Annotated in this window: 30 protein-coding genes (2 of these 30 cut by a window edge); 22 read left to right on the top strand and 8 right to left on the bottom strand. The window is 76.3% G+C overall.

The annotated features are described in order from the left end of the window. The 10 genes from OP18_RS59740 to rfbH all read left to right on the top strand — a co-directional run. Positions 1 to 1,361, top strand: partial view of a type I polyketide synthase gene (locus OP18_RS59740; protein WP_052387096.1) — the final stretch only. The gene continues 8,227 nt to the left of window position 1, outside the view; only the last 1,361 of its 9,588 coding nucleotides appear in the window; its start codon lies beyond the left edge, outside the window; the stop codon is at positions 1,359 to 1,361. A 2-nt stretch (positions 1,362 to 1,363) separates the two neighbouring features. Further along, on the top strand, positions 1,364 to 2,110 hold the full coding sequence (locus OP18_RS21745) for a thioesterase II family protein (RefSeq protein ID WP_245635489.1): 747 nt from the start codon (positions 1,364 to 1,366) through the stop codon (positions 2,108 to 2,110). A gap of 23 nt (positions 2,111 to 2,133) precedes the next feature. After that, positions 2,134 to 3,402: an activator-dependent family glycosyltransferase gene (locus tag OP18_RS21740; protein ID WP_033360815.1), complete on the top strand. Its 1,269-nt coding sequence runs from the start codon at positions 2,134 to 2,136 to the stop codon at positions 3,400 to 3,402. Positions 3,403 to 3,421: 19 nt separating this feature from the next. Next, positions 3,422 to 4,360, top strand: coding sequence for a hypothetical protein (locus tag OP18_RS21735; protein WP_033360814.1), 939 nt, complete (start codon positions 3,422 to 3,424; stop codon positions 4,358 to 4,360). A 15-nt stretch (positions 4,361 to 4,375) separates the two neighbouring features. Beyond that, a complete protein-coding gene (locus OP18_RS21730) occupies positions 4,376 to 5,359 on the top strand; it encodes a hypothetical protein (RefSeq protein ID WP_033360813.1) in 984 nt (327 codons plus the stop codon). After that, positions 5,356 to 6,534, top strand: a complete 1,179-nt coding sequence (locus tag OP18_RS21725; protein ID WP_052387095.1) for a macrolide family glycosyltransferase — start codon at positions 5,356 to 5,358, stop codon at positions 6,532 to 6,534. The genes OP18_RS21730 and OP18_RS21725 overlap by 4 nt, the downstream gene beginning before the upstream one ends. A 178-nt stretch (positions 6,535 to 6,712) precedes the next feature. Further along, positions 6,713 to 14,314 (top strand): non-ribosomal peptide synthetase, encoded by a 7,602-nt coding sequence (locus OP18_RS21720; protein WP_033360812.1) that lies wholly within the window; start codon positions 6,713 to 6,715, stop codon positions 14,312 to 14,314. Between the two features lies 1 nt (position 14,315). Beyond that, positions 14,316 to 15,662, top strand: coding sequence for an MFS transporter (locus OP18_RS21715; protein ID WP_052387094.1), 1,347 nt, complete (start codon positions 14,316 to 14,318; stop codon positions 15,660 to 15,662). A gap of 154 nt (positions 15,663 to 15,816) precedes the next feature. Further along, positions 15,817 to 16,902 (top strand): NAD-dependent epimerase/dehydratase family protein, encoded by a 1,086-nt coding sequence (locus OP18_RS21710; protein WP_033360845.1) that lies wholly within the window; start codon positions 15,817 to 15,819, stop codon positions 16,900 to 16,902. Beyond that, a complete protein-coding gene (rfbH, locus tag OP18_RS21705) occupies positions 16,895 to 18,205 on the top strand; it encodes a lipopolysaccharide biosynthesis protein RfbH (protein WP_033360811.1) in 1,311 nt (436 codons plus the stop codon). Before OP18_RS21710 ends, rfbH begins: the two co-directional genes overlap by 8 nt. A gap of 4 nt (positions 18,206 to 18,209) precedes the next feature. Here the strand turns inward: rfbH and OP18_RS21700 are convergent, their stop codons facing one another. After that, entirely contained in the window at positions 18,210 to 19,415 is a 1,206-nt protein-coding gene (locus OP18_RS21700) for a nucleotide disphospho-sugar-binding domain-containing protein (protein WP_033360810.1), read from the bottom strand. 161 nt (positions 19,416 to 19,576) lie between these two features. On the opposite strand from OP18_RS21700, the gene OP18_RS21695 reads away from it, so the two are divergent. The 7 genes from OP18_RS21695 (at position 19,577) to OP18_RS60745 (ending at position 41,669) form a co-directional block, all read left to right on the top strand. After that, positions 19,577 to 20,506, top strand: coding sequence for a menaquinone biosynthetic enzyme MqnA/MqnD family protein (locus OP18_RS21695; protein ID WP_081970979.1), 930 nt, complete (start codon positions 19,577 to 19,579; stop codon positions 20,504 to 20,506). Between the two features lie 50 nt (positions 20,507 to 20,556). Beyond that, a complete protein-coding gene (mqnC, locus tag OP18_RS21690) occupies positions 20,557 to 21,762 on the top strand; it encodes a cyclic dehypoxanthinyl futalosine synthase (RefSeq protein ID WP_033360809.1) in 1,206 nt (401 codons plus the stop codon). Positions 21,763 to 21,825: 63 nt separating this feature from the next. Continuing rightward, entirely contained in the window at positions 21,826 to 22,599 is a 774-nt protein-coding gene (locus OP18_RS21685; RefSeq protein ID WP_033360808.1) for an NAD-dependent epimerase/dehydratase family protein, read from the top strand. Positions 22,600 to 22,734: 135 nt separating this feature from the next. Beyond that, a complete protein-coding gene (locus OP18_RS21680) occupies positions 22,735 to 30,612 on the top strand; it encodes a non-ribosomal peptide synthetase (RefSeq protein WP_052387093.1) in 7,878 nt (2,625 codons plus the stop codon). Next, entirely contained in the window at positions 30,605 to 31,360 is a 756-nt protein-coding gene (locus OP18_RS21675; protein ID WP_052387092.1) for a thioesterase II family protein, read from the top strand. The genes OP18_RS21680 and OP18_RS21675 overlap by 8 nt, the downstream gene beginning before the upstream one ends. Before the next feature lie 41 nt (positions 31,361 to 31,401). Next, positions 31,402 to 31,614 carry an MbtH family protein gene (locus OP18_RS21670; RefSeq protein WP_033360807.1) on the top strand — a complete coding sequence of 71 codons (213 nt, stop codon included), beginning with the start codon at positions 31,402 to 31,404 and terminating at the stop codon, positions 31,612 to 31,614. Next, entirely contained in the window at positions 31,557 to 41,669 is a 10,113-nt protein-coding gene (locus OP18_RS60745; protein ID WP_425388643.1) for a type I polyketide synthase, read from the top strand. The genes OP18_RS21670 and OP18_RS60745 overlap by 58 nt, the downstream gene beginning before the upstream one ends. 129 nt (positions 41,670 to 41,798) lie before the next feature. Here OP18_RS60745 and OP18_RS21660 read toward each other — a convergent pair whose 3' ends face one another. The 6 genes from OP18_RS21660 to OP18_RS21635 all read right to left on the bottom strand — a co-directional run bounded on the left by OP18_RS21660 (position 41,799) and on the right by OP18_RS21635 (position 51,978). Continuing rightward, positions 41,799 to 42,566: a helix-turn-helix transcriptional regulator gene (locus OP18_RS21660; protein WP_052387102.1), complete on the bottom strand. Its 768-nt coding sequence runs from the start codon at positions 42,564 to 42,566 to the stop codon at positions 41,799 to 41,801. 481 nt (positions 42,567 to 43,047) lie between these two features. Then, positions 43,048 to 45,741 (bottom strand): helix-turn-helix transcriptional regulator, encoded by a 2,694-nt coding sequence (locus OP18_RS52835; protein WP_156089687.1) that lies wholly within the window; start codon positions 45,739 to 45,741, stop codon positions 43,048 to 43,050. Beyond that, positions 45,735 to 47,963, bottom strand: coding sequence for a helix-turn-helix domain-containing protein (locus tag OP18_RS21650; protein ID WP_033360806.1), 2,229 nt, complete (start codon positions 47,961 to 47,963; stop codon positions 45,735 to 45,737). The genes OP18_RS52835 and OP18_RS21650 overlap by 7 nt, the downstream gene beginning before the upstream one ends. After that, a complete protein-coding gene (locus OP18_RS21645) occupies positions 47,960 to 50,599 on the bottom strand; it encodes a LuxR family transcriptional regulator (protein WP_033360805.1) in 2,640 nt (879 codons plus the stop codon). The genes OP18_RS21650 and OP18_RS21645 overlap by 4 nt, the downstream gene beginning before the upstream one ends. Positions 50,600 to 50,687: 88 nt before the next feature. Continuing rightward, positions 50,688 to 51,068, bottom strand: coding sequence for a DUF6069 family protein (locus OP18_RS21640; RefSeq protein ID WP_033360804.1), 381 nt, complete (start codon positions 51,066 to 51,068; stop codon positions 50,688 to 50,690). 37 nt (positions 51,069 to 51,105) lie between these two features. Continuing rightward, complete coding sequence (locus OP18_RS21635; RefSeq protein ID WP_033360803.1) at positions 51,106 to 51,978, bottom strand: 1,4-dihydroxy-6-naphtoate synthase; 873 nt, start codon at positions 51,976 to 51,978, stop codon at positions 51,106 to 51,108. Positions 51,979 to 52,186: 208 nt separating this feature from the next. On the opposite strand from OP18_RS21635, the gene OP18_RS21630 reads away from it, so the two are divergent. Genes OP18_RS21630 through OP18_RS21615 form a run of 4 tightly spaced genes read left to right on the top strand, consistent with a single transcriptional unit; the run spans position 52,187 to position 55,518 of the window. After that, positions 52,187 to 53,266, top strand: coding sequence for an arylcarboxylate reductase (locus tag OP18_RS21630; RefSeq protein WP_052387089.1), 1,080 nt, complete (start codon positions 52,187 to 52,189; stop codon positions 53,264 to 53,266). 44 nt (positions 53,267 to 53,310) lie between these two features. Then, on the top strand, positions 53,311 to 54,477 hold the full coding sequence (mqnE, locus tag OP18_RS21625) for an aminofutalosine synthase MqnE (protein ID WP_033360802.1): 1,167 nt from the start codon (positions 53,311 to 53,313) through the stop codon (positions 54,475 to 54,477). 43 nt (positions 54,478 to 54,520) lie between these two features. After that, entirely contained in the window at positions 54,521 to 54,823 is a 303-nt protein-coding gene (locus tag OP18_RS21620) for a ferredoxin (RefSeq protein ID WP_033360801.1), read from the top strand. Continuing rightward, the gene (locus OP18_RS21615) at positions 54,820 to 55,518 is read left to right on the top strand and encodes a 4'-phosphopantetheinyl transferase family protein (RefSeq protein ID WP_211273629.1); all 699 of its coding nucleotides are present in this window, start codon (positions 54,820 to 54,822) and stop codon (positions 55,516 to 55,518) included. The genes OP18_RS21620 and OP18_RS21615 overlap by 4 nt, the downstream gene beginning before the upstream one ends. Before the next feature lie 270 nt (positions 55,519 to 55,788). Here OP18_RS21615 and OP18_RS57395 read toward each other — a convergent pair whose 3' ends face one another. Then, complete coding sequence (locus OP18_RS57395; protein WP_052387088.1) at positions 55,789 to 56,517, bottom strand: rhomboid family intramembrane serine protease; 729 nt, start codon at positions 56,515 to 56,517, stop codon at positions 55,789 to 55,791. Positions 56,518 to 56,625: 108 nt separating this feature from the next. Between OP18_RS57395 and OP18_RS51315 the strand changes: the two genes are divergently transcribed. Further along, on the top strand, positions 56,626 to 57,671 hold the 5' portion of the coding sequence (locus OP18_RS51315) for a type I polyketide synthase (protein WP_162189821.1). Its footprint extends 3,961 nt past the window's final position; only the first 1,046 of its 5,007 coding nucleotides appear in the window; it begins with the start codon at positions 56,626 to 56,628; the stop codon falls past the right edge of the window.

Below are 57,671 nucleotides of genomic sequence, written 5' to 3'. Positions count from 1 at the left end.
TCGACGCCGCGATCGGCCGCGCCGAACCCCTCGCCGTGCCGCTCCTGCTGGACCTGCCGACGCTGCGGACCCTCGGCGACGGCCTGGCGCCGCTGCTGCGCGGCCTGGTCCGCGCCCCCGCCCGGCGCGCCGCCGCCGCCCGCGCGGCCACCGGCGCGGTGCCGCTCGCGCAGCGGCTCGCCGGCCAGACCCCCGAGGCCCGCGAGACACTGCTGCTCGACTTCGTCCGGGCGCAGGTCGCCGCGGTGCTCGGCTTCACCACCCCCGACGCCGTGCCGCCCGCGCAGAGCCTGCTGGAGGCGGGGTTCGACTCGCTCACCGCGGTCGAGCTGCGCAACCGGATCGGCGCCGCCACCGGGCTGCGGCTGCCCCCGACGCTGGTGTTCGACCACCCGACCCCGGCCGCGCTCGCCACGCACCTGCTCGGCGAGCTCGCCCTGCACCCGGCCGAGCCGGCACCGGCCCCGGCCGCCGGCGGCGCCGACCACGACCAGCGGCAGGACACCGGCACGGAGGACGGCATCGGGGCGTTGTTCCGCGACGCCTGCCGCAACGGCCGGGTCGACCAGGGCTACGCGCTGCTGCGCGCCGCCGCCGCGCTGCGCCCCACGTTCAAGGCCCGCGCCGACTTCGGCCGCGAGCTCCAGCCGGTCAAGCTCGCGTCCGGCCCGGCCCGGCCGGTGCTCGTCTGCTTCAGCTCGTTCGTCGCGCTCGCCGGCGTGCACCAGTACGCGCGCCTGGCCGCCAACCTGCGCGACACCTACGACGTGTGGGCACTGTCGGTGCCGGGCTTCCTCACCGGCGAGCGGCTCCCCGCCACCTGGGAGACCGTCACCGAGATGCAGGCCGAGCTGGTCCGCGAGTGCGTCGGCGACCGGCCCGCGGTCCTGCTCGGCTCCTCCGGCGGCGGGCTGCTCGCCCACGCCGCCGCGAGCCGGCTGCACGAGCTGGGCAGCCCCGCCGCCGGCGTGGTCCTGCTCGACACGTACCCGGCGACGGAGGACTCGCCCCTCGCCAAGTTCCAGGCCGAGCTCATCGACGGCATGTTCGACCGGCAAGGGCTGTTCACCACCCTCGACTCGGCCCGGCTGACCGCGATGAGCTGGTACTTCGACCTGTTCGGCGGCTGGCGGCCGGCGCCGCTGAGCACCCCGACGCTGCTGCTGCGCTCCTCCGAGCCGATCGTCGCCGCCGGACCCGACGGGCAGCCGTACGCGCGGCACGAATGGCAGACGTCCTGGCAGGACGCGGACACGGCACAGGACGTGCCCGGCAACCACTTCACGATGATGGAGCACCACGCCGGCTCGACCGCCCAGGCGGTGCGGCAGTGGGTCGACGAGTTGAAAGGTGCACGATGAGCATGACCACCAGTGACCTTTGGGTGCGCCGGTACCACCCCCGCCCCGACGCGCCGGTCCGGCTGGTGTGCTTTCCGCACGCCGGCAGCTCGGCGCCGTACTACCTGCCGGTCTCCGCGAACGCCGGGCCGGGCGTCGACGTGCTGTCCGTGCAGTACCCCGGCCGGCAGGAGCGGCGGAACGAGCCGCTCGTCGACGACCTCCACGAGCTGGCCGCGCGCTGCACCGACGCGGTGCTGCCGTGGCTGGACCGGCCGTTCGCGCTGTTCGGCCACAGCATGGGCGCCACCGTCGCGTTCGAGGTGGCCCGCCGGCTCACCGCCATGTCCCGGGAACCCCTGCACCTGTTCGTCTCCGGCCGCCGCGCCCCGTCCCGGCTGCGCGACGAGGACGTGCACCGCCGCGACGACGCCGGCATCGTCGCGGAGATGCAGTCGCTCAGCGGCACCGACACCCGGGTCTTCGACGACGAGGACCTGCTGCGCTCGGTGCTGCCGGTCGTCCGCAACGACTACAAGGCCGCCGAGACGTACGTGTACACCGAGGGCGAGCCGCTGCACTGCCCGGTGACCGTGTTCACCGGCCACGACGACCCGAAGGTCAGCGTCGAGGAGGCCGACGCCTGGCGCGGCCACACGACCGGACCGGCGGTGCTGCACGTGTACGACGGCGGCCACTTCTTCCTCGCCCGGCACCAGGCGGCCGTCCTGGCCGTCATCACCGGGTCCATGACCCCCGCCGCCGTCTGAACCACCGGAAGGAGCCGACACCGATGCGGGTGCTGTTCGTCACGCTGCCGGAGAAGTCCCACCTGTTCTGCATGACCCCGATCGCGTGGGCGGCGCGGGCCGCCGGTCACGAGGTCCGCGTCGCCAGCTCGCCGGCGTTCACCGACGTCATCGCCCGCACCGGGATGACCGCGGTCGGCGTCGGCGACGACAGCAACATCAGCTCCGCGATGGCGCAGCACCGCGAGTCGCAGGAGGTCGAGTCCGTCGACTGGAGCGAGCTGGACCCGGCGAAGCTCACCTGGGAGCGGGAGCTGGAGCGGGCCCAGATGGGCGCCTGGGGCTTCGCCTACTACAACGAGCCGATGATCGCCGACCTGGTCGCGTTCGCCCGGCACTGGCGGCCCGACCTCGTCGTGTGGGACCCGCTCACCTACGCCGGCCCGATCGCCGCCGGCGCGGTCGGCGCCGCCCACGTGCGCTCCATGTGCTTCGCCGACGTGTGGGCGATGAAGCGGCAGCTGTTCACGAAGCTGCGCGACGAGGTACCGCCGCCGCAGCGCCAGGACCCGATGGCGGACTGGCTCGGCGGGCACGCCGAGGCGCTCGGCGGCACGTTCACCGAGGAGCTCATCACCGGCCAGCTGACCCTCGACCCGCTGCCGGAGCGGCTGTCGGTGCCGTCGGACGTGCGGCGGGTCCCGGTGCGGTTCGTGCCCTACAACGGCCCCGCGGTCGTGCCCGGCTGGCTCACCGAGCCGGCCGCCCGCCCCCGCGTGTGCCTGAGCCTCGGCGCCGCCAACACCGAACGCTACGGCGGCGACTACGTGTCGAAGGCCGCGATCCTCGAGGCCCTCGCCGACCTCGACGTGGAGGTCGTCGCCGCCCTGCTGCCCGCCCAGGCGCAGGAGCTGGACCGGGTGCCGGACAACGCCCGCGTCGTGCAGTCGGTGCCGCTGCACGCCCTGCTGCCCAGCTGCGCCGCCCTCATCCACCACGGCGGCTTCGGCAGCTACGCCACCGCCCTCGTGCACGGCGTGCCGCAGCTGTTCGTGTCCACCCCGGTCGCCGACCAGACCCTGCGCGCCACCGGCCTGCAGCAGGCCGGGGCCGGCCTGTACCTGCCGCACGTGCAGGCCGGGCCGCAACAGATCCGCGACGCGGTCCAGCGCCTCGTGGCCGAGCCCGGGTTCGCCGGCAACGCCGCGACCCTGCGCGACGAGGCGCTGCGCCGGCCGGCCCCGGCACAGGTCGTCACCGAGCTGGAACGGTTCACCGCCGAGCAGCGCCCGGCGGCATGGCGGCGCCCCTAACTTCCCGAGAGGAGCCGGCGTGAGCCTCGCGTTCATCCTCGGCCAGAAGAACCTCACCTACGATCCGGCCGGTCTCGTCGCCCTGTACGAGCGGCACGCACCGGTCCGCGACGCCTACGACCTGGCGGCGGCATGGACCGGCGTCGACGTCGGGCTGCTGCTGCGGCCCGGCGACTCGGCGCAGCGCTCCCGCAACACCTCGATCGGGCTGGCCGCCGCCATGTTCGGCATCGCCGACCTGCTCGGCGGGCACGGCATCCAGCCGGCGATGGTCGGCGGGATCAGCCTCGGCGCGATGGTGTCCGGGGCGCTGTGCGGCGCGGTGTCCCGGCAGGACGTCATCGGGCTGCTCGCGCACACCGACGGCGACCAGCGCCCCGACCGTGCCGAGCTGCCCGAGGGCTGCGTCGCCGCGGTCCTGCCGCTCGGGCAGACCTACGAGTCGTTCTACGGCACCCGGCCCGGCATCTGGTTCGGCGGCGACTTCGGCATGCACACCAGCGGCGCGTTCCGGATGCTGCTGCTCAGCGGCTACCGCGACGCCCTGGACCAGCTCGCCGCCGGCTACCCGCCGGAGTACTTCGTGTTCAGCGACGAGACCGTCGCGGTGCACAGCCCGCTGCGGTACCGCGCCCGCGACGTCCTCGCCCGCATCGCCGCCGACCTCGCGTTCACCGACCCGGCGGTGCCGATGTGCTCGTCGCTGGAGCCGCGCGTGCTGCACAGCGCCGACCAGGTCCGCAGCGAGTTCAGCCGCAACGTCGTCGAGCCGGTCCGGGCCGACCACCTCACCGGGCAGATGCGCCGCCTCGGCGCGCGGCTCGGCGTCATCCTCGGCCCGACCCTGCCCCGTGACGGGTTCGAGTTCCCGTTCCCCGTCGTGTACGTCGACGCCCCGGACGACATCGGCCAGGTCGTGGCCGCCGTCCGCGAACACGACGTGCTCCTGCCCACGTGACCTAGGAAGGCCAGCATGAGCCTCGCGTTCATCTTCGGAACGAACCTGCTCAACTACGACCCGCGCGGCGTCATGGAGTTCCACGCCGCCAACCCCGCCATGCAGCAGGTGTACGACAAGGTCAGCACGTGGACCGGACTGGACCTGGACCTGCTGCTGCGCCGCCGGGAGGACGACCACGACGACATCGAGGCCCGGTCCCGGCACGGCTCGGTCGCGCTGGCCGCCGCGATGGTCGGCATCCACGACGTCCTCGCCACGCAGGGCATCCACCCGGCCGCGGTCGGCGGGCTCAGCCTCGGCTCGATGGTCAGCTCCGCGCTGGCCGGCGCGCTGCCCCGCGAGCGGCTGTTCGACCTGCTGATGCGCATGGACCACGTCGGACCCCGCGACCCCGACGGGCCGGCCGAGGGCGTCGCCGTCGCGTTCCTGCCCGTCGACCAGGACGAGGCGCTGCTCGTCGAGCCGAAACGCGACGGGGTCTGGCTCGCCGGCGACTTCGGCACCCACCCCACCGGCACGTTCCGGATCCTGCTGCTCAGCGGCTACCGTGAGGCCCTGGAGCGGCTCGCCGCCGAGACCGCGGCGTCCGGCGGGCTGGGCCAGGTCCAGGTGCAGGAGGCCAACACGGTGGCGGTACACACGCCGCTGCGGCAGGCCGTCGCGGACTCGATCGCCGCGATCGCCGGCGGGGCCGGCCTCGGCGCGCCGGTGCTGCCGCTGTGCTCGTCGCTGGAGCCGCGGACCCTCACCAGCGCCGCGGAGGTCGCCGACATGTTCGGCCGCAACGCGGTCGAGACGATCCGCATCGACGACATGAGCGCCGAGATGCGCCGGCACAAGACGCGCGTCGGGCTCGTCCTCGGCCCGTCGCTGCCGCGCGGCTGGATCGGTTTCCCGTTCCCGGTCGTGCACGTGGAGTCGCCCGCGGACCTGCCCGAGGTGATGGCGGCCATCTTCGACAACGGCGTCGTGCTCCCGCAACGGCGGGTCTCATGACCGGCCACATCGCGATCTTCGTCTTCCCGGACTTCGGGCACTTCAACCCGACGCTGCAGATCGCCCGGCACCTCGTGGAGCGCGGCCACCGCGTCACGTACGTCATCGACGAGGCCTACCGGGCGCCGGTGGCGTCGGTCGGCGCGGCCCTGGCCGGCTACCGGTCGGTGCGGCGCCGGCTCAGCGCCGGCAGCCACGTCGAGAGCGCCGAGATCGCCGACCTCGGCCTGGACATCCTCGCCGACGCCACCACGCGGGTCATCCCGGCCGCGCGCGCCGCCCTGGAGTCCGACCGGCCCGACCTCATCGCCTACGACTTCGAGAGCTTCGTGCCGGCCCGCATCCTGGCCCGCGAATGGGGCTGCCGCACGCTGCAGTACTTCCCGTACGTCGCCTCCAACGACCACTACTCGCTGCACGCGGCGACGATGGACCCGGACTCGGACTACGTGCACAGGGGCGTCGAGGAGATCATGAAGATCCTCGCCGAGGTGGAGCCGGATCCGGCGGCGATGTGGGCGATGATGGCCGTCGCCGACCGCCACAACCTCGTGTTCCTGCCGCGGGAGCTGCAGCCGCACGGCGACACGTTCGACGACACGTTCACGTTCCTCGGCCACTGCCTGCCCGCCGAGCCGCCGCCGGTCACCTGGTCGGCGCCCGACGACGACGTGCCGGTCGCGCTGATCTCGATGGGCACCGAGTCGAACGAGCGGACCGGGATGTTCCGGCTGTGCGCCGACGCGTTCGCCGACCGGTCGTGGCACGTCGTGATGACGCTGGGCCGCGGCAACGCCCTGGCCGCCGGGGTGTCCGCGGTCAACGTCGAGGCCCACGAGTGGCTGCCGCACCTGGCGGTGCTGCCGCGGGCGTCGGTCTTCGTCACCCACGGCGGTATGGGCAGCCTCGTCGAGGCGCTCTACCACGGCTGCCCCGTCGTCGTCGTGCCGCACACCCCGGAGAACACCGTCAACGCCCGCCGGGTGCAGGAGCTCGGCATCGGCCGGTACCTGCCGGCGTCGAGCCTCGACCCGGCGACGCTGCGGGCCGCCGTCGACGAGCTCACCGCCGACCCGCAGATCCTCGCCCGCGCCGCCGCGATGCGCGCCGCGATGCGCGCCGGCGGCGGCCCCGCCGAGGGCGCCGACGTGATCGAACGGCTGCTGAAGGACTGACCCGCCGGTCCCGGCCGTCACCGGGAGCACGACGGGGTGCCGGCCGGCGCCGTGGCACCCCGTCGCGGCCCGGCGTGCCCGACCGCCGCCGTCGCCGCCGACTCTTTGGCAAAGTCCCTAGCTCAGGTCGTGTTCCCTGTCAGCAGACGCAGCCCGCGCGCGACGGAGGGGACCCCCGATGAGCACCAGCACCAGCCCCGGCACCGGTCCAGCGCCCGTGGCGGCGGACGTGCGCGCCCTGATGGAGCAGCGGCTGGCGCGGCTCACCGCCGGGCCGCCGGCGCCGGCGATCCCGCGCGGCGACGGCCCCCGCCCGGCGTCCCCGGCGCAGCAGCGGCTGCTGTTCCTGGAGCAGCTGCACCCCGGCACCCCGACCTACCACGTGATCTTCACGCTGCGCATCGACGGCCCGCTCGACGCCGACGCGCTGGAGGCGTCGCTGCGCGGGGTGGAGCAGCGGCACGAGATCCTGCGCACCACGTACCGGCGCACCGGCGACGGCGAGGAACAGGTGACCGGCCCGGTCGGTCTGCGGCTGCGCCGGGTGGACCTGCCCGGCGCCGCCGACGCCCGGCTCGACGAGCTGGCCCGCGACGAGTACCACCGCCCGTTCGACCTGCGCGAGGGGCCGGTGTGGCGGGCCGTGCTGGCCCGCACCGCCGCCGACCGGCACCACCTGGTGCTGACCCTGCACCACGTCGCCTTCGACGGCTGGTCCGTCGACGTCCTCGCCCGCGAGCTGTCCGCCGGCTACGCCGCCGCGCTCGGCGATGGCCCGGCACCCGCCGCGCCGCCCGTCCAGTACGCCGACTACGCCGCCTGGCAGGTGCGCCGCCTCGCCGCCGGCGGCTTCGACCGGCAGCTGGCCTACTGGACCGGTCAGCTCGCCGGCGCCGCCGAACGCCTGGAGCTGCCGTCACCGGGCCCCGGCCCGGCCGCCGCGGGCGCCGGTGGCGGCGGCCGGGTCCGGGGCCGGGTCCCCGCCGACGTCACCGCCGCCGTGCGGGCCGCCGCCCGCGCCCACGGCGCCACCGCGCACGTGGTGCTGCTTGCCGCGCTGCACGCGCTGCTGCACCGCTACAGCGGGCAGCGCGACATCCTCGTCGGCACGCCCGTGGCCAACCGTGCGCTGCCGGAGCTGGAGCCGCTCGTCGGCCTGTTCGTCAACACCGTCGTGGTCCGCGCCGACGTCGAGCCGCGGCTGCCGTTCGCGACCCTGCTGGAGCGGGTCCGCGACGCCGCCACCGCCGCGCAGGCGCACCAGGACGTGCCGTTCGAGCGGGTCGTCGCGGCGCTGCCGCTGGCCCGCGACACCGACGCCAACCCGCTGTTCCAGGTGGTGTTCGACTGGAACAGCTCCGCCGCCCGCACCGGCACCACGGTGCGGCTCGGCGCGGCCCGGATGACGCTGGTCGAGCGGTTCCGCCCGGACACCGCGAAGTTCGACCTCGCCGTCTCCGTCAGCGAGCTGCCCGACGGCCTGGAGGTCGAGCTGGAGTACCGGCGCGACCTGTGGGACGAGCCGGCCGCCCGCCGCGCCGTGCGGCACTACCTGAACCTCCTCGCCGCCGCGGCCGCCGACCCGTCGCTGCCGGTGGAGCGGCTGCCGCTGCTGGACCCGGCCGAACGCGCGCTGGTCACCGACGCGTGGCAGGGGCCGGTCCAGGCGCACACCGACCGGCCCGACCTCACCGCCCGTATCGCCGCCCGCCGCGACAGCGACGCGGTCGCGCTCGTCCAGGGCGGCCGCCACGTCACGTACCGGGAGCTGGCCGCCCGCGTCGACCGGCTCGCCGCCCACCTGCGCGCCGCCGGCGCCGCCCCGGACCGGCCCGTCGGCGTGCTGCTGCACCGCGGCATCGACCTGGTCGTCGCGATCGTCGCGATCGTGCGCTCCGGCGCGCCGTACCTGCCGCTGGACCCGGACCACCCGGCCGAACGCACCGGCACCGTCGTCCGCGACGCCGGCGCGGCCCTCGTCGTCACCGACCGCGGGCTCGCCGGGACCCTCGACGGCACCGGCGCCACCCCCGTGTGCCTGGACGCCGAGGCCGACCGGATCGCCGCCCGGCCGGACCGCTGCCCGGACCCGGACATCCAGGCGGAGCACCTCGCGTACGTCTTCTACACCTCCGGCTCCACCGGGCGGCCCAAGGGCGTCATGGTCAGCCACCGGGCCGCCCACAACCAGGTGCACTGGCAGGTCGACCGGTTCGCGCTCGGCCCGGGCGCGACCGTGCTGTTCAAGACGAACGTCACCTTCGACGACTCGGTCGTGGAGATCTTCGCCGCGCTGTCCAGCGGCGCCCGGCTCGTCATCGCCGAGCCCGGCGGCCACCGCGACCCCGCCTACCTGCGCTCGCTGCTCGCCGCGGAACGGGTCACCTACGTGCGGTTCGTGCCGACGATGCTGGCGGCGCTGCTGGCGTACGGCGGCGACACCCCGCTGCCGGCGCTGCGCGTGGTCAAGAGCGCCGGCGAGGCCCTCACCCCCGAGCTGCGGGCCAGGTTCCTCGGCTCGCTCGGCGCGGAGCTGTACAACGCGTACGGGCCCACCGAGACGGCCGTCAACGTCACCGCCGACCGGTGCCGCCTCGACGGCGACCCCCGCGTGCCGATCGGCGCGGCCACCACCAACGTGCGCTGCTACGTGCTGGACGCCGCCCTGCAGCCGCAGCCGGTCGGCGTCCCCGGCGAGCTGTGCGTCGGCGGTGTCCAGCTGGCCCGCGGCTACCTCGGCCGGCCCGGGCTCACCGCCGACCGGTTCGTGCCCGACCCGTTCGGGCCGCCCGGCGGCCGCCTGTACCGCACCGGCGACCTGGTCCGCTGGCGCGACGACGGCCGCATCGACTTCCTCGGCCGGCTCGACCGGCAGGTGAAGCTGCGCGGGTTCCGGGTCGAGCTCGGCGAGGTCGAGGCGGTGCTCACCGAACGGGTCCGGCACGCCGCCGTCGTGGCCCGCGACGGACGCCTCGTCGCGTACGTGACCGGCACCGCCGACACCGCGCCCGACACCGCCGAGCTGCGGGCCTGGCTGCGCTCGAGACTGCCCGAGTACATGGTGCCCGCCGCGATCGTGCCGCTGCCGGCGCTGCCGCAACTGTCCAGCGGGAAGGTCGACTACCGGCGGCTGCCCGACCCGCCGGACCTGACACCGGACCGCGCCGGGTACACCGCCCCGCAGGGCCCGGTCGAGCAGGAGCTGGCCGCGCTGTGGTCGGAGGTCCTCGGCGCCGGGCGGGTCGGGCGCGACGACGACTTCTTCGCCCTCGGCGGCCACTCGATCCTCGCGGTGCGGCTGCTGTCGCGGGTCCGGCAGACCTTCGGCGTCGACGCGCCGCTGCGCTGGGTCTTCGACGCGCCGACCCCGGCGCGGTTCGCGCCGCTGCTGGACCGGGCGGCCGCCGGACCGCCGCTGCCGCCGGTCCCGGCCGCGACCGGCCCGGTGCCGGAGCTGTCCGCCGCCGAGGCCGGACTGTGGCTCGTCGACCAGCTCCACCCGGCCGACCCGTCCTACGTCGTGCCGGTCGTCAGCCGGCTGCGCGGCCCGCTGGACGCCGGTGCGCTCGGCACCGCCCTGACCGCCCTGCCGCGGCGGCACGACGCGCTGCGGACCGCGTTCACCGCCGACGGCGGCGAACCGCGCCGGGTCGTCGCCGACCATGCCGACGTCACCGTGCACCGGCACGACCTGCGGCACCTGCCGGCGGCGGACCGCGACGCCGCCCTCGCGCGGCTCGTCGGCGACGTCACCGGCGCCGGGTTCGACCTGGCCGAGGCGCCGCTGATGCGGGCCGCCCTGATCGCCGTCGCCGCCGACGAGCACGTCCTGGCGCTCGCGTTCCACCACGCCGTCGTCGACGCGTGGTCGCTCAACGTCCTGCACGACGACCTCGTCACCGCGTACGAGGCGGCCGCCGCGGGCCGCCCGCAGCCGCCGGCGCCGGCCCGCCGCACCGCCGCGGACTACGCCCGCTGGCAGCGCGGCCTCGCCGGCGGCGACCGGCTCGAGGCGGAGCTCGCGTACTGGCGGGACCGCCTGCGGGAGCTGCCCGCCGCGCCCGAGCTGCCGGCCGACCGGCCCCGGCCGGCGACCCCCGACCCGGCCGGGTCCGTGCACCGCTTCACCGTGCCCGCACCGGTCGCGACGGCGCTGCGGGACCTCGCCGCGGCCGAGGGCGGCACGCCGTTCATGGTGCTGCTCGCCGCGTACGTGACGCTGCTGCACCGGTGGACCGGCAGCGACGACGTGGTCCTGGCGATGCCGGTCGCCGACCGGGCCCGGCCGGAGCTGGAGCACGTCGTCGGGATGCTGCTCAACACCGTCCTGCTCCGGGTCCGGGTGCGCGGCACCGCGACGTTCCGGCAGCTGGTGCACGACGTGCGGACCGCGGTCGTCGAGGCGTACGAGCACCGGCAGCTGCCGTTCGCCCGGCTCGTCGAGGCCCTGCGGCTGGACGCCGCCGCACTCACCCGGTGCACGGTCACCATCGACCAGCCGCCGGCCGTGGCGACCCTCGCCGGCGGGGTGACCCTGCACCCCGAGCCGTTCGTCCCCACCTCGGCCAAGGCCGAGCTGAACCTGTCGTTCGAGGACGGCCCGGGAGGGCTCGCCGGTTCGCTGCTGTACCAGACGGCCCGCTTCGACGCCGGCCGCGTGGCCCGCACCGCCGGGCACCTGAGCACCCTGCTCGCCGGCGCGGTCGCCGCCCCCGACACCCCCCTCGAACGCCTCGACCTGCTCGACGCGGCGCAGCGGGAGGCGCTCACCGGCGACGAACCGGCGGACCGGCCGTCGCCGACGTGCCTGCACACGCTCGTCGGCGACGAGATCGCCCGGCGCCCCGACGCGGTGGCGCTGCTGTCCCGCGCGGGCGCCGTCACCTACCGGCAGCTCGGCGAGCGGGCCGCCGCGCTCGCGGCACGGCTGCGTGCCCGCGGGGTACGGGCCGGCCACGTCGTCGCCATCGCGCTGCCCCGCGGGGCCGAGCAGGTCGTCGCGGTCCTCGCGGTGCTGCGGACCGGCGCCGCGTACGTCGCGCTCGACCTGCGCCACCCCGAGGCCCGGCGGGCGGCCGTCCTGCGCGACAGCGGCGCCCACAGCATCGTCACCGACGGCCTCACCGTGCGCCGCCTCGACCCCGCGGCCCCCGCCCTGGCCGGCGACGGGCGGCCCAGGCCGCGGTCCGTGGCCTACCTCGCCTACACGTCCGGGTCGACGGGGACGCCGAAGGGGGTCCGCACCCCGCACGCCGCCGCGGCCGGCTACCTCACCGAGTACCTGCTGCCGACGTTCCGGCTCGGCCCCGGCGACACCGTCCTGCAGCTGCCGGCGCTCGCCTTCGACGCCTCCGTCCGGGACCTGATCGGCCCCCTGGCCGCCGGCGCCCGCGTGGTGCTCCTCACCGACGACCAGGCCACCGACCCGGCCGCGATCCTCGACGCGGTCGACCGCGAGGGCGTCACCTGCCTGCTCAGCGTGGTGCCGACCCTGCTGCGGTCGCTGCTCGCGGAGGCCGCGTCCCGCCCCGGGACCGGCCCGCGGCTGCGGCTGCTCCTCACCGCCGGGGAGGTCCTCGACCGGCACGACGCCGCCCGCGCCCGGGCCCTGTTCGCCGGGCGGCCCGCGGTCGTCAACCAGTACGGGCCGACCGAGGCCACCATGACCACCACCTGGCACCCCGTCGACGCCGGACCGGGCGAGCGCGGCGGCGTACCCATCGGCCGCCCCGCCCCCGGTGCCCGGGTGTGGCTCGTCGACGCCGCCGGCGACCTCGCCGCGACCGGCGTGCCCGGCGAGGTGTGGATCGGCGGTGACCGGCTCGCCGACGGCTACCACGGCCGGCCCGCGCTGACCGCCGAGCGGTTCGTGCCCGACCCGTTCTCCGGGGTGCCGGGCGCTCGCGCGTACCGCACCGGCGACACCGCGGTCCGCGACCCCGACGGGGTGCTGCACTTCCTCGGCCGCGGCGACGGCCAGGTGAAGATCCGCGGCAACCGGGTCGAGCCCGGCGAGGTCGAGGCGGTCCTGCGCGGGCTGCCGGGCGTCGCCGAGGCCGCGGTCGTGGCCACCGGCACCCCGGCCCGGCTGGCCGCCTTCGTCGCACCCGGCACCCTGGATGTCGCCGCGGTACAGGCGGCGCTGCGCGAGCTGCTGCCCGAGCCCATGGTGCCCGCGACGCTGCACGCCATGGCGGCGCTGCCGCGCACCACCAACCAGAAGGTCGACCGCAAGGCCCTCGCCGCCGTGCCGCTCGCGCCGCCGGTCGCCGATCCGCCGCGCACCGACGCCGAGCGCCGCGTCGCCGCCGTGTTCCACGAGGTGCTGCGTACCGAGCTGCCGCACGCCGGGCCGGTCGGCCGCGACGAGGACTTCTTCACCCTCGGCGGGCACTCGCTGCTCGCCGCCCGCCTGGCCGCCGCGCTGGGCGCCGCGTTCGGCCGGGCCGTGCCGCTGCGGTCGGTCTTCGACCTGCGGACCGTGGCCGCGATCGCCGCCGCCGTCGCCACCGCACCGGCCCCCGCGACGTCCACAGTGGAGCGCGCCGGCGACGGCCGGCCGACCCCCGCGCAGACGGCGATGGTGCGGCACCGGGCGGCCGGGGCCGCGTACCACATCGGCTTCGCCGCCTGGCTGGACGGCGCCGTCGACACCGTCGCGCTCGCGCGGGCCGTCGACGCCGTCGTGGCCCGGCACCCGGCGCTGCGCACCACGTTCACCGCCGACGGCGGGCACGCGCTCGTCGAGCCGGTCCTGCCGGCCGCGATCACGGTCCGGGACGCCACCGCCGACGCCGACGCGGTGGCCCTCGCCGAGGCCGACCTGCGCCGCCCGTTCGACCTCACCGCCGGCCCCCTGGTGCGGGCCACCGTCACCCGCACCGCCGCGGGCCGGCACCTGTTCGCGGTCGCCGTGCACCACGCCGTCGCCGACGGCTGGTCGCTCAGCGTCATCCAGCGCGACATCGCCGCCTACTACACGCACCTCACCGGCGGCGGCCGGCCGGCGCTGCCCACGGTCGCCGGGTTCGCCGCGCACGCCGCAGGCCGCACCGGCGACCTCGCCTTCTGGGACGGCCTGCTGCGCGACGTCCCCGTCGACGTCACCGCCGCCCCCGACCGGCCCCGGGCCGGGACCTGGTCCACGGCCGGCGCCGTGCACCGCTTCACGCTGCCCGCCGAGCTGTCCCGGGCGGTCCGGGCGATGGCCGACGCGACCGGCGCGACCACGTTCATGGTCCTGCTCGCCGCCGTGCAGCTGTGGCTGGCCCGGCAGAGCGGCGCCGGACGGTTCCTCGTCGCGGTGCCGGTCGCCGACCGGCCCGCCGCCGCGCAGCACGAGGTCGGGCCGTTCGCCAACGTCGTGCCGGTGCCCGCGGACGTCACCGGCGCACCGACACCGCGCGAGCTGGTCGCCCGGGTGCGCGGCACGATGCTCGCCGTCTGGGAGCACCAGGACACCCCGTTCGAGGTCCTCGCCGACCGCTACGACCCCGCCGCGCGGGCCGGCGACCGGCCGCCGCTGTGCCGCTTCATGTTCGCCGTGCAGAACCTGCCGCCGGGCGCGGACACCATCCCCGGGCTGCGGCTCGAGCCGGTCGACGTGGACCGCGGCACCTGCCGCTACGACCTGCACCTGCGCTGCCGGGAGACGCCCGACGGCATCAGCGGCTGGATCGAGTACAGCACCGCGCTGTACGACGCCGCGACCGTCCGGCGCCGCCTCGCCGACCTCTTCGACCTGCTCGGCGCGCTCACCGACGGCACGGAAGGCGCCTGACATGCGGCTGTTCCACGTCCTCTGGGCCGGCCAGGCCGTGTCCCTCATCGGCTCGTCGGTGACCGCGTTCGCCGCCGGTATCTGGGTCTACGACCAGACGGGATCCCCGGCGGCGTTCACCTTCATGGTCCTCGCCGCGACACTGCCCGGCATCGTGCTGCTGCCGCTCGCCGGCGCCCTCGTCGACCGGTGGGACCGCCGCCGGGCCATGCTGCTCAGCGACGCCGGCACCGCCACCGTCACGCTGCTCGCCCTGGTCCTCGTCAGCGTCGGCGCCTTCGCGCTGTGGCAGGTGTACGTGGTCGCGGTCCTGCTGTCGGTGTTCAAGGCGATCCAGTGGCCCGCGTTCGCCGCGCTCGTCGGCGAGATCGTGCCGCGCGAGCACCTGAGCAAGGCCAACGGCCGGGTCGGGCTGGCCGAGGCCCTCGGCGAGGTGCTCGGCGCCGTCATCGCCGGCAGCCTGTACGGCGTGCTCGGCCTGCGCGGCCTGCTGCTGCTCGACGTGCTCACCTTCACCGCGGCGCTCGGCACGATGCTGTGGTCGCTGCGGCGGATGCCGCCCCCGCCGGCCCGCGAGCGGGACCGCGCGGCGCCGCTGGGCGGCGAGCTGAGCGCCGGCTGGCGCTACATCAGGGCCCGGCCGGGCCTGTCCGGGCTGCTGCTGTTCTTCGCGGTGCACAACTTCGGCATGCAGTGGGTGATCGTGCTGGTCCCGCCGCTGGTGCTGAGCCTGGCCGGGGCGGCCGCCTACGGCGTGGTCGAGGCCGTCGGCTGGGCGGGCATGGTGCTCGGCGGTGCCGTCATCAGCGTCACCCGCGAGCCCCGGCACCGGATCCGGGCCGTGCTCACCGTCGCCACCGTCCAGGGGGTCCTGGTCGTCGCGATGGGCGCCGGGCACGCGGTGTGGACGGCCGCCGCGGGCATGTTCGGCATCCTCGCCGGCTACGCGGTCACCAACGCGGTCACCGCCACCCTGTGGCAGCGCAAGACACCGCAGGAGGTGCAGGGCCGGGTGTTCGCCGTGCGGCGGATGATCGCCTGGTCCGCGCAGCCGCTCGCCTACGCGACCGCGGGCCCGCTCGCCCAGTACGCCGCGACGCCGCTGGTCGAGCCCGGCGGTGCCCTCGCCGGCACGCTCGGGCGCGTCACGGGCGGCGGCACCGCGGGCGGGATCGCGCTGGTGTTCCTGGCCGCCGCGCCGCTGCTGCTCGGCATCGTGGCGTTCACCGCGCTGCGGCCGAGGGTGCGCCGGCTGGAGCGGGAGCTGCCCGACGCGCCCGGACCGGCGGCCCCGGCCGGTGCGGCCGACCCGGCGGCGGACGCTGCGCCGCAGCCGGCCGCGGTGTGAGGCCGCGATGCGACAGCGAACCGGTCCGAGTCCGGGGAAACCCCCAGACTTGATTTGCATGCCGCACCGATGCGGGGCTCCTGCCGCACGATGGCAGGACGCCGGCGGCCGGCCGCCCGACCGGGGCGCCGTCGGGGCCGTCGAGGAGGCCGTCATGCACACCACCGGGCCGACCCCGGATCCGGCGCCGCACGCGGTGGTGTTCGGCGCGACCGGATTCGTCGGGCGCAACATCACCAGGACCCTCCTCGAGGCCGGCTGGCGGGTCACCGCCGCCGTCCGCGACCCCGCGGCGGCCGGCCCGAGGCTCGACCCGGGCTGCCGCCCGCTGCGCTTCGACCCCGTCCGCGACCGCCCGGAGGACCTCGCCGGCGGGCTGCTGCGGGCCGGGCCCGACACGGTCGTCAACGCCGCCGGCGCGCTGTGGGGCGCCGCCGCGGCCGACGAGCACCAGCTGCACGACGGCAACGTGCTGCTGGTGCGGCGCCTGGTCGACGCCGTCGCCGCGCTGCCACCCCGCGCCGGTGCCGGCGGCGGAAGTGGGGTCCGGCTGGTGCACATCGGCTCCGCCTACGAGTACGGCGAGCAGCCGCCCGGCACGCCCCTCACGGAGGACCTCACCGAGCACCCCGTCAGCCGGTACGCGCGGACGAAGCTCGGCGGGACCCGCGCCGTCACCGGCGCCGTCGCCGCCGGCCGCCTCGACGGGGTCGTGCTGCGCATCTCCACCGCCGTCGGCCCGTGGGCACCCCCCGACGGCCTGCTCGGCGGGATCGCCTGGCGGCTCGCGGCGGCCGGCCCCGCCGGCCGGGCCGGCATCGAGCTGCCGCCGCTGGCCGGCGCCCGCGACTTCGTCGACGTCCGGGACGTCGCCGACGCCGTCCTGCGCGCCGCGACGGCCCGCCGGGTGCCCCCGGTCGTCAACATCGGCGGCGGGCGGCTGACCGCCGTCACCGACGCCGTGGACCTGCTGCTGCGGTGCGCCGGCGGCACCGCCCGCCCTTCCGGTCCGACCGCGCCGGGCGAACGCCGGGACGCGGGCATCACCGCACAGCCGCTCGACCTCGGCACGGCCCGGCGCGACCTGCGCTGGGCGCCGGCCCGGCCGCTCGCCGACGCCGTCACCGCCCTGTGGCTGCACGCGCGGGCGCACGGACCGGCACCACAGCCGGCCGGCCCAGGCGGCGCGACCGCCCCCCATCGACGCTCTGCACCGAACGGAGAACCCACGCATGGCTGACGAGGTCAAGCAGCTCATCCTGGAGCAGACCCGCAAACTCCACCGCGACCGGGCGGCGGCCGACCAGGGCTTCGTGCCGGGGGTCACGCCCATCATGCCGTCCGGCGCCGTCCTCGACGAGGACGACCGAGCCGCCCTGGTCGAACAGGCCCTGGAGATGCGCATCGCCTCCGGCGCGACCGCGCTGCGCTTCGAGCGGCTCTTCGCCCGGGCGATCGGCGTGCGCAAGGCGCACCTGACCAACTCCGGCTCCTCGGCCAACCTCCTCGCGGTCGCCTCGCTCGGCGCGCCGGAGCTCGGCGACCAGCGGCTGCGCCGCGGCGACGAGGTGATCACCGTCGCGGCCAGCTTCCCGACGACGGTGAACCCGCTGCTGCAGCACGGCCTCGTGCCGGTCTTCGTCGACGTGGACCTCGGCACCTACAACACCACCGTCGAGCGGGTCGAGGCGGCGCTGAGCCCGAAGACCCGCATGGTCATGATGGCGCACACGATGGGCAACCCGTTCCCCGTCGCGGAGATCCGGCAGCTGTGCAAGGACCGGGGCCTGTTCCTCGTCGAGGACAACTGCGACGCGGTGCTGTCCACGTACCAGGGCAGGATCACCGGCACGTTCGGCGACTACTCGACGGTCAGCTTCTACCCGGCGCACCACCTGACCATGGGGGAGGGCGGCTGCATCCTCACCGACAGCCTGGAGCTGGCGCGCATCACCGAGTCGATGCGGGACTGGGGCCGCGACTGCTGGTGCGAGCCGGGGCAGGACAACAAGTGCCTCAAACGGTTCGACTACCAGATGGGTGACCTGCCGTACGGCTACGACCACAAGTACATCTTCTCCCACGTCGGCTACAACCTGAAGGCGACGGACATCCAGGCCGCGCTGGGCCTGACCCAGCTGACCAAGCTCGAGGACTTCGTGGCCGCCCGCCGGCGCAACTGGCAGCGGCTGCGCGACGGCCTGGACGGCACGCCCGGCCTGCTGCTGCCGGAGGCGACCCCGGGCAGCGAGCCGAGCTGGTTCGGTTTCGTCATCACCCTCACCGCCGACGCCGGGTTCGAGCGGCGGGCGCTGGTGGACTTCCTGCAGTCGCGCAACATCGGCACCCGGCTGCTGTTCGCCGGCAACCTGGCCCGGCAGCCGGCGTACCGCGGCGAGCCGTACCGGGTGAGCGGCACCCTGGAGAACAGCGACATCATCACCGAGCGGACGTTCTGGATCGGCGTCTTCCCGGGCGTCACCGCCGAGATGATCGACTACATGGTGTCCTCGATCCGCGAGTTCGCGCAGCGCCGGCACTGAGCGCTCAACCCGCCGCGAGCTCCTCCAGGCGCGGCAGCACATCCACGGGGGTCGGCCGGCCGACCGCGGCCCGGCGCAGGCCGGCCGCGGCCCGGCGGTGCCCGGGAACCTCCAGCAGCGCCGCGACGGCGGCCCCGATCGTCTCCACCGTGGCGGTGTGCCCCGGCAGGTGCCGCCCGGCGCCGGACGCGGCGATCCGCCCGGCGAGGCACGCCTGCTCGCTGGCGAACGTGACGGCCAGCTGCGGGGTCCCGCTCACCAGCGCGGTCATCGCGCTGCCCGCGCCGCCGTGGTGCACGACCGCGTCGCACTCCGGCAGCAGCGCGTACAGGGGGCACCGCCGCAGCAGCCGCACGCCCGGCGGGACGGGGCCGAGCGCCTCCGCGTCCTCGCGGGTCGCGGTCAGCACTGTCTCCACGCCGAGGCCGGTGAGCGCGGCCACGATCGCCGGCAGCGCGTACGAACGCGGGCCGGTCATCGTGCTCAGCGCCGTGGACCAGGTGACGCACACCCGCTTCGACGCGCCCCGCGGCATCCCCGCCGGCGGCACGCCGGGACCGTTGTAGGGCACGTAGCGCACCGGCAGCCGCCGCGCGCGCACCGCCGGGGCCACCTCGTCCGGGCACGGGTCCAGGACGTGCCGGATCAGCTCGGGGCCGAACGGTCCGACGCCGTGCCGGGCGAACGAGTCGCCGAGGTCGTCGGGCAGGATGCGCACCGGCGCCGGCTCGTGCGTGCCCACCGGACCCCAGAGCGCGAGGACCGCCGGCACCCCCGTCACCAGCGCGGCGAGCAGGCCCTCGGTGCTCACCGGGTCGTGCACGACCAGGTCCGGGCGCCACTGCCGGGCGAAGCCCACGGCCGCGTCATGGGCGGCCGCGGACGCCTCGGCGAAGCCCGCCGCGTACGCCGCGGCGTCGTAATCGTCCAGTGTGGACATCGGCGCGCCGGTGACCGGGTGCAGCGGCGTCCACGGGTACGGCCACTGCCCCGCCAGGGCCTCCCGGACGTAGGAGAGCCGGTTGTGCACGGCCACCTCCATGCCGCCCGGCAGCGGCACCGGCGGCAGCCCCGCCCCGGCGACCGCCGCGGTCTGCGACGGCGCGCACAGCACCCGCAGCTCGTGCCCGGCGGCCTGCAGGGCCCAGCCGAGCGGCACCATCGCCGAGTAGTGGGTCGGCCAGGACGACACGGTGAACAGCACGCGCACCCGCCCAGGATGCCGCCGCGGCAAGGTCACGGGCCGGACACGGGCGAAGAACCCGGGAAACCCCCAGACTTCCGGTGCATGGCGGGTCCGGCACCCGCCCGGTGCTGGATAGTGACCGTCGTCCGCGGGTGCCTTCCGACCGTACCAACGCAGGAGTCGTGATGCCTGAACCGCTCGGCACCCTCACCGGGCCGACCCCGGCGAGCCCGTTCGCCAACGGCATCGCACCGGCCGGATGGCGCCGCCCGGTCCGCCCGCGCGTCGGGCACATCGAGTTCCTCAACTGCGTGCCGCTGTTCTGGGGCCTCGCCCGCACCGGCAGCCTGCTCGACCTCGACCTGCGCCGCGACAGCCCCGACGGGCTCAGCGACGCGCTGACCGCGGGCGAGCTGGACATCGGGCCGATCAGCCTGATGGAGTTCCTCAAGCACGCCGGCGAGCTCGTCGCCCTGCCCGACATCGCGGTGGGCAGCGACGGCCCGGTCATGTCGTGCCTCATCGTCAGCAAGGTGCCGCTCGACCAGCTCGACGGCGCGCCGGTGGCGCTCGGCTCGACCAGCCGCACCTCGGTCCGGCTGGCCGCGCTGCTGCTCAGCGACCTCGTCGGGGTGCGGCCACGGTACTTCGCGGCCCCGCCCGACCTGGACGTCATGCTGCAGGACGCGCCGGCGGCCGTCGTCATCGGCGACGTCGCGCTGCGCGCCGCGCTCGCCGACGCGCAGCGGCTGCGGCTGCACGTGTACGACCTCGGCGAGATGTGGCAGGAGTGGACGGGCCTGCCGTTCGTCTTCGCGGTCTTCGCCGCCCGCCGCGACTTCGTGGCCCGCGAGCCGCAGACCGTCCAGCGGGTGCACCAGGCGTTCCTGGCGTCGCGGGACCTGTCGCTGCGCGAGGTCGACGCCGTCTGCGAGCAGGCGGCCCGCTGGGAGCCGTTCGACGCGGCGATCCTGCGCCGGTACTACATGACGGCGCTCGACTTCAGCCTCGGACCGCGGCAGCTGGCCGGGATCGCCGAGTTCGCCCGGCGGGTCGGTGGCCCGGATGCCGGCTTCCCGCCGGACGTCGAGGTGCGGTTGCTGTCAACGCCGTGACCCGGGCCGGCCCGGCACACGGACATCGTCACTCCCCGAAAGGCTCTGCCATGTCCCGATCTGCCAGTGCGGTGCTCGACCGAGCCGCCGCAGGCGAACGCATCTCCGCCGAGGAGGCCCTGGAGCTGTACCGCTCGGCGCCGCTGCACGCCCTCGGCGCCGCGGCCGACACGGTGCGCCGCCGCCGGTACGCCGGCGTCGAGCACATCGCGACGTACATCATCGAACGCAACATCAACTACACCAACGTCTGCGTGACGGCGTGCAAGTTCTGCGCCTTCTACGCGCCGCCGAAGAGCGACAGGACCTGGGAGCGCGACCTCACCGACATCCTGCGCCGCTGCGCGGAGACCGTCGAGCTGGGCGGCACCCAGATCATGTTCCAGGGCGGCCACCACCCCGAGTACGGCGTCGAGTACTACGAGGGCATGTTCAAGGCCATCAAGGACGCCTACCCGTCGCTGGTCATCCACTCCCTCGGCGCCTCCGAGGTGCAGCACATGGCGAAGGTGTCCGGGGTCAGCCCGGAGGAGGCGATCCAGCGGATCAAGGCGGCCGGCCTCGACTCGTTCGCCGGCGCCGGCGCGGAGCTGCTGCCGGCGCGGGCCCGCACGGCGATCGCCCCGCTGAAGGAGAGCGGCGAGCGCTGGCTGGAGATCATGGAGATCGCGCACAACCTGGGCGTCGAGTCGACCTGCACGATGCTCATGGGCACCGGCGAGACCAACGCCGAGCGCATCGAGCACCTGCGGATGGTCCGCGACGTGCAGGACCGCACCGGCGGGTTCCGGGCGTTCATCCCGTACACGTACCAGCCGGAGAACAACAAGCTGCAGGGCCAGACGCAGGCGACCTCCCTGGAGTACCTGCGGATGATCGCCATCGCCCGGCTGTTCTTCGACAACGTCGCCCACATCCAGGGCTCGTGGCTGACGACCGGCAAGGAGATCGGTCAGCTGTCGCTGCACTACGGCGCCGACGACCTCGGCTCGGTGATGCTGGAGGAGAACGTGGTCTCCTCCGCCGGGGCGAAGCACCGCTCCAACCTGCTGGAGATGATCCACCTGATCCGGGCGTCGGGCCGGGTCCCGGCCCAGCGCAGCACCACCTACGAGCACCTGCGGGTGCTGGAGGACCCGGCCGACGACCCGGTCGACGAGCGCGTGGTGTCGCACCTGTCGTCCACCGCGGTCGAGGGCGGCGGAATCGGCGCGATCGCGCCCCAGCGGCTGTTGAAGGTGACACCGGTCGGATGAGCCGCGCGGGTGGCTGCCGCGGCGCAGGCAACCGGCCGGCGCCGGCCCGGTCGGGAGGACGACATGCAGATCATCGGTAACGGGTTCCTGGCCAGGAACCTCGACGCGGCGTTCGGCGAGCGGTTCCCGGAGGTGACGGCGCTCGCCGCCGGCGTGTCCAGCACCTCGGTCACCGACGCCGCCGCGTTCGACCGGGAGGCCGAGGTGCTCTACGCGGCCCTGCGGGGGTGCGTGGCGCAGGGCCGGACGCTGCTGTACTTCTCCACCGCGTCGTTCGCGATGTACGGCCACACCGCCGCCCCCGCGACGGAGGACGGCCCGCTGTTCCCGCCGTCGGCCTACGGCCGGCACAAGCTCGCCCTGGAGGCCTGCGTGCGGGCGTCCGGGGCGCGCCACGTCGTGCTGCGGCTCAGCCACGTCGTCGGCCCGCACCAGCGGCCGCACCAGCTGCTGCCGGCGATCGTGCGGCAGGTCGGCAGCGGCACCGTCACCGTGTACCGCGGGGCGCACCGCGACCTGCTCGACGCCCGCGACCTGATGCACGTCATCGACCGGATCCTCGTCGCCGACCCCGGCGACGTGGTCGTCAACGTCGCCTCCGGGCGGCCGCTGCCGGTCGAGGAGATCGTCGACGGCGTCGCGGCACGCCTCGGCGCCGCCCCGGACCGGGTCTACTCGACGGGTCCGCTCGCCCGCACCGAGGTGTCCCTGGAGCGCCTGCGCGCGCTCGTGCCCGACTTCGGCACCGCCGGCCCGGTCGCCCCCGGCGACCCTGGCTACCTCGGCATGCTGCTGGACCGCTACCTGGACCGGCCGGTGGCGGCTCCGGCGCGCTGAACGGGCAGCCGCTCGAGCAGCGGGCCGGCCGGCTTCGGGGAAGGGGCCGCCGGCCCGCGGCGCGGCGAAGTTTGAGGATTGTGCTAGGCCCCGCCGCCTACGGTCAGTCGCGGGCACCATCGAGACGGGGGACCTGTGCAGCCGACCGACGACGCGACGACGAGCGACCTGGAAGCCTCGGTCGACCGGCTGCTGACGGTGCACGCGAGGGTCATGACCCACGTGTCCGCGCTGATCGGCGCGGCCGGCGAGCAGCCCGCACCGCCGCCGACGCCCCCGCCGACGCCCCCGCCGACGGTGGCGGAGCCTTACCCGCTGTCGTCGACGCAGCGCGAGATCTGGTTCCTCGACCAGCTCGGCGACGCGTCCTCACAGGCGTACAACGAGACCGCGCTGCTGGACCTCGCCGGCCCGCTCGACGTGGGCACGCTGCGCCGGGCCCTCGACGCGGTCGTGGCCCGGCACGACAGCCTGCGGACCGTGTTCGCCGCCGACGGCTCCTGGCAGCGGGTGCTGCCGCCCGCGCCGGTCGAGCTGCCCGTCGTGGACGTGGCCGGCGACGGCACCGCATGGCTGCGGGAACGGGTGCGCGAGACGTTCGACCTGACCACCGGGCCGCTGCTGCGCGCCGCGCTGCTGCGCCTCGGCCCCGAGCACCACCAGCTGCACCTGCTCGTGCACCACAGCGTCATCGACGGCTGGTCGTTCGTGGTCGTCATCGACGAGCTGCTGCGCCTGTACGAGCAGCACCGCACCGGCGTCCCCGCCGGGCTGGCCGCCGCACCGGCCTACCGCGACCACGTCGCGCGCCAGGCCGCCCGCCGCGCCGGCCCGGCCGGGCAGGCGGCGGCCGCGTACTGGACCGACCGGTTCCGCGGCCCGCGGCCCGTGCTGCAGCTGCCGCTGGACCGCCCCCGCCCCGCCCGCGGCGCCGGCCCGGCCGCCCGCATCGAGCTGGCCCTCGACCCGGCCGTCGCGGTCCGCGCCGCCGCCCGCGCCCGGGAGCTGCACACGACCCTGTTCACGGTGCTGTTCACCGCGTACGCGCACCTGCTGCACCGGCTCACCGGCGACGACGACGTGGTCGTGGGCATCCCGGTGGCGCAGCGCGACCACCCCGGCGCGGACGTGCTCGTCGGGCACTGCAACACGGTGCTGCCGGTCCGGCTGGTCCGCGACCGCGCCGCCACCGTCGCCGAGCAGGTCCGGGCCGTCCAGCAGGCCCTCGTCGGCGCCTACGGCCACCCCGACTTCAGCGTCGAGCTGCTGCGCGAGGACGGTGTCGAGCCGGCGCCGCTGCTGCGCACGTTCTTCAACCTGGACCGGGCCCGGGTCATGCCGCACCCGACCGGCCTGCACGCGTCGGTGCTGACCCCGCCCGCGGCCGTGGCGAAGGTCGACCTGTTCGTCGACATGCTCATCGTCGAACGGGACCTCACCGTCGTCTTCGAGTACGACACGGCCCTGTTCGACGCGGTGACCGTGCACGGCTTCGCGGCCATGTACGAGCACGCGCTGCGCGGGCTGACCGCGGACCCCGGCGGCCGCGCCGACGGCATCGAGCTGACCCCGCCGGCGCAGCGCCGGCAGCTGCTCGCCGCCGGCCGTGGACCCGTCACCGGGCCGGACCCGGCGCGCAACGTGCTGGAGCTGATCGAGGCCCGGGTCGCGGCGGACCCGGCCGCGACCGCGGTCGTCCACGGCGGCGAGCGGCTGTCCTACGCGGACCTGGACGCCCGCGCCGAGGCCCTCGCCCGGCGGCTGCGCCGGCACGGCGCCGGGCCGGGGGAGCGCGTCGGCGTGCTCCTGCCCCGCTGCGCCGACCTGGTCGTCGCGGTGCTCGGCGTGTGGAAGGCCGGGGCGGCGTTCGTCGCGCTCGACCCGGACCAGCCCGCCGCCCGCCGCGCCGCCGTCGCCGCCGACACCGGGGTCCGGCTCGCGGTCACCACGACCGCCCTGGCCGGCGAGTTCGACGGCGCCACCGTCGCCGTCGACGACCTCGCGGCCGAGCCCGGCGGGGCACGGCTGCCCCGGCGGGTCGAGGGTGCCCTCGCCTACGTCATCTCCACGTCCGGCTCGACCGGCCGGCCCAAGGGCGTCATGGTCGCCGACGACGCGCTGCTGGCCGTGCAGCGCGGCTGGGACGTGGCGTACCGGCTGCCGGGCCGGGTCACGTCGGTGCTGCAGATGGCGAACTTCGGCTTCGACGTCTTCGTCGGCGACCTCACCCGCGCCCTGTGCAACGGCGCCCGGCTCGTGCTGTGCCCGCGCGACCTGCTGCTGCAGCCGGAGCACCTGCTGGAGCTGCTGCGCCGGGAGGCGGTCGACTGCGCCGAGTTCGTGCCGCTGGTCGCCCGGCGCCTCGCCGGGCACGCCGCCGCGACCGGCGCCCGCCTCGACGGGCTTCGGCTGCTCATCGTCGGCTCCGACCTGGTGCACGCCGGCGACCTGGTGCGGCTGCGGGCACTGCTCGGCCCCGACGGGGAGGTCGTCAACTCCTACGGCCTGACCGAGGCCACCATCGACAGCACCTACCTCGTCCACGACCGGCCGGAGGACGGGGCCGACGACGACGGCGGGCTGTGCCTCATCGGCGGGCCGTACCCCAACGCCGAGGCGTACGTGCTCGACGACGACCTGCGCCCCGTCCCCGTCGGCGTGCCCGGCATGCTGTACGTCGGCGGCGGCCTCGCCCACGGCTACGCCGGCCGGCCCGGCCTGACCGCCGCCGCGTTCGTCCCGCACCCGTACGCGTCCCGGCCCGGCGCCAGGCTGTACCGCACCGGAGACCTGGCCCGCTACCGCCGCCGCGGCGACGGCCTCACCATCGAGTACCTCGGCCGCCGCGACCAGCAGGTGAAGATCCGCGGCTACCGCATCGAGCTCGGCGAGGTCGAGGCGGCGGTGCGCGCGGTCACCGGCGCCACCGAGGTCGTCGTGCTGCCGGTCCGCGGCGACACCGACGGCGACGACCGGCTCGTCGCGCACGTCGCCGGGTCCGCCGCGCCCGGACAGCTCGCCGACTGGCACGACCGGCTCGGCACCCGCCTGCCGCGGTACATGGTCCCCGACGGCTACGTGCTGCACGCCGCCCTGCCGGCCGGCGCCAACGGCAAGGTCGACCGGGCGGCGCTGCTGGCCCGCGGCGCCGACGGCGTCCAGTCCGCCCGGCGCGACCACGTCGCCCCTCGCACCGACCTCGAGCGGCGCCTCGCCGCCGTGTGGTCCGACGTGTTCGGCCGCGAACGGATCGGCGTCGAGGACGACTTCTTCGCCCTCGGCGGGCACTCGCTGCTGGCGACCCGGCTGGTCAGCCGGGTCCGCGCGGCGCTGGGCCTGGAGCTGACGATCCGGGCGCTGTTCGAGACCCCGACGATCGCGGGCATCGCCCGCGGCCTGGACGCCGCGCTCGACGCCGCCCTGGACGCCGGCCGCGGCCGGCTCGTCGACGGGGTCAGGCCCGCGCTGACCGCCACCGGCCGCCCGCCGGCCGTGCCGCTGTCCCCGGCGCAGCAGCGGCTGTGGTTCCTGCACGAGTTCGAGGGGCCCGCCGACACGTACCACATCCCGCTCGTGCTGCGGCTCACCGGCCCGCTGGACACCGACGCGCTGCGGGCCGCGTTCCACGACGTCGCCGGCCGGCACGAGACGCTGCGCACGACGGTGCGCACCGTCGACGGCACCGCCGTGCAGCAGGTCGAACCCGCCGGCACCGTCCGCGTGCCGTTCACGACCCGGTCCGTGCACCCCGGCGACCTGCCCGCCGCGGTCGCTTCGGCCACCGCCGAGCCGTTCGACCTCACCACCGAGCCGCCGCTGCGGGTGCACCTGTTCGCGCTCGGCGCCGGCGAGCACGTCGTCGTCGCCGTGCTGCACCACATCGCCGCCGACGCCTGGTCGATGGCGCCGCTGGCCCGCGACCTCACCGCCGCCTACGCCGCCCGCCGCGAGGGGACCCCGCCGCGGTGGGCGCCGCTGCCGGTCCAGTACGCCGACTACACCCTGTGGCAGCAGCGGCTGCTCGGCGCCGACGGCGACCCCGGCAGCCTGCTGAGCCGGCAGGTCGCGTACTGGCGCACCGCCCTCGCCGGCGCGCCCGCCGCCCTCGAACTGCCCGGCGCGGGCACCGGCGCGCCCGGCGGCGGCGCCGACGTGCGGTTCACGGTCGAGCCGGCGCTGCACGCCGCCCTGGCCCGGCTGGCCCGCGACGGCCGCGGCAGCGTCTTCATGGTCGTGCAGGCCGCCCTCGCCGCGCTGCTCACCGCGCTCGGCGCCGGCACCGACATCCCCATCGGCAGCCCCGTCGCCGGCCGCCTCGACGACGCCCTCGACGACCTCGTCGGCTTCTTCGTCAACACCCTCGTGCTGCGCACCGACACCTCCGGCGACCCGACCTTCCGGCAGCTGCTGGACCGGGTCCGCGACACCGACCTGGCCGCGTACGCGCACCAGGACGTCCCGTTCGAGCACCTGGTGCTCGCCCTGAACCCGCCCCGGGTCGAGGGCCGCCACCCGCTGTTCCAGGTGATGCTGGTCGCCGACGGCACCGAGCAGGTGCACGCCGAGCTGCCCGGCCTGCGGGTCAGCGAGGAGCCGGCACCGCCGACGACCGCCAAGTTCGACCTGGTCCTGGTGCTGCGGGAGCGGTACGGCCCCGGTGGGCACTGCGACGGCATCCGCGCCGACCTGCGCTACCGCACCGACCGGTTCGACCACGCCGACGCCACCCGGCTCGCCGGCCGCCTCGTGCGGGTCCTCACCGCCGTCGCCGCGGACCCCGACGTGCGCTGCGCCGACCTGGACGTGACGGACCCCGCCGAACGCGACCTGGTCCTGCACACCTGGGCGGGCGCGCCCCCGCTGCCGCCGCAGGGCCCGACGACGCTGCCGGACCTCGTCGCGGCGCAGGTCCGGAAGACCCCGCAGGCGGTCGCCCTCGACGGCGCCGGCGGCCGGGTCACCTACGCGGAACTGGACGCGCGCGCCGACCGGCTCGCCGCCCGGCTGCGCGCCGCCGGCGCCGGCCGCGACGGGCGGGTCGCCCTGGCCCTGCCCCGCGGCGCGGACCTGGTCGTGGCGGCGATTGCCGCCGGCCGGGCCGGCGCGGCGTTCGTGCCCGTCGACCTCGACGCGCCCGCGGCCCGTATCGCGGTGCTGTTGCGGGACGCCCGGCCCGCCGTCACGGTCACCGACGCGGCGCACCGCGACCTGCTGCCCGACGGCCCGGTCGTGCTCGCCGCCGACACCGGCGACCTCGCCGCGCCCGCGCTGCCGCCCGCCGCGCCGCTGCCGGCCGACGAGGCGTACGTGCTGTACACGTCCGGCTCCACCGGCCGGCCGAAGGGCGTCGTCGTGCCGCACCAGGCGGTCGTCAACACCCTGCGCTGGTACGTCGACACCGCCCCCGTCACCCCGTCCGACCGGGTGCTGTTCAAGACCCCGCTCACCTTCGACCCGGCGCTGCTGGAGCTGTTCGGCACACTCGCCGCCGGCGCGACCGTCGTCCTGGCCGACCCCGACGGGCACCGCGACCCGCACTACCTGGCCCGCACGATCGAGGACTTCGCGGTGACGTCCGTGAAGTTCGTGCCGACCACGCTGCGGCAGTTCCTCGACGTCATCGACGCCGGCCGGTGTACGACCCTGCGCCGCGTCCTCTGCGGCGGCGAGGCGCTGCCCGCCGAGCTCGCCGGCCGCTGCCTGGACCTGCTCGACGTCGAGCTGCTCAACCTGTACGGGCCGACCGAGACGGCGATCGAGGCGACCGCCTGGCGGACCCGCCGCGGCCCGCTGCCGCGCCACGTGCCGATCGGCCGGCCGATCCGCAACGCCCGCGCCTACGTGCTCGACGAGCGGCTCCGGCCGGTCCCGCCGGGCGCCGCCGGTGAGCTGTACCTCGCCGGGGCCGGGCTCGCCCACGGCTACCTCGACCGGCCCGGCGCGACCGCCGCCGCGTTCGTCCCCGACCCGTTCGGCCCGCCCGGCACGCGGCTGTACCGCACCGGCGACCTGGTCCGCTGGAGCGACGACGGGCAGCTGCTGTTCCTGCGCCGCACCGACACCCAGGTGAAGCTGCGCGGCGTGCGGATCGAGCCCGGTGAGGTCGCCGCGGCGCTGCGGGAACTGCCCGGCGTCCTCGACGCGGCCGTGCTCGTGCGCCGGATCGACGGGGAACCGGCGCTCGTCGGGTACGTCGCCCACGGCACCGCCCCGGCACCGCAGGCCGCAGCCCTGCTCAGACGGCTGCGGGCGGTGCTGCCGGCGGCCATGGTGCCGGCCCGGCTCGTGCCCATGCCCGCGCTGCCGGCGCTGACCAGCGGCAAGACCGACGAGCGGGCCCTGGCGGAGACGCCGCTGCAGCCGGTCAGCGCCACCTACGTGGCGCCGCGCACCCCCGCCGAGGCCGCCATGCTGCGGGTCTGGGAGGAGGTCCTGGACCGGGCCGGCATCGGCGTCGAGGACGACTTCTTCACCCTCGGCGGCCACTCCATGCTCGCCACCCGGCTCGTCGCCCGCCTCCGCGCCGACCTCGGCGTCGAGGTGCCGGTCCGGGCGGTCTTCGAGGCGCCGACCCCGGCCCTGCTCACGGCCCGCCTCGACGGCGCGGCCGGCAGCACCCGGCCGCCGCTGGTCGCCGCGCCGCGGCCCGACCTGGTGCCGCTGTCCTTCGCCCAGCAGCGCCTGTGGTTCCTGTACCGGCTGACCGGCCCCAGCGCCACGTACAACGTGCCGCTGACGATCCGGCTCACCGGCACCCTGGACACCGCCGCCCTCGCCGGGGCGCTGCGCGACGTCGTCGCCCGGCACGAGAGCCTGCGCACCACGGTCGTCGAGGTCGACGGCGTCGCCGCCCAGCGGATCGTGCCGGCGGCCGACGCCGCGGTGGACCTCACCGTCACCGACGGCGGGGACGTCGACGCCGCGCTGGCCGGCGCCGCCGCCACCACCTTCCGCCTCGAGCAGGACCTGCCGGTGCGCGCCTGGCTGCTGCCGGCGGGCCCCGGCGAGCACGTGCTGAGCCTGGTGCTGCACCACATCGCCTGCGACGGCTGGTCGATGGTGCCGCTCGCCACGGACCTCGCGCACGCCTACGCCGCCAGGGCCGCCGGCAACCGGGTCCGGTGGGAGCCGCTGCCGGCCCAGTACGCCGACTACACCCTGTGGCAGCAGCGGCTGCTCGGCGACCCGCGCGACCCGCGCAGCGTGCTGTCGCGGCAGACCGCCTACTGGCGGCGGGCCCTCGCCAAGGCTCCGGCGGAGCTGGCGCTGCCGTTCGACCGGCCGCGCCCCGCCGTGCCGAGCTCCGCCGGCCGCGGCGTCCGCTTCACCGTGCCCGCCGCGGTCCACGACGGCATGGCGACGCTCGCCCGCGGGCACCGGGCCAGCGTCTTCATGGTCGCTCAGGCGGCCCTCGCCGCGCTGCTCACCGGCGCCGGCGCCGGCACCGACATCCCGCTCGGCACGCCCGCCGCCGGCCGCACCGACCCGGCCCTCGACGACCTCGTCGGCATCTTCGTCAACACCGTCGTGCTGCGCACCGACACCTCCGGCGACCCGGCCTTCACCGAGCTGCTCGCCCGGGTCCGCGACTGGAACCTCGCCGCCTACGCCCACCAGGACGTGCCGTTCGACCACCTGGTGCGGGCGCTGAACCCGGCGAGGTCCGGCGCCCGGCACCCCCTGTTCCAGGTGATGATCGTCGCCGACGACACCGACCGCGGCGCGCTGGAGCTGCCCGGCCTGCGGATGCGGATCGAGCCGGCCCCGTCGACGACGGCGAAGTTCGACCTCAACCTGATGCTGCGGGAGCGGCTCGGCCCCGACGGCGCCTGCCTCGGCGTCGACGGCCTGCTCGAGTACAGCGTGGACCTGTTCGACGACGCGACCGTCGCCCGGCTCGCCGAGCGGTACACGGCGCTGCTCGCCGAGGTCGTCGCCGACCCGCAGGCCCGCTGCTGCCGCCCCTTCGATGTCCGCAACGCCTCCGCGAAGACGGTGACCGCTGGTGAGTGACCTCATGCCCAACCCCTGGCTGCCGAACCGGCGGCGCGCGGGCGACACCGTGCTGCGGGTGTTCTGCTTCCCGCACGCCGGCGGCGCCGCGTCGGCGTTCCGGACCTGGCAGCAGCACCTGCCGTACGGGCTGGAGGTGTGCCCGGTCCAGCTGCCCGGCCGCGAGTCCCGCTTCGGTGAGCCGCTGCCGACCGGCGTCGTCGACCTCGTCCCCGACCTCGCCGACGCGCTGCTGCCGGCGCTGGACGTGCCGTTCGCGTTGCTGGGCAACAGCATGGGCGCGCTCGTCGCGTACGAGCTGGCCCGGCACCTGCGCCGCGACTACCTGCTGTCCCCGACCCGGCTGGTGGTCGCCGGGGCGAAACCGCCCGGCGGCGCCGCCCTGATGCCGCCGCTGAGCCACCTGCCGGACCTCGAGTTCGGCCGGGCGATGCAGGCCCGGCACGGCGGCATCCCCGCCGAGGTGCTCGACGACCCGCAGGTCGCCGCGATCTACCTGCCGGTGCTGCGGGCCGACATGGCGATGGTCGAGGGCTACGTCCCCGCGCCCGGGCCGCCGCTCACCTGCCCCGTCAGCGCCTACGTCGGCGCCGGCGACACCATCAGCGGCCCCGAGGACGTCGACGGCTGGGCGGCGGTGACCACCGGCCGCTTCGACCGCCGGGTGCTGCCCGGCGACCACTTCGCGGTCCTCGGCCACGCCGAGCTCGTCCTCGGCCGGCTCGCCGACGAGCTCGCCCTGCGCTGACCACCCCCCCCGACCCACCCGACCCAGGGAAGGACACCGACATGGCCGACGACGACGAGACCCGCCGCTACAGCGTGGTGGTCAACGACGAGGAGCAGTACTCGATCTGGCCCGACGGCCGCGACGTGCCCGCCGGCTGGCGGGAGACCGGCTTCGTCGGCACGAAGGACGAGTGCCTCGCCCACGTCGACGAGGTGTGGACCGACATGCGGCCGCTGAGCCTGCGCCGCGCCATGGAACACCAGGACGTCTGAGCGTCCCGTCCCGCGAACCGCCGCGGCCCGCCCGGGCCGCGGGCCCCTCACCGAAGGCGGTGCAGCCCATGGCGCCCGAGCGCTCCCTCGACGATCAGCCCTCGTTGGTTTCGCGGCTGCGCGCCGCGGGCGACGCCGACCGGGACCGGATACTGCTCGACCTGGTCCGCGCCGCGGTCGTCGCCGCCACCGGCAAGCCGGGACCGGTCGCGGCCGGGCTCGCCTTCCGGCAGCTCGGTGTGTACCGGGCCATCGGCACCCGGCTGCGGGAGGAGCTCGCCGCGGCCACCGGCGTGCGCATCCCCGCCACCCTGCTGTTCGACTACCCGACCCCGGCCGCCGTCGCCGCGTTCCTGCGCGCCGAGCTGCTCGGCGAGGCCCGCGACGAGTCCCGCGACGGGCCGGCCCCGGCCGCCGCCGACGCCGGCGACCCGGTCGTCATCGTCGGCATGAGCTGCCGGTACGCGGGCGGCGTCGACACCCCGGAGGCGCTGTGGCGGCTCGTGGCGGCCGGCGCCGACGCGGTGACGACGTTCCCGACCGACCGCGGCTGGCCGGCCGACCTCTACGACCCGGACCCCGACGCGGTCGGCCGGTGCTGCACCCGGCACGGCTCGTTCCTGCACGACGCCGCCGAGTTCGACCCGGCGTTCTTCGGCATCAGCCCGCGCGAGGCGCTCGGCATGGACCCGCAGCAGCGGCTGCTGCTGGAGGTCGCGTGGGAGGCCCTCGAGTCGGCCCGCATCGACCCGCTGTCGATGGCCGGCCGGCCCGGCGGCGTCTACGTCGGCGTGCCCTACACCCACTACGGCCCGGCACTGCACCGCCCCGCCGACGGCATGCACGGCTACCTGCTGACCGGCAGCCTCACCAGCGTCGCGTCCGGCCGGGTCGCCTACACCCTCGGCCTGGAGGGGCAGGCGGTCACCGTCGACACCGCCTGCTCGTCGTCGCTCGTCGCGCTGCACCTGGCGACGCGGGCGCTGCGCGGCGGCGAGTGCGAGCTGGCCCTCGTCGGCGGCGTCACCGTCATGTCGACCCCCGGCGTGCTGATGGAGTTCAGCCGCAAGCGGGGACTGTCACCGGACGGGCGCTGCAAGGCGTTCTCCGACGACGCCGACGGGACCGGCTGGGGCGAGGGCGCCGGCATGCTCGTGCTGGAGCGGCTGTCCACCGCGCGGGCCCGCGGCCACCGGGTCCTCGCCGTGGTGCGCGGCTCCGCGCTCAACCAGGACGGCGCGTCCAACGGGCTGACCGCGCCGAACGGCCCGTCGCAGCAGCGGGTCATCCGCGCTGCGCTCGCCGACGCCGGGCTGGCACCGGGCGACGTCGACGCCGTCGAGGCGCACGGCACCGGCACGGCCCTCGGCGACCCGATCGAGGCGCAGGCGATCCTCGCCACCTACGGCCGGGGGCGCGACGACCGCGACCCGCTGTGGCTGGGGTCGCTCAAGTCGAACGTCGGGCACACCCAGGCCGCCGCCGGTGTCGGCGGCGTCATCAAGATGATCCTCGCGATGCGGCACGGCGTGCTGCCGCGGACCCTGCACGTCTCGGCGCCCTCCACCCACGTCGACTGGTCCGCCGGCCGGGTCGAGCTGTTGCGCGAGGTGGTCCCGTGGCCGCGGACCGGCCGCCCACGCCGCGCCGCCGTGTCGTCGTTCGGCGTCTCCGGCACCAACGCGCACGTGATCCTGGAGGCCCCGGCCGCGGCGGACACCGACCTCGTGGAGCCCGCGTCGGTGGAGCCAGGCCTTGCGGAGTCCGTGTCTGCGGAGTCCGCGCCGGTCGCGGCCGGGCCGGTGCCGATCGTGGTCTCCGGGCGCGGCGACGCGGCGCTGCGGGCGCAGGCCGGCCGGCTCGCCGCGCACCTCGACGCCCACCCGCGGCTCGACCTCGCCGCCGTCGGCTGGTCGCTGGCCAGCACCCGGGCCGCCCTGTCGCACCGCGCCGCGGTCGTCGGCGCCGACCACGACAGCGTCCGCGCGCAGCTGCGGCAGCTCGCCGACGGCACCGCGCCGGGCGCCGCCGCCCGCCCCGGCGGCAAGGTCGCCTTCGTGTTCCCCGGCCAGGGCTCGCAGTGGCCCGGCATGGCCGTGCGCCTGCTGGACACCGACCCGGCGTTCGCCGCGACGATCGCGTCGTGCGAGGCGGCGTTCGCCCCGTACGTGGACTGGTCGCTCACCGGCGTCCTGCGCGGCGCGCCCGGCGCGGCCCCGCTCGGCCGGGTCGACGTCGTCCAGCCGGTGCTGTTCGCGGTGATGGTCGCGCTCGCCGCTGCCTGGCGGGCCGCCGGCGTCGAACCCGACGCCGTCGTCGGGCACTCCCAGGGTGAGATCGCCGCCGCGTACGTCGCCGGGGTCCTCTCCCTCGACGACGCCGCCCGGGTCGTGACGCTGCGCAGCCAGGCCCTGTCGGCGCTGGCCGGCGGGGGCGGCATGCTGTCGGTGGCGGAGCCCGCCGGCGACGTCGCCCGGCGGCTCGCCCCGTGGGCCGGCCGGATCGGCGTCGCGGCGGTCAACGGCACCACGTCCACGGTGGTGTCCGGCGAGCCCGGCGCGCTGGACGAGCTCACCGCGGTGTGTGCGGCGGCAGGTGTACGGACGAAGCGCGTCGACGTCGACTACGCCTCCCACGGCGTGCAGGTGGAGGCGATCCGGGACCGGCTCCTGGAGGTGCTCGGCCCGGTGGCGCCCCGGCCGGCACGGGTGCCGATGCACTCGACGGTCGGCGCCGACCTCGACGGCGTGACCGTCGGCGACGCCGGGTACTGGTACCGCAACCTGCGCCACACCGTCGAGTTCGCCGGCGCCGTCCGCGACCTCGCCGAGGCGGGCGTCACCACGTTCATCGAGGTCAGCGCCCACCCGGTGCTCACCGTCGGCATCCAGGAGACGCTGGAGGCCGCCGCCGCCGACGCGTTCGTCACCGGGACCCTGCGCCGCGACGACGGCGGCCGGGACCGGTTCCTCGCCGCGCTCGGCGCCGTCTGGGCGCACGGCGCGGCCGTCGACTGGACCGGCGTCTTCGGCCCCGCCCCGCGCACCGTCGACCTGCCCACGTACGCGTTCCAGCGGCAGCGGTACTGGCTGGAGGCGCCGCTGCTGCAGGACCCGACGGCCACGGGCCCGGCCGGCGCCGTCGACGCCGAGTTCTGGGCTGCCGTCGAAACCGGCGACGCGGCCGGGCTCGCCGGGGTCCTCGCCACCGACGCCGGCGCCGTCGCCACCGTGCTGCCCGCCCTGCGCACCTGGCACGAGCGGCGGGCCGTCCGCGGCACGGTCGACGGGTGGCGGTACAAGATCCGCTGGGACGCGCTGCCCGAGCCGGCCGCCGCCACGCTCACCGGCGACTGGCTGCTGGTGCACCCGGACACGCCGACCACCGGGACGCTCACCGAGGCCGTCGCGGCGGCGCTGACCGCGCACGGCGCGACCGTGCGCCCCCTCGCCGTCGACCTGCCCGGCACCGACCGCCCGGCCCTCGCCGCCCTGCTCCGCGAGGCGCTGCCCGCCCCCGTCGCCGGGGTGCTGTCGCTGCTCGCCACCGGCGACGACGGCACACCCACCCCGGTGCCCGCCGGCGCGGCCGGCACCCTGCTGCTCGTGCAGGCCCTCGCCGACCTCGGCGTCGCCGCGCCGCTGTGGTGCGTGACCCGCGGCGCGGTCGCCGTCGACGGCGAGCGGCCCGCCGCGCCCGCGCAGGCGCAGACGTGGGGCCTCGGCCGGGTCGCGGCCCTGGAGCACCCGCGCACCTGGGGCGGCCTCATCGACCTGCCGGCCACCGACCTCGACGACCGCGCCGCCGCCAGGCTGTGCGCGGTGCTCGCCGGGGGCGGCGCGCTCGCGGGCGAGGACCAGGTCGCGGTGCGGGCCACCGCCGTCCTCGGCCGGCGGCTGGTGCCGGCCGGGACCGGCACCGCGGCACCCGCCCGCACCTGGCGCCCGTCCGGGACCGTCCTGGTCACCGGCGGCACCGGCGCGCTCGGCGGGCACGTGGCCCGCTGGCTCGCCGCGGCCGGCGCCCGCCGGCTGGTGCTCACCAGCCGCCGCGGCGCGGACGCACCCGGCGCGGACGCCCTCGTCGCCGAGCTCGCCGCCGCCGGCTGCGCGGCGACGGTGGTCGCCTGCGACGTCGCCGACCGCGACGCCGTCGCGGCGCTCGTCGCCGGCTGCGCCGGGCAGGGCGAGCCGATCACCGCCGTCATGCATACCGCCGGCGTCGCCGACCTGGCCGCACTGCCCGACCTGACCGTCGACGGGATGGCGGCCGTCGCCGCCGGGAAGGTCGCCGGCGCGCTGCACCTGGACGCCCTGCTGGACCGCGCCACCCTCGAGGCCGTCGTCTACTTCTCCTCGATCGCCGCCGTCTGGGGCGTCGCCGACCACGGCGCGTACGCGGCCGCGAACGCCCACCTCGACGCCCTCGCCGAGCAGCAGCGCGCCGACGGCGTCGCCGCCCACTCGATCGCGTGGGGCCCGTGGGCCGGTGGCGGCATGATCGCCGACTCCCTCGCCGACACGCTGCGCCGCCGCGGCGTCCCGCTCATCGACCCCGAGCCGGCGATGCACGCCCTGCAGCAGGCGCTCGACCACGACGACACCGCCGTCGCGGTCGCCGACGTCGACTGGGAGCGCTTCGCCGCCGTCTTCGGCAGCGCCCGGCCCAGCCCGCTCATCAGCGCGCTGCCGCAGCTGCGCCGGCCGCAGCAGGAGCCGGCCGCGCCGGGCGGTGCGGCGGCCGGCGGCGACCTCGCCCGCCGCCTGGCCGGGCTCGGCGCCGCCGAGCGGGACCGGGCCCTGCTCGACCTGGTCCGGGGCCAGGTGGCCCGGGTTCTCGGGCACGCGTCCACGGCCACCGTCGAGAGCTCCCGGGCCTTCATGGAGCTCGGCTTCGACTCGCTGTCGGCGGTCGAGCTGCGGAACGGGCTCAACGCCGCGACCGGGCTGCGCCTGCCCGCCACCGCGGTGTTCGACCACCCGACCCCGGCGCACCTGGCCCGGTTCCTGCACGCCGAGCTGTTCGGCACGGCCGGTGCGGCGCCCGCGGCGGTGCCCGTCGCCGCCGTCGACCGCGACGACCCGGTCGTCATCGTCGGCATCGGCTGCCGGTACCCGGGCGGCGTGCGCGGCCCGCAGGACCTGTGGCGGGTCGTCGCGGACGAGGTCGACGCCGTCGGCGGGATGCCCACCGACCGGGGCTGGGACCTCGCCGCCCTCTACGACCCGGACCCCGACCACGCCGGCACCACGTACGTGCGGCGCGGCGGCTTCCTCTACGACGCGGCGGACTTCGACCCCGAGGCGTTCGGCATCAGCCCCCGCGAGGCGGTCGCCATGGACCCGCAGCAGCGGCTGCTGCTCGAGGTCGCCTGGGACGCCACCGAACACGCCCGGATCGCCCCGACGTCGCTGCGCGACAGCCGGACCGGCGTCTTCGTCGGCATGGCCGACCAGGCGTACGGCTCCCGGCTGCAGGCCGGCGGGCGGGGCACCGAGGGCCTGGAGGGCTACCTCGTCACCGGCGGCGCGTCGAGCGTCGCGTCTGGCCGGGTCAGCTACGTGCTGGGACTGGAAGGCCCGGCGGTCACCGTCGACACCGCGTGCTCCTCGTCGCTGGTCGCGCTGCACCTGGCGGTGGAGTCGCTGCGCCGCGGCGAGTGCGACCTGGCCCTCGCCGGCGCCGCGATGGTGATGTCGACCCCGGCCCAGTTCGTCGGCTTCAGCCGCCAGCGCGGCCTCGCCCGCGACGGGCGGTGCAAGGCGTTCGGCGCCGGCGCCGACGGGTTCGGCCTCGCCGAGGGCGCCGGCATGCTGATGCTGGAGCGGCTGTCCGACGCCCGAGCCAACGGTCACCGGGTCCTGGCCGTGGTGCGCGGCAGCGCGGTCAACTCCGACGGCGCCTCCAACGGCCTCACCGCACCCAACGGCCCCTCGCAGCAGCGGGTGATCCGCGCCGCCCTCGCCGACGCCGGCCTCGGCCCCGCCGACGTCGACGCCGTCGAGGGCCACGGCACCGGCACCCTGCTCGGCGACCCGATCGAGGCGCAGGCGCTGCTCGCCACGTACGGCGCCGGCCGCGACCCGGCGCAGCCGCTGTGGCTGGGCTCGCTGAAGTCCAACGTCGGGCACACGCAGACGGCGGCCGGCATCGGCGGCGTCATCAAGATGGTCCTGGCGATGGAGCACGGGATGCTGCCCAGGACCCTGCACGCCGACGAGCCGTCGCCGCACGTCGACTGGTCGTCCGGCACCGTACGGCTGCTGGACCGGGCCCGGCCGTGGCCGACGGGCGGGCGGCCCCGCCGCGCCGGGGTGTCGTCCTTCGGCATCAGCGGCACCAACGCCCACGTGATCCTGGAGGAGCCACCCGCCGCAGCGCCGCCGCCGCCGCCACCCGCCACCGAACCCGCGACCGCCGAACCCACCGCCGAACCCACCGCCGAACCCACCGCCGAACCCACCGCCGAACCCACCGCCGGACCCACCGCCGGACCCGCCGATCCGGCCGCCGCCGAGGCAGCCGCGTTCGAGCCGCCGGTCGCCGGCGGGCCGGTGCCGGTGGTGGTCTCCGCGCACGGCGCCGCGGCGCTCGCCGCCCAGGCGGGCAGGCTGCGGGAGATGGTCGACGGGCCGCAGCACCGTACCGGCGCCGCGGCGGACCTCGCCGACGTCGCGTGGTCGCTGCTCACCACGCGGGCCGCCCTGCCGCACCGCGCCGTCGTCCTCGGCCGCGACCGCGCCGGCGTCCTGGAAGGGCTCGCCGCGCTCGCGGCCGGCGACGCGACCGCCGGGCAGGACGGCGTCGTGCGCGGCGTCGCCGACGTCGACGGCCGGATCGTGTTCGTCTTCCCCGGCCAGGGCGCCCAGTGGACCGGGATGGCGGCCGGCCTGCTCGACGCCGCGCCGGTCTTCGCCGCGTCGGTGCGGGCGTGCGAGGAGGCCCTGGCGCCGTTCGTGGACTGGTCCCTGACCGCGGTCCTGCGCGGTGAGGACGGTGCGCCCGGCCTCGACCGGGTCGACGTCGTGCAGCCCGCGTCGTGGGCGGTGATGGTCTCCCTGGCCGCGCTGTGGCGCTCGTACGGGGTGCGGCCCGACGCCGTCGTCGGCCACTCGCAGGGCGAGATCGCCGCCGCGTACGTCGCCGGGATGCTCAGCCTGCCCGACGCCGCCCGGATCGTCGCGGAGCGCAGCAAGGCGATCGTCGCGCTGGCCGGCGGGGGAGCGATGGCCTCGGTCGCGCTGCCGGTCGCCGCCGTGCGGGACCGCATCGCCGCCGCCGGCGCCGGCGGGGTCAGCGTCGCCGTGGTCAACGCGCCGACGGCGGTCGTCGTCGCCGGCGACGTCGCCGCCGTGCACGGGTTCGTCGCCGGCTGCGCCGCCGACGGGGTGCGGGCCCGGCTCGTCGAGGTCGACTACGCGTCGCACTCGCCGCAGGTCGAGTCGATCGAGGCGGCGCTGCGCGAGGCGCTCGCCCCGGTCCGCGGCGTCCCCGGCACGGTGCCGATGCTGTCGACCGCGACGGGGGAGTGGCTCGCGGGCCCGCAGCTGGACGCCGGCTACTGGTACCGCAACCTGCGCGAGCCGGTCCGGTTCGCCGAGTGCGTGCAGCGGCTCGTCGAGGACGGCTACCGGGCGTTCGTGGAGTGCAGTCCGCACCCGGTGCTCACCGTGCCGGTCCAGGAGACCGCCGACGCCAGCACCGACGGCGCCTGCGTGGTCGTCGGGTCGCTGCGCCGCGGCGACGGCGGACCCGACCGTTTCGCCCGCTCCGTCGCGGAGCTGTACGTGCGCGGCGGCGCGGTCGACTTCACACCGCTGCTCGGCACCGGCCGCACGGTCGTGGACCTGCCGACGTACGCCTACCAGCGGCGCCGCTTCTGGCTCGACACACCGGCCGGCACCGCGCCGGCCGCCGGGGCGCCCGCCGACGAGCGGTTCTGGGCCGCGGTCCGGCGCGGCGACGTCGCCGGCCTGGCCGGTGCCACGTCGGCCGACCCCGCCGCGCTCGCCGCCGTCCTGCCGGCGCTGCGCACCTGGCACGAGGAGGCCGCGGTGCGGGCCGCCGTCGACGAGCTGCGGTACGCCGTGCGCTGGGACCCGCTCGCCGAGCCCGTCACCGTCGCGCTCACCGGCCGCTGGCTGGTCGTGGCGGCCGGCGACGACCAACCAGGCACCGTCGACGGCCCGGCCGACGCGGTCCTCGCCGCGCTCGCCGCGCACGGCGCCCAGGCCCGGCTGCTGCGGCTGCCGCCGGGCGAGGCCGACCGGGGCAGGATCGCCGAGCGGCTGCGCCCACTCGCGGACGCTGCGGTCGACGGCGTGGTGTCGCTGCTCGCCTGGGACGAGGCGCCGCACCGCGCGGTGCCGGAGCTGCCCGCCGGCCTGGCCGCCACCGTCGGCCTGGTGCAGGCACTGCACGACGAGGGTGTCGGCGCGAAGCTGTGGTGCGTGACCGGCGGGGCGGTCTCCGTCGGCGCCGGCGACCTGCTGCACCGCCCCGTCCAGGCGCAGGTGTGGGGCCTGGGCGTGGTCGCCGGTCTCGACGACCCGGACGGCTGGGGCGGCCTGGTCGACCTGCCGTCCACGGTGGACGGCGCGGCGGCCGCGCGGCTGTGCGCCGTGCTGGCCGGCATCGGTGACGAGGACCAGGTCGCGATCCGCGCCGACGGGATCTACGGCCGCCGGCTGGCCCGCGCCCCGCTCGCCGCCGACGGGCCGCGCCGGCCGTGGCGCCCGCGTGGCACGGTGCTGGTGACCGGCGGCACCGGGGCGCTCGGCGGGCACGTGGCCCGCTGGCTCGCCCGGGCCGGCGCGACCCGGCTGGTGCTGACCAGCCGCCGCGGGATGGCGGCGCCCGGCGCCGCGCAGCTCGTCGCCGAGCTCGCCACGCTCGGCGCCGAGGCGACCGTGGTGGCCTGCGACGTCGGTGACCGCGAGGCGCTGCGCCGGCTGCTGGCCGACCTGCCGGCGGGCGCGCCGCTCACCGCGGTGGTGCACGCGGCCGGGGTGCCCGGGCAGGAGCGGCCGCTGACCGGCACGGACCTCGAGGACATGGCCGCGGTCCTGCGGGGCAAGGCCGCCGGGGCGGCGAACCTGGACGCGCTGCTGGCGGCGGTCCCGCTCGACGCGTTCGTCATGTTCTCCTCCGGCGCCGGCGTCTGGGGCAACCTCGGCCAGGCGGCGTACGCGGCGGGCAACGCCTACCTCGAGGCGCTGGCCCGGCACCGGCGGCACCGCGGCCAGGCCGCGACCTGCATCGCGTGGGGCGCCTGGGAGACCGGCGGCATGGTCGACGCGGGCGAGTCCGCGCGGCTCGCCGGGCACGGGGTCCTCGGCATGGACCCGCGGCACGCGGTCGCGGCGCTGCGCGACGCGGTCGAGCACGGTGCGGCGGCGCTGGTCGTGGCCCGCGTCGACTGGCCCAGGTTCGCCGCGCTGTACTCGATGGCGCGGCACCGACCGCTGCTGGACGGGCTGCCCGAGGCGTCCCCCGCCGCCGCGGCCACCGCCACCGGTGAGCCGGAGCCCGGCGGGCAGCGGCCGGAGCCGGCGCGGCGGCTGCTCGGCCTCGCCGCCGACGAGCGGCAGCGGGAGCTGGTGCACCTGGTCCGCAGCCACGCCGCGGGCACCCTCGGCCACGCCACCCCGGACGCGGTCCCCGCGTCGCGACCGTTCCGGGAGCTCGGCTTCGACTCGCTGACCGCGGTCGACCTGCGCAACAAGCTCACCGCGGTGACCGGGCTGCGCCTGCCGGTGACGGTGGTGTTCGACCACCCGACGCCGGCGGCGCTCGCCCGGCACCTCAACACGGCGCTCGCGCCCGACGGCGGTGACGACCCCCTGGCGGCGCTGGACGCGCTCGCGGCGGCGCTGCCCGCCGGCGACGTGGACCCGGACACCCGGCGGCGGGTCGCCGACCGGCTGCGCAACCTGCTGCGCCGCTGGGACGACGGGCCGGCGGACGGACCCGGGGACGGGCCGGGGGACGGGCTGGACGACGCCGACGACGAGGCGATGTTCGACCTGATCGACCGCGAGCTCGGCCTCACCTGACCGGTGCCCGGCGGCGGCATCCCCGGGGATGCCGCCACCGGGGTGTCCTCAGTGGACGGCGGCGCGCACACGGCAACGGCCGGGACGGATGCCCGTCCCGGCCGTTCGATGCCCCGTGAGGTCCCGTGCTCAGCGCCGCACGTACTCGCTCAGCACCTTGGGCGGCCACGAGCCGACCCCGAACAGACCCATCGAGTAGGCCTTCGACACCAGCGCCGCCCGGTTCGGCACCTTGAACTGCCGCAGCATGTTGCTGACGTGGTACTCGATTCCCTGCCGACTCAGATACAGCTTCGCGGCCAGTTGCACGGTGGGGACACCGGTGGCCACTCCCTCGAGGATCTTCGCATTGATCTCGGTCAGGATCTTGTTGGGGCTGATGAGCACCCGCCGGTCGTCCTCGCCCTTGTCCGGAGCGACCAGGACGACGATTGTCTTCAGCTGCCCGGCGTCGCCCTGCACGGCCATTCCGGTGAGTGAGCCGGTGAAGGCCGTGCGGGTCGCCCACAGCGCGGCGAGGTGTTCCACGAATCGGCCGCTGCGGCCGGTGAGAAGCCGCTCGAACTGTCGCCGCATGTGCTGGCGCACGCTCGGGTGCAGCAGTTCGGAGAAGTCGAATCCGTGCAGGTCGAAGCGCGGCTGGCCGCAGTGCTCCAGTAACGCCTCGTTCGTCTGCTGGATACGAAGTTGCGGATTGAGGACGGCGAGGCCGACCCCGGTCCTTTCGACAATGGACAGAAACAGCTCGCCGTATTCGCTTGCGCCTACGAGCGCCGGGTACTGCTGCGCAAAGGAGCAGTGTTGTTCCGGCAATGTTTCACTCCTGTTTTGCCTGTGGAGCGGGTCGGTCTGAGTTGCGTCTCGAACGTCTGCCTTCAAATTACCGACCAGAAGCATCGACACGTCTCCCAAATGCTCCAAATTTGAACTCGCATCGGGAGCCTTGCATGGCTTTCCGCGAGCGTCAACGCGAGCAAATCGGGCAGTTAAGACTGTGGTAGGTGTGCGCCTAGTTCGGTATGGCGGACCGAAGTGCGCGTCGCCGCGTGTCCGTGCGGGGACGCACGGTGGCGATGGTTTCCGTAGGTGCGCCTGCCGCGGGGTAACTACGCAGGTCAGAGCCAGTCTACACGGCCGGTGCGGCGCGGCGGGGGCGTCTGTCGGGCACCGAGCGCGACGGAATCCTGACCGAAGTCCGGTTCGGCCCGAGATGTGACCGCCGGGTAAGCCGTACAGGCGGACGTCGATCTTGCGAAAAATTTGAGCATTGACTTGTGTATCTGGCGGCCCGGTCGGCGCCTCGGCACGGGCCAAGGAATGCTTTCAGTGGCGTTCCTATTACCCGCGGTGATCTTCGCTTGTTTGGACGCGAACGAGCCTATTCTACCGCCAGATCGGACATTTTGGTTACTACCTGGCTGAGTACCGCCTTTAGTGCGGACCTGTTGGTGACGCCCAGTTTCCGGTAGCAACTGGTCAGGTGTTTCTCCACGGCCCGCTGGGAGATGCCCAGCCGGGTGGCGATGGCCTGGTTGGTCAGGCCGGCGGTGACCAGGTCCGTGACGGTCCGCTCGGCCGGCGTGAAGGAGCCGATCCCGGGCACCAGCTGCTCACGGTGCGCCTCCAGCGCCACGCTGGCCGGCTCCGCCAGCCAGGAGAACCCGGCCGTGGCCGCCAGCTGCCCGCCGCGGCGCAGGTCGTCACCGGCGCCCCGCCGCCCCGCCGCGAGCAGCCTGGTGCCCCGGGCCAGCAGCGCACGGGCCAGCTCGAGCTCGTTCACGGAGTGCTCGAGCACGTCCACGGCATCGTCGAGCAGGCGCAGCGCCCGCCGGCCGTCGCTGAGCTCGCCCCAGACCCGCAGCGTCCGGCCCGTCGCCGCCGGCGCGCCCCAGGCGGCCGCCAGCCGGTGCTCCTCCGCGATGCGCTCGACGGCCTCGCCGTGCCGCCCGAGCCGGTACAGCAGCGGCGCGATCATCGTGCCGGTCGGGAAGAGCGCCCGGTTGCGCCAGCCGTGGGTGGCCAGCTGCTGCTCGCACTCGATCAGCGCGACGAGCGCCGCCTGCGGATCGGTGGTGTACAGCGTCGCGCCGTACAGCAGGCTGCTCACCATCGGCAGCATGCCGGTCTCGGCGGTGACCCGCTCCGGGCGGCACAGCGCCGCCGCCCGCTGCCGCAGCCGGTCGTCCGGCACCGCCGCCGCGACCGCGAAGAGCATCGCGACGCTGATCCCGTCGTCGCCGAGACCGTCCTGGAACAGGGCGAACGCGTTCGCGGCGCTGGCCGCCGCCGCGGCCGGCTGCCCGGTGTGCAGCTGCTGGAACGCCAGCTGCGCGTACACCTGCGCCGCGACCCTGCGGCACGGCGCGGCGTCGCAGGCCAGGCGGGCCTCGGCGAGCCACTGCCCGAGCGCCGGCACCCGCTCGACGGCGACGGCACCGGCGACGAGGAGCGGCGCGACCGAGACGAGCGTGTCGTGGTCGGCCGGCAGGTGCTCGAACAGCAGCTGGGCGAGGGGTGCCAGCTCCGGCGCGGACAGCTCCGCGGACATGGTCGCGCAGAACAGCAGCACCGCCGCCAGCTCCCGCTCCGCCGGGGTGCGGGGCCGCATCATCGCGTCGCGCAGGCGGGCCGTCGTGCCGGCCAGCACCACCGGATCCTGCCAGCCCGCGATCCACTGCCGCGCCTCCAGCCGGTGCGCCAGCGCCTCGGCGCCGGCCGCCCGCGGGTCCAGCCGCCGCAGCACGCCGTCGATCGCCTCGACAGCGGCGCTCCCGCCGGAGACCAGCGCCATCGGCGGGATCCGGGCCAGGGCGGCGCCCCGCGCGTCGTCGCCGGGCAGCGCCGGCAGCGCCTGCAGCACCCGGCGCACCAGCGTCGCCGGGTTGGCGCACCGCTCCGCGAGGGCGAGGTCGACGAGGATCCCGGCGCGTTCGGCGCCGCCGGACGGCAGGCCGCGCAGCGCGACCCGCAGGTGGCGCACCGCGGTGGCCACGTCGTGACGGGCGAGGGCGGAGGTCGCGGCGGCGGACAGCACGCCCGCCGCGTGCGGCGGCAGCACCATCGCCTGCTCCAGGTGCGCCGCGACGCGCTCGGCGGGCGCGCCCGCCCGCAACAGTGCCTCCGCCACCTGCCCGTGCCCGACCGCGAACGACTCCGGGCAGATGGTGGCGCCGACGACCTGCCGGACCAGGGCGTCCAGCAACGGCTGCGGCGGGGTGGCGCCGTGCAGCCCGGTCGCCCGCAGCGCCCGGGCCGCGATGCGGGCGTCGACGTCGTCGAGCCCGGCGAGCCGGCCGACGACGGCGGGCTCCGCGGCGGCGCCCAGCAGCACGCCGTGCAGCAGGTACGCGCACTGGGCCGCGGGCAGCGCGGTGACCGCGGCGGTGACCCTGCGCAGCAGCGGCTCGTAGGCGCGGCGGGTGACGTCCGGCGGCTCGGCGCCGGCGCCGCCCCACCACCCGGCGCCCTCCGGCCACCCGGCGAGGTCCGCCGCGAGCGCCCGGGCCAGCCACGGGTTGCCGCCGCTGAGCCGGTGACAGCGGTGCGCCGTGGCCCGGTCCGCCCCGGCGCCGGCCAGCAGCCGCTCGACCCCGGCCACGGACAGCGGTGCCGGTCGCAGCGTCCGGTCGGCGCGGCCCAGCGCGGCGCGGACCGCGGGCCGGTCGCCGCCCGCGTCACCGTCCAGGACCGCGAGCACCACCAGGACCGCCGGGCCGCCCGCCAGGGCGGCGTGCCGGTCGAGCCGGGTGAGCCACGCCAGGCTCGCGTCGTCGGCCCACTGCAGGTCGTCGATCGTGACCAGCAGCGTGCCGGTGCGCCCGGCGGCCGACGCGCGCACGTCGCGCCACAGCCGCGACGCCAGGCTCCGCGGCAGGTCCCGCTCGGCGCGGTCCGCCGCGGCCGCGACCACCGGCACCCCGCCGCCGGCGGCGAGGTCCGCCGCCAGCCGCAGCAACGCCGACCTGCCGGCGCCCAGGGCACCCGCGACGGCCAGGACACCGCCCTGCCCGCGGCGCAGCCGGGTCAGCGCGGCAAGACACACATCCCGGTCATGATCCCGCTCGATCAGCACACCGCAGAGTGTTCCCCAGTCGCGCCACTTAGCAACTCGCCAAGTTGCGATCTGCCGGATATTCCAAGCGTCCGGTACGCGTTGCTCAGATGCAGCTCGACGGTGCGCTTGGTGATGGCGAGGATCTCGGCGATGGCCGCGTTCGACAGCCCGTTCGCGGCCAGCTCGGCGACCCTCAGCTGCGCCGCGGACAACGCGCCCGGACTCCCGCCGGGCTTCGTGGTGCGCGCCTCGGCGGGGCGGTCGGCGTCGCGGCGCGCCGCGGTGCTCTTCACGGCCGGGGCGAGACCCTTGCCGCCGGCCCGCATGCTCCATCGGTGGCCGGGGCCGATCCGGCCGGCGGCACGCAGGGCCGCGTCCGCCGCCGGTGAGCCGCGCCGCTCGGCCGCCGCGCGCTCCAGCGTCAGCAGTGTCTCCGCCGACCAGCTGCCGCGCATCGCGGCCCACAGCGCCACCACCGCCCGGTCCGCCCGGCTCACCGCGTCGGGGTGCAGCAGCGACGCGCGCAGCTCGGTGAGGGCGACGGCGCCGGCCGCCCCCCACCGCTCAGCGGCCAGCCGCTCGGCCCGCAGCAGCGGCGCCGCCACGGTGTCGCGGCCGCGGCCGTGCTCCAGCAGCGCCAGCTGGGACCGCCACGGCAGCAGCGCGGGGTTGCGGTGCCCGGCGGCCAGGCACCGCCGGCCGCACTCGTGCAGCATCCGCACGGCCACGTCGGCCTGACCGTCGGCGGCCTCGGCCAGCGCCCAGGCGTAGAGCAGGTGCGCCCAGGCGATGCCCCGGTCGCAGCCGGGCGGCAGCGGCGCGTCCAGCACCGCGCGGAGCTTCCGCCGCCGGCCCATCGCCAGCAGCTGCATGAGCTGCAGCGCCCGCAGCCTGGGCAGGACACTGGGGTGCCAGGACTGCTCCGGCAGGCACTGGCGCAGGTCGTGCAGGTCGCGCTCGGCGTCGTCGAGCCGGCCCGTGCGCAGCCACAGCTCGGCGCGGGCGGCGAGCGGCCCGGCGGCGGCACCACCGGCGGCACGGGACGCCTCGACGAGCCCGTCCAGCCGCCGCTGCGCCGCGGCGAAGTCCTCCGTCAGGGTCAGGGTGCGCGCCGCCGCCACCTGCACGGGCAGTGGCACCACGGCGCCCGCCGGCGGGTCCAGCGCGGCGAACGCGTGCCCGCGGGCGGCGTCCAGGTCATCGCCCGCGACGGCCTCCCGCCACGCGACGACGCCCCGCCCGGCGGGGTCCCCGCCGTCCGGCGCGGGCACCCGGTCGCAGGTAAGCTCCGGCGGCGTGCCGGAGCGGTCGACCGCCAGCCAGTACAGGGCCGCGAGGGCCGCCCGTTCGGTGTCCGACGCCCCCGCTGCCGCCGGGTGATGGTAGGCGGCGGCCAGCTCCCGCCGGGCGGTCTCGTCGTCGCCGCGGACCAGCAGCCGGCCGGCGGCCGCCATCCGCAGCCCGGACGCGGCGGACCCGGCGGCGGTCCGCAGCACCGTGCCGTAGGTGCGCCCGGCGGCCTCCGGCGCGCCGCTCAGCTGGGCGTCGCCGAGCGCCAGCAGGGTCGCCGGCCGGACCGGGTCGGCCGCCGGCTCGCGCAGCGCCCGCTCGTACAGCGCCACCGCCGCCTCCCAGCGCCGTTCGGTGCCGGCGGCGGCCGCCGCGGCCAGCAGCGCGCCGAGCGCCCAGCCGGGCCAGCCGGGCTCCGTGGCGCTCAGCAGCCGGCCCACGAGCGCCGCCGGCAGCCCTTTGTCGTTGGCGGCCTCGGCGGTGTACCGCCGCAGCGCGGCCCGCTCGGCGCCGTCCATCGCGGCGAGCACCACCTCGGCGACGAGCGGGTCGGCCGGGTCGAGCCCGGGACAGCCGGGCAGGCCGTGCGTGAGCCGGGCGGCGAGGCGCTCCGGCACGCCGGGACCGAGCAGCGCCCGCATCCGCAGCCAGCGCAGCTGCGGGCCGGAGAGCTGGGCCAGCCGCTCGGCGACCCGGTCGCGCCGCACCTCGCGGCAGGCGGCGTTGAGCCCGTCGAGGTCCACGTGCGCGCCGCACCGGCGCACCGCGGCCAGCAGCACCGCCGGGTCGCCGGCGGCCGCGGCGGCGAGCAGCACCGCGGGGTCGCCGGCGGCCGCGGCGGCGATGAGCGCCCCGGTGTGCGCGTCGAAGGTGCCCCGGCCCGCGGTGGCCAGCGCCGAGCGCCACAGCGCGGCGGCGTTCCCGGCGGCGGGCAGCGGCGGCGCGGTCACGACGCACCGCCGGCGGGCTCGGCCACGACGCCCGGCGCCGGACGGGGCGGGCGGGCCGCCGCGGCGCCGCGGCGGGTCAGCGGCGTCGGCTCGACGATGCCGGCCAGGGCGTCCCGGCGGCGGATCCCGAGCCGCCGGTACACGTTGGTGAGGTGGAACTCGACGGTCCGCATGGAGATGAACAGCTCCTCGGCGATCTGCCGGTTGGTCGCGCCGCCCGCGGCCAGGCTCGCGACGGCCCGCTCACTGCTGGACAGCTCGCCGCAGGCGGCTAGCTGCGTGCCGGTGCGCCCGCCGGCGGAGCTGAGCACGTTGCGGCAGTGCGCGGCCAGCATCGTGTACCCGAGCCGGTTGGACAGCACCATGCCGTCGCGCAGGTGCCGGCGGGCGGCGGTGCGGTCGCCGAGGACGGTCAGGGTCCGACCGAGCATCAGCTGCGCCTTCACCTGGTGCAGCGGCGCGGGGGAGCGCTCCAGCTCGGCGATGGCGCCGAGCAGCAGCTCGACCCTGGCGCCGTCCTCGGCGAGCGCGGCCCGGGCCAGCAGCGCCATGCCCGACGTCCGCGGGGTCGGCCACCGCCGGCACTGCTCCTCGACCTGCTCCAGCCGCAGGTGCGCCTCCTGGGCGCGGCCGCGGACCGTGAGCAGGATGATCTCGTCCAGCCACCAGCTGCTGAACGCCGGGCTGCAGACCCCGGCGTCGTCGATGAGCTGCCCGCAGACCCGCAGCCGCTGCAGCGCCCGGTCGTGGTCCTGGCCCCAGTACGCGGCGAGCGCGCCCGCCCCCATCGCCTGCACCTGCTCCCACAGCGGCATGTCGGACGTGCGCTCCTGCATCGCCTCCAGCCCCGCCTCGGCGGCGAGGATCCGCGCCTGCGAGCTGTTGATCAACGAGATGATCGTCTGTGCGGACCAGGTCGCGGCGCCCCACTCGGCGTCGCCGGCCAGCCGCAGCGCCGCGGTCGCCTCCGCCCAGGCCGCCTCCAGCTCGCCGACCTCCAGCAGCACCCGCGCCCACGTCGCCCGGGCGACGGCCTCCGCGCACGGCTCGCCCCGCTCGTGGTGGTGCGCGGCGAGGCGGCTCGCCGCGGCCAGCGCGCCGGCGGTGTCGTCGGCCATCAGCAGCACCCGGGTCGCCATCAGCGGCGCCCAGCTGTCGCCGGTCACCGGCCGGTCCAGCACCATCCGGGCGTACCGGGTGGCCCGCTCGACGTCGAGGCCCTCGTAGGCGGTGGCGAGCGCGTGCACGGCGAGCATCCGGTGGTTGGACGAGGCACCCGCGACGCCGGCCGGCGCGTCACCGATGCGGGACCGCACGGTGTGGTACGTGGCGCCGTTGATGACGGCGTTGGCGGCCAGCGTCGACTCGACGGTCGCCAGCTGGATGCGGTCCTGCAGCGTCGGGGCGGTCCCGGCGGCGCGGCGCAGCGTCTCCATGGCGTCGTGCAGCAGGTACGGCGCGGTCGGCTCACGCCCCGTCACGAGCGCGGCGAGTCCCAGGCACACCACGGCCCGCGCCTTGGTGCGGGCGTCGGCGGTGCGCGGCAACGCCTGCCGGGCGTGCGTCAGCGCGGCGGCCGGGTCCACGTTGAGCAGCGCGAAGGCCACGTCGACCGCGGCGTCCGGCGACTGCGGCCGCGCGGCCAGCAGCCGGGTCCAGATGCGCACCGCCGCCGGCGCGTCGTGCCGGTAGGCCAGGGCGGCCGCCTCACGCAGCCGTTGCGGCATCCACGGCTCGTCGAGGTCGTCGAGGTCCACCAGCACGTCGGCGACGCGCCGCACCGGAGCGTCGGCGTCGTCGAGCATGACCGCCGCCCGCCGCCGCAGCCGCTGCAGCTCGTCCGGGGCGAGCAGGGCGAACAGCTCCGCGGCGACGCCGGGCGGCACCGGCCGGTCCGGGTCGCCGGTGAGCACGCCGGTGTTGCGCAGCGTCGCCAGGCGGGCGACGGTCAGTTGCGGCGACAGCCCCGCCAGCGCGCCGACGAGCTCGGCGTCGTGCCGCTGCAGCACGGCGGCGGCGACCGCGACCCGCAGCAGGTTCGGCTGGCGGCTCAGGAGGCGCCGCAGCCGGCCGGTGCCCGGCTGGGCGCCGGCGTGCTCGGGCGCGTCGAGGTCGAGGACCAGGTGCCGCGGGCTGCCCAGGATGTCGGCGAACAGCGGGTCGAGCGCGGGGTGCTCGCGGGGCGTGACGGCGAGGACCACCTGCAGCGGCCGGCTGGTGCAGCGCCGCAGCAGGTACTGCAGCCAGCGTAGGGTCGCCGGGTCGCACCAGTGGGCGTCGTCCAGGACGAGCCGCACCGGGCCGAACTGGAGCAGGCCCAGCGCGCGCCGGTACAGGTCCAGCACCGTGCGGTGACCGCCGTCGGCGGGTGCCGGCTGGGCCCCGGCGCGCGGCTGCGCCGGCAGCAGCTGCCGGGCCGCGGCGAACTCCACCCCGGCGTCGGCCTCCGTGCAGGTCGCCGACAGCGCCGTCACGCCGGGCCCGGCCGGCGAGCGCAGCAGGCTGGTCTTGCCGGTGCCGGGCGCGCCGGTGACCAGCACGACGGCGGCTGCCTCGACGTCCGGCAGCACCGGGCGGCCGCCGGGCGCCGGCGCGGCGCCGGTGCCGCGGTCCGGTTCGGCGGGCTGCGGTGTCATGACGGTGTCCCATCGGTCGGTGCGAGGTGCCGGTCGGTGCCGCCCGTCCGGCACGGACCGGACCGGCGGCCCCGGGTCGGCGCGGGGCTCAGGCGGGCCGTGGCGCCCGGGTGAACCCGATGATGATGACGGCGCCGACCAGCAGGTGCAGCAGCGCCAGCGAGAGCTTCGTGCCGGCGTCGGTCCCGCCGAGCGGGCCGAGCAGCGACAGCACCAGGAACACCCCGGCGACGACGGTCCAGACGGTGCGGCCCTTCGCGGTGAGCTTCTCCAGCAGGGCGAGCAGCCCCCAGCCCAGGAGGCCGACGAGCACGACGGTGCCGACGACCGCGACCGGGGTGACCGTCTGCTCGCTGCCGCCGGTCTTGACTATCAGCTCACCGGCGGCTGCGCGGGCGACGAAGTAGACGACGAGGGCGAGGACGGCGGCGCCGAGGATGGCGAGCGGGCGCACGACGGACGGCTTCATGTGCGGGGTACCTCCGGGTAGGTGGAGCTGGGTTGCCTCAGGACACGGGGGACGGTCGGGCCGGGTCGAGCGCGCCGGACGGCACCGCGGGGCACAGGCCCGCCGCGGCGGCCCGGTCCAGCAGGCCACGGACGGCGGCCAGGCCGTCGTCGCCGAGGTCCTCGGTGAAGCCGTTGACGTACAGGGCGATGTGCTGCGCCGTCACCTCGGGCGCCAGCTCCTGCGCGTGCTCGCGGACGTAGTCACCGGACGCGTCGGGGTGCGCCCAGGCGTGCCGCACCGACGCGCGGACCGCGTCGGTGACCGCCGCGATGCGCTCGGCGCCGAGATCGCGGCGGGCCACGATCGCGCCGAGCGGGATCGGCAGGCCGGTGTCCTGCTCCCAGAAGCGGCCGAGGTCGACCAGCTCGACCAGCCCGTAGCCGGGGTAGGTGAACCGGGCCTCGTGGATGATCAGGCCGGCGTCGACCATGCCGTCGCGCACCGCCGGCATGATCTCGTGGAACGGCATGACCACGATGCGGGCGAAGCCGCCCGGCACGGCCTGCCGCGCCCACAGCCGCAGCAGCAGGTACGCCGTGGACTGCTCGCTCGGCACGGCGACGACCGCCTCGTGCAGCCGCGCCGGCGGCCGGGCCGCCCGGGCGACCAGCAGCGGGCCGCAGCCCCGGCCGAGGGCGCCGCCGCAGGGCACCAGCGCGAACCGGTCCAGGAACGCGGGCAGCGCCGCGTAGGAGATCTTCATGACGTCGAACCGGTCGCTGCCGGCGAGGTGGTTGGTGACGTCGATGTCCGCGTGGGTGACGGCCGTGGCCGGCGCGCCCGGCAGGAGGCCGTGCGTCCACGCGTGGAAGACGAACGTGTCGTTGGGGCACGGCGAGTACGCGATCGACAGCGGCCGCTCGGTCATGGGCGGATCTTACGGCCGGACGGGACGGCTTGTCCTGGTTCGTGGCGGCCGCGGCGGCCCAGCGGATCAAGTGTGGTGATTTCCCCAATCTCCGCCACGGCACGATGCCACCAGCAGAACTGCGTCGGTCGCCGACCGCTGCCCGTCTCCACGTGTCCGGTGCATCCCAGCCGGGCCCATCGCATCCGGCACCCCGAAGGACGAATCGATGACGACCGTCATGGAACCCGCCGCGGCGCTCACCGACGCATGGCTCGCCGCCGACCTCGACGAGTGGACCGTGCGGGTGGTCCGCCGGCACTTCGACCCGGTCACCGGCAGCCCGTACTGGCTGGCCCGCCGCCCGCACCTCGGGTTCGACCCGATGGACATCACCCGCTACGACGACCTGGCGTGGTTCGGCCCGTTCTCCCTGGCGACGCTGCGCGAGCTGGACCCGGTGCAGCTGGTGCCGGCGGACGTGCCGCGGCCCCTCGCCGGGCGGATCTGGGAGTCCGGCGGCACCACGGGCAAGCCGTGCCGCATCTTCCACACCACGGCGATGGCCGAGCACCACACCGCGTGGCGGCTGCGGGGGCTGCGGCTCAGCGGCTTCGAACCGGGCCGGACCTGGCTGTACGCCTGCCCGAGCGGCCCGCACATCGTCGGGCGCGGCGCGAACCAGATCGCCGAACTGTACGACTCGACGGTCTACACGATGGACCTCGACCCGCGGTGGATCAAGACGCTGATCCGCGACAGCCGGCTGGTCGAGATGAACATGTACGTCGAGCACACCATCGAGCAGATGACCGACGTGCTGGAGACCGGCCGGGTGCGGTACCTGGAGACGACACCCGCGATCCTGCAGGCGCTCATCTCCCGCCGCCCCGAGCTGGTCGCCGGACTGGACGGCGTCGGGCTGGGCGGCACCCAGCTCACCCCGGCGATGTACACCGAGATCGCCGAGGCGCTGCAGGGCGGGGTGATCGGCATGACGTACGGCAACACGTTCGGCTGCGCGATGGGCCTGCCGGTCGAGCGCGACGGCGCGATCCTGCCGTACCTGCCCAACTACCCGCAGGTGACGATGGCCGTCGTCGACAAGGAAGACCCGCGCCGGACGGTCGGCTACGGCGAGACCGGCCGGGTGCGCCTCACCGTCCTGCACGACGACCTCTTCCTGCCCAACATCATGGAGCGCGACCAGGCGGTCCGGCACCGCGCCGGCGACGCCTGGCCGTGCGACGCCGTCGCGAACGTCCGGCCGCTGCAGGTCACCTCGGCCGCGCCCGAAGGGCTCTACTGAGCCCCGCTCGCAAGCCCCCACACAGAGTCGATGAGGAGTCGTTGGTGGACACAGGTCTGAAGCGGGAACTGGAGGCGAAGGTCGTCGCCGGGGAGCGGCTCAGCCGCGAGGACGGGATCGCGCTGTACGCGTGCGACGACCTCGCCTGGCTGGGCGGGCTGGCGCACCACGTCCGGACCCAGAAGAACGGTGACGTGGTCCACTTCAACGTCAACCGGCACCTGAACATGACGAACGTCTGCACGGCGTCGTGCGCGTACTGCTCCTTCCAGCGCAAGCCGGGGGAGAAGGACGCCTACACGATGCGGATCGAGGACGCGGTGCGGCTCGCCAAGGAGATGGAGAGCGAGCAGCTCACCGAGCTGCACATCGTCAACGGCCTGCACCCGACGCTGCCGTGGCGCTACTACCCGCGCTCGATCCGGGCGCTGAAGGAGGCCCTGCCGCCGACCGTGGCGATCAAGGCGTTCACCGCGACGGAGATCCACTGGTTCGAGCGCATCTCCGGGCTGTCGGCCGAGGAGGTCCTCGACGAGCTCATCGACGCCGGCCTGGAGTCGCTCACCGGCGGCGGCGCGGAGATCTTCGACTGGGAGGTCCGCCAGCACATCGTCGACCACGCCACCCACTGGGAGGACTGGTCGCGCATCCACCGCCTCGCGCACCGCAAGGGTCTCAAGACGCCGTGCACGATGCTGTACGGCCACATCGAGGAGCCCCGGCACCGGGTCGACCACGTGCTGCGCCTGCGTGAGCTGCAGGACGAGACGGGCGGCTTCCACGTCTTCATCCCGCTGCGGTACCAGCACGACTTCCACGACTCGCGGGACGGCAAGATCCGCAACAAGCTCATGGCCCGCACCACGATGGCGACCGGCGCCGAGGCGCTGAAGACCTTCGCGGTGTCCCGGCTGCTGTTCGACAACGTCCAGCACGTCAAGGTGTTCTGGGTGATGCACGGCCTGCAGACCGCGGAGCTGGCGCTCAACCACGGCGCCGACGACATCGACGGCTCGGTCGTCGAGTACAAGATCACTCACGACGCCGACGAGTTCGGCACCCCGGACAAGATGACCCGCGAGAGCCTGCTCGACCTGATCCGCAACGCCGGCTTCCGGCCCGTCGAGCGCAACACCCGCTACGAGATCATCCGCGAGTTCGAGGGACCCGACCACGCGCGCCGCGAGACGCCCCAGCCGATGCGGGTCTGACCGTGCCGGCCACCGAACGACGAGACAAGGCAGGTGAGCGCGGGTGACCGCAGCGACGACACCGCAGGAGAGCCGGCTCGAGGTCTGGATCGACCAGGGGCTGTGCACCGGCGACGGGATCTGTGCGCAGTACGCGCCGGAGGTCTTCGAGCTCGACGTCGACGGGCTCGCGTACGTCAAGGGCGACGACGGCGAGCTGCTGCACACGCCCGGCACGGCGGTGCTGGTGCCGCTGGTCGCGGCGAAGGACGTCATCGACTCGGCGAACGAGTGCCCCGGCGACTGCATCCACGTGCGCCGCCAGGACGACGGCGTCGAGGTGTACGGCCCGGACGCGTCGACATGACCGTGACGGCGGGGCCGCTGCTCGGCCGGCTCCTGCCGGAGGGCACGGCCGTCGTCGAGGCGTTCGACGACGCGCTGCCGGCGCCGCTGTTCCCGCAGGAGCTCGCCGCGCTCGGCGACGCGGTGCCGAAGCGCCGCGCGGAGTTCATGACCGGCCGGCGGTGCGCCAGGGAGGCGCTCGGCCGGCTCGGCTTCGGCCCGGTCCCGATCCCGGCCGGGCCGCGCCGGGAGCCGCTGTGGCCGGCCGGCGTCGTCGGCACCATCACCCACTGCGCCGGCTACCGGGCCGCGGCGGTGGCCCGCGCCGGGCACCTCACCACCGTCGGCGTCGACGCCGAGCCGCACGCGCCGCTGCCCGCCGGTGTCCTGGACAGCATCACGCTCGTCGAGGAGCGCCGGCACCTGCGGCAGCTCGACACGCAGCGGCCCGGCATCCACTGGGACCGGCTGCTGTTCAGCATCAAGGAGTCGGTGTTCAAGGCGTGGTACCCGCTGACCGGCCGCTGGCTGGACTTCACCGAGGCCACGGTGACGATCGCGCCGCACCGCGAGACGTTCCACGCCTGGCTGCTGGTGCCCGGCCCGGTTGTCGGCGGGGTCGAGGTCGCCGGGTTCGGCGGCCGCTGGCTCGTCGACCGCGGGCTGGTGCTCACCGGCATCGCCGTCCCGGCCCGGCAGCCGGCGTTCGCCGGCTGACCCACACCGGGGCGGGCCCGGTGCCGGCCGGACGGGGTTCGGGCCGTCCGGCCGGCGGATCCGCGCAGCTCAGGACCGAAGGGCCCGGGCTGGGCCGGGCGGGGTCCGGGCGGAGTTCGGGCCGCCCGGGCCACGTCCGGCCGATCCACGCGGGCCGGGACGGGCGGGCGGCGTTGGGGCCGCTTGGCCGTCCGCCGGACGGTGCCGGTCGGTGCCGGTCTGCTTCGCCGGTCTGGTTCGCCGGCCGTCGCGCCGATTCGCCGCCGGGGGTCAGAGCGCCGGCCGGGCCGGCGGCTCGGTCCGGCCGGCCCGTTCGCGCGGCGGGAACAGCAGCAGCCCGGCGGCGGCGCCGCACAGCACCGCGATGCCGTGCTGGTCCGGCCGCGCGGCGAGGGCACCGGCGGCGGCCAGCGCGGCGATCCCGGCGGCGAACGCCACCCCGGTGTAGCGGTCCCGGCGCAGCAGCACGCTCATCACCACCAGCACGGCGGTGGGCGCCGCGGTCGCCCCGACGATCCCGCCGAAGCCCAGCCCGGCGACGCACGCCACGTAGTAGGGCACCACGAACGCGTGCGGGCGGGTCGCCGCCCCGGGCCGCAGGACCAGCAGCGTCGCCAGGCCGCCGGCGAGACCGCAGACGGCGAGGGAGTTGCCGGAGCCGGTCGGGTCGAGCCGGGCCCCGAACGCCTCACCGGCCAGGCCGATCCCCACGTACAGCACCAGCCAGCGCAGCGTGCCGAACCGGCGCTCGGCGATGACGCCGACCACGATCAGCGACGCGATGTTGAACAGGATCTGTCCCCACCCGGCGGACTGCACCAGCAGCGGGGTGAACCAGCGCCACCACTCGCCGTCGTGCAGCGCCGGGTAGTCGCGGCGGAACCGGTCGAGGACCTCGGGGTCGTTGAGCTGGGCCGCGGCACCGAGCGCGGTGATCACCGCGACGACCACGGTGGCGATCGGCAGGCCCGTGCGGCGGCGGGTTTCGACAGCGGTCACTGCCCCCACGCTACCTGCCGCACGCTCCCGGCTCCCGGCTCGCCCGACGAACTAGGCGAACCCTTAACCCGGATCGCCGATGCTTCGTACGACCAGGGGGAGGCGAGCGTGCAAGAAGCGACGCAGGCGGCAACGGACGCGGCGGCGGTGGAGGCGTGGATCGTGCGCCACGTCGCCGAGAAGGTCGGCGCCGGCGCCGTCGAGCCCGACGCGGTGCTCGCCGACCTCGGCCTGTCCTCCCGCGACGCCCTGGTGCTCCTCGGCGAGCTGCAGCAGCTGCTGGGTCGCCCGGTCGAGGCGACGGTCTTCTGGCAGTACCCGACCGCCCGGCAGCTGGCCCGGCACCTCACCGGCGCCGGCGAACCGGCGGCGCTGCCCAGGCCGTCCGCCCCCGGCGGCGGTGCCGGCGGGGCCGAGCCGATCGCGGTCATCGGCATCGGCTGCCGGTTCCCCGGCGCCACCGGCCCCGACGCGTTCTGGCGGCTGCTGGAGTCCGGCACCGACGCCGTCGGCGGGGACGTGCCCGGCCACCCGCCGCTCGGCCGGCCGCACGGGCTGCTCGCCGACGTCGACCAGTTCGACGCGGAGTTCTTCGCCGTCTCCGGCAAGGAGGCCGGGCACGTCGACCCGCAGCACCGGCTGCTGCTGGAGGTCGCGTGGGAGACCCTCGAGGACGCGGCGGTGCCGCCGGCGAGCCTGGCCGGCTCCCGCACCGGCGTGTTCGTCGGCATCAGCGGCAGCGACTACGGCCGGCTCATCGCCCGCGAGCCGGACCTGCACACCCTGCACTCCGGGACCGGGCAGGCGCTGAGCGTCGCGGCGAACCGCATCTCCTACGCCCTGGACCTCAAGGGCCCCAGCGTCGCCGTCGACACCGCCTGCTCCTCCTCGCTGGTTGCGCTGCACATGGCCTGCCGCAGCCTGCGCTCCGGCGAGTCCGACACGGCCCTCGCCGGCGGGGTCAACCTGCTGCTGGACACCGCCGGCACCGAGGTCTTCGAGCAGGCCGGGATGATGGCCGCCGACGGCCGGTGCAAGACCTTCGACGCCGCCGCCGACGGCTACGTCCGCGCCGAGGGCTGTGGCCTGGTGCTGCTCAAACGCCTCGACGCGGCGGTCCGCGACGGCGACCGGATCCTCGCCGTCGTGCGCGG

The organism is Dactylosporangium aurantiacum, from assembly GCF_000716715.1.
Classification (GTDB): domain Bacteria; phylum Actinomycetota; class Actinomycetes; order Mycobacteriales; family Micromonosporaceae; genus Dactylosporangium; species Dactylosporangium aurantiacum.
The sequence above is the reverse complement of the archived record's forward strand: the minus strand, read 5'-3'. Positions and strand labels throughout refer to the sequence as shown.

Excerpts from the sequence above, each read along its gene's own strand:
- OP18_RS21745 (WP_245635489.1), top strand. The coding sequence starts at position 1,364 with ATGACCACCAGTGACCTTTGGGTGCGCCGGTACCACCCCCGCCCCGAC.
- OP18_RS21740 (WP_033360815.1), top strand. The coding sequence starts at position 2,134 with ATGCGGGTGCTGTTCGTCACGCTGCCGGAGAAGTCCCACCTGTTCTGC.
- OP18_RS21730 (WP_033360813.1), top strand. The coding sequence starts at position 4,376 with ATGAGCCTCGCGTTCATCTTCGGAACGAACCTGCTCAACTACGACCCG.
- OP18_RS21725 (WP_052387095.1), top strand. The coding sequence starts at position 5,356 with ATGACCGGCCACATCGCGATCTTCGTCTTCCCGGACTTCGGGCACTTC.
- OP18_RS21720 (WP_033360812.1), top strand. The coding sequence starts at position 6,713 with ATGAGCACCAGCACCAGCCCCGGCACCGGTCCAGCGCCCGTGGCGGCG.
- OP18_RS21715 (WP_052387094.1), top strand. The coding sequence starts at position 14,316 with ATGCGGCTGTTCCACGTCCTCTGGGCCGGCCAGGCCGTGTCCCTCATC.
- OP18_RS21710 (WP_033360845.1), top strand. The coding sequence starts at position 15,817 with ATGCACACCACCGGGCCGACCCCGGATCCGGCGCCGCACGCGGTGGTG.
- rfbH (WP_033360811.1), top strand. The coding sequence starts at position 16,895 with ATGGCTGACGAGGTCAAGCAGCTCATCCTGGAGCAGACCCGCAAACTC.
- OP18_RS21695 (WP_081970979.1), top strand. The coding sequence starts at position 19,577 with ATGCCTGAACCGCTCGGCACCCTCACCGGGCCGACCCCGGCGAGCCCG.
- mqnC (WP_033360809.1), top strand. The coding sequence starts at position 20,557 with ATGTCCCGATCTGCCAGTGCGGTGCTCGACCGAGCCGCCGCAGGCGAA.
- OP18_RS21685 (WP_033360808.1), top strand. The coding sequence starts at position 21,826 with ATGCAGATCATCGGTAACGGGTTCCTGGCCAGGAACCTCGACGCGGCG.
- OP18_RS21670 (WP_033360807.1), top strand. The coding sequence starts at position 31,402 with ATGGCCGACGACGACGAGACCCGCCGCTACAGCGTGGTGGTCAACGAC.
- OP18_RS21660 (WP_052387102.1), bottom strand. The coding sequence starts at position 42,566 with ATGCTTCTGGTCGGTAATTTGAAGGCAGACGTTCGAGACGCAACTCAG.
- OP18_RS21645 (WP_033360805.1), bottom strand. The coding sequence starts at position 50,599 with ATGACACCGCAGCCCGCCGAACCGGACCGCGGCACCGGCGCCGCGCCG.
- OP18_RS21640 (WP_033360804.1), bottom strand. The coding sequence starts at position 51,068 with ATGAAGCCGTCCGTCGTGCGCCCGCTCGCCATCCTCGGCGCCGCCGTC.
- OP18_RS21635 (WP_033360803.1), bottom strand. The coding sequence starts at position 51,978 with ATGACCGAGCGGCCGCTGTCGATCGCGTACTCGCCGTGCCCCAACGAC.
- OP18_RS21630 (WP_052387089.1), top strand. The coding sequence starts at position 52,187 with ATGACGACCGTCATGGAACCCGCCGCGGCGCTCACCGACGCATGGCTC.
- OP18_RS21615 (WP_211273629.1), top strand. The coding sequence starts at position 54,820 with ATGACCGTGACGGCGGGGCCGCTGCTCGGCCGGCTCCTGCCGGAGGGC.